This window comes from Marinobacterium mangrovicola (genome assembly GCF_004339595.1).
Classification (GTDB): domain Bacteria; phylum Pseudomonadota; class Gammaproteobacteria; order Pseudomonadales; family Balneatricaceae; genus Marinobacterium_D; species Marinobacterium_D mangrovicola.
Genome location: NZ_SMFU01000010.1, coordinates 115,344 through 173,014, shown reverse-complemented (window position 1 = coordinate 173,014; position 57,671 = coordinate 115,344). Strand labels below are relative to the sequence as shown.

Here is a 57,671-nt window from a genome sequence, read left to right as displayed (position 1 = left end):
CGCTGGATGAAGCCAGCCCGCTGATGCTGGCATTTTCCGGCAACGCCCGCACCCTCTACGACCTGTTCGAAGTCCGCGAGCAGCTGGAGGGGCAGGCAGCAGAACTGGCCGCGGAGCGCGCCACCGAGCAGGATCAGTACAAAATCCGCAAAGCGTTCGAGGCGATGGAAGCAGCAGACCCGCTGACCAACGCCGAACTCGATCACGCCTTTCACCGCGCCATCGTCGAGGCCTCACATAACCCTGTGCTGGTGCATGTTCTGAACAGTCTCAAGGGACTGATGCTGAATTCGGTGCAGGCCTCGGTGGCCAACCTGAACCACCGCCGCGCCTTCAAGCAGCAGATCGACAAGCACCACCGCCAGATCTATCACGCCGTGATCAGCCGCCAGGCCCACTGGGCGCGCAAGGCCGCCATGGCCCATGTGCGTCACGTCAGCGATTCACTGCGGAGGATCGAGGAGAAGGAGCAGCACCTGATACGCACCGCCTTTGACGACTCGCTGTACTGCTCAACAACGGATACTCAGGCCGAAGCCAGCGCCCACTGAAACCTGCTACTCCAACAGCACCCGATCCACACAAAGGCCCATCAGGGCGTTGGAGCATCCGCTCAACACAGCTCCCAGCGCTGACGTATGCACTCCAGTGCCGCGAAGGCTGCCGAGGTACGGTTTTCTACCCCCAGCTTGCGGAAGATCTGTTCCAAGTGTTTGTTGATGGTTCGCGGGCTCAGATCCAGGATCAGGGCGATCTCCTTGTTGGTCTTGCCGTGCACGATCCACATCAGCACCTCGGCCTCGCGTTCGGTCAGTTGGAACCTTTCCACCAGTTTTTCCTGATCGTTGGGCTGACGCGGATCGTCGATCTTAAATAGGTAACGTCCCAGCCCGTCATCATCGATCAGGTGACAGGTGACGCTGTCATCACCCAAGGTAACCACCGAAGCCGGCCCACCGACACGGGCATCCGCCACAGACTCCAGCAGCCCTTCTGCGATGGCCGCTGCCGCCGTCTCGGGGAACAGTTTATATACCTGGGGCGTGGCCCATTCAATCTGGCCATCGCTGCGCAGGCATAGTGTCATCAACCCATGGCCATCCATCACTTCATGGGCGCTGGCGGCACGTTTGGCGTTATCCAGGTGCGCCTTCATCCGCACCAGCAGCTCCTCATGCCGGATCGGCTTGGTTATGTAATCGATTCCACCCACTTCAAACGCCTTGACGATATCTTCGGTCTCGCTCAGCCCGGTCATAAAGATCACCGGTACCTGCATCAAGGCAGGCATAGACTTCAAACGCTTGCACACGTCGAACCCGGACATACCCGGCATCATCGCATCGAGAAGGATCACATCCGGTTGTATCTGCTCGGCAATACCGATCGCCTGCTCACCGTTCAGTGCCACGAAGACGTGAAAGTTCTGCTGGCACAGCAACTCATTGAGCATGCTGATCGCCTCTGGCGAGTCATCAACTACAAGTACTTTGGCTTTGGCATTCATTACACTGTCCATAAAGACTGGTGAGCGTCATCAACCGATCGATCACTCCTGCAAAATTGAAGGAGTTCACCATCGCCCGCAGCGCCTCTGTTTCCTGATTTGAGAGCGAGGCCTCCTGAGCGATGCGCTCCACCTCGCTTTTAATACCCTCGAGATATCCGATTTCGACGTAACGCTTAAGCTGGCCGATATTCACAACCGGCAAGCGCTCACTACCCACCTGCTCGTCGCGTTCTAGGCATTGCGCCTGTTTTTCCCACTCCAGGTGCAGCAATTTGCCGATCTGCTCCAGCAACTCGGCCACCCGTACCGGCTTGACGAGATAGGCATCGAACGGATGTACATCGGATAGCTGTACCCACTCCCTGGCATCGGCCGAAAGCATAATCACCGGCACATCGGCACCGCCCTCACGCAGCTTATGCAGCAACTCCCAGCCATTCATGCCAGGCATGGAAACATCAAGGATGAACAGGTCCGGCAGATCCTGTTCGCAGAGTTCGATGCAGTTATCCCCATCTTGGGCGGTAATCACGTTGAAGCCCACCGGCTGGAGAATATCGCGGATCAGATCGCGGTGAGTGGCATCGTCATCCACGATCATCACGCTTTTCCGCTCCCCTAGATATCCACCCAACCAGATCTGGCTGACCGGTATCTGCACCGGCTTGGTCAGGCTGGTCATCATCAACGTGAGTCGGAATGTGGTGCCGCGCCCGGGTATGCTTTCCACCTGCAGATCGCCGCCCATGATATCGGTAAGTAGCTTGGTTATAGTCAGCCCCAGTCCCGTACCCGGCTGATGGGTTCCTGAGGCCTCCAGCCGCTCGAACGGTTTGTAGATGCGCTCAATGTCCTCTTCGGCAATGCCCACTCCGGTATCGCTGATGACAAACTCCGCCACCTCGCTACGGTAGGTCAGCGTCAGCGATACGCTGCCCTTATCGGTAAACTTGATCGCGTTGGAGAGTAGGTTGATCAGTATCTGCCGCAATCTTTTTTCGTCGGTCGAGACGAACTCCGGCACCCGCTGCTGCCGGGTATAGCTGAAGTTGATTCCCTTGGCCTCAGCCTGCAGCCGGAACATATAGACGATCTGCTCCATGAAGCTGATCAGCGCCACCTCGTTGCGATAAAGTTCGAGACGCCCAGCTTCAATGCGGGATATATCAAGTAGCTCTTCAATCAGGTTCGCCAGATGTTCACTACTGCGCTTGATGACATTTATAGCCGGACGCCGGTGGGTAGGAATATCAGTAGCCACATCAAGTAATTGCGCGTATCCAAGCACCGCATTCAGCGGTGTCCGCAGCTCATGGCTGATACCGGTGAGGTAACGACTCTTGGCGAGGCTTGCGGCCTCCGCCATCTCCTTGGCTTCCTGCAACTCCTGGTCGGTCAACTCATGGGCGCGGATCTCCGCCATCAGCCGCTCGGTCTGCTGGGCGCTTTCATCCTGCGCCAGCACGCGGCTCTCATGGGCCAGCAAAAACAACCAGGCCGCGACACCGATGACAATCTGCAGCAGAAAGAACACCTTCCAGAGCACCAGACCGACAAGCTCGGTCTCCCCGGGAGACGGCCCCTGCATCTGGAAATAGATCAACGAGAGAAAAGCACCCACGATGGTATCGAACACCAGCATCAGACCGATAAAGTGACCCAAACGGGAGTTGACCTTGCCCATCAGCGCCGTCGGCAGTATCGCCCTGAGTACCGAGGAGATCTGGTGAGAAAAAGTGCTGTTCTGCTTGCAGGCGTCATTGCAGCGCGCATCGAGAGAGCAACAGAGCGAACAGATATTACCGCCGTAGAGCGGGCACACGGTCATATCCTCGGGCTCGAAATGATGTTCGCAGATCGAACATTGGGTACCGCAGGCGGGCAGCGGCTCGCGAGCGATGTAGTAACGGCTTCTGGTGGCCAGAGCGATCAGCGGCACCAGCACAAAGGTCGCGGCCAAGGCCACGAAAGGTGCGAACGCCTTCAGCTCGGGACCGCAGATACCGAGCATGCAGACAACCCCTATCAGTGACGAGATCGCCATGGAGCCAACGCCCACCGGGTTGATGTCATAGAGGTGAGCGCGTTTGAATTCTATCCCCCTCGGACTTATACCCAGCGGCTTGTTGATCACCAGATCGGCCACCAGAGAACCGACCCAGGCCACCACAAGAATGGAGAATATCCCCAGGATCGACTCAAACGCTTCGTAAATCCCCAGCTCCATAAGCAGCCAGGCGATAACCACGTTGAATACCAACCAGACCACGCGGCCGGGGTGAATATGGGTTAGTCGGGAGAAAAAGTTAGACCAGGCCAGTGACCCCGCATAGGCGTTGGTCACATTAATCTTCACCTGGGAAAGAATCACGAACAGGCCGGTCAGCGCCAGCGCCAGTTCAGGCGAAGCTGTCACGTGTTCAAAGGCGGTCATATACATCTGCGTCGGTTCTGCCGCATCGCTGATCAAGCCCCCGGTTTGCAGCACCAGCACCGCCAGAAAAGAGCCGATCAGGATCTTGATCGCGCCCATAATGATCCAGCCAGGCCCCGCCAGCAGCAGCGCACTCCACCAACGGAAGCGGTTATGGGAACCTTTTTCCGGTAGAAAACGCAGGTAATCCACCTGCTCACCGATCTGAGCCAGCAGTGACATCACCACCGTGGACGCTGCGCCCATCAGCAGAAAATCGAACTCTTCGCTCTGTTCCTTGTGGCCTTGATAGCCCAGCCAACCATCGATGGAACCCTCGCTATAGATCAGCACGCAGGCCAAAGGCAGAATCTGCAATGCTACCCACAGCGGCTGGCTAAACATCTGAAACCGACTGATAAAGGTAAATCCGTATATCACTACCGGAATCACCATAAATGCGCTGAAGAAATAACCAATGGAGAGAGGCACCGAGAACATCAACTCCAGTGCCTTAGCCATGATCGCCGCTTCCAGAGCCAGGAAGATAAAGGTGAATGAGGCGTAGATCAGCGAGGTGACGGTAGAGCCGATATAACCAAAACCGGCCCCCCGGGTCAGCAGATCGATATCCACACCGTAGCGCGCCGCGTAGTAAGTGATCGGTATCGCAGTGAGAAGAATCACCAGTGTTACCAGCAGGGTTGCCGCCAAGGTATGCTCGAAGCCGTAACTGAGCGTAATAGCCCCGCCGATCGCCTCCAGCGCTAGGAAGGAGATACCGCCCAGGGCGGTATTGGCCACCCTGCCGAGGGACCAGCGTCGCGCCGCCTTGGCGGTAAAACGCAGGGAATAATCCTCCAGCGTCTGGTTAGCCACCCACTGGTTGTATTTGCGCCTGACCCTGAAAACCTGTTGCTGCGGTGTCGTCATTTCAATGCACGCTCACTTTTCGCACCGACAAGGCACACCTTCCGTCCAACTACTGCCCCGCCGGTGAACATTCACTCACTGTGCACTCTCTGTGCAATGGACGTACGGCCCCGTTTCCAGGGATTAGGAACGTGTGCAACTAACGTACCCGCGAGTGTCACCTCCCCGACGTTTTTTAACCATGGGGTAAATGACGTATGCCGCTTGGAGCATTTGCCGAATGTTCCTCTCCCGAGTCGTTCCCGATACTGGCTTTCAACACGAAGCACCGAAATGCCCGGTCCACAACTCAGGAGAAACACCATGCGAATGCGTGATAAGAAAGCGACTACCCACTCGCCGCTACGCCGGCGGCTGTTGAAAGGATTCCTCGCGCTCCAGGCCGCCGTTGTACTCGGCAATGCCAGTATCGCCAGCGCTGAAGAGGTGAATACCACCGGTCTTGCAGTCACCGAAGACACGGTCAAAGTCGGCATCCTTCATTCGATCACCGGCACCATGGCGATCAGTGAAACCGGTTCCGTGCAGGCGGAGAAACTGGCCATCGACCAGATCAACGCCATGGGTGGTGTACTCGGTCGGCAGATCGAATACATCCAGGAAGACGGCGCCAGCGACTGGCCGACTTTCGCCGAAAAATCCCGCAAGCTGCTGGTGAACGACAAGGTTGCTGCCGTGTTCGGTTGCTGGACTTCTGCTTCACGCAAAGCGGTATTGCCGGTGTTTGAGCAGTACAACGGCATGCTCTACTACCCGACCTTCTACGAGGGCCTCGAAGAGTCTCCGAACGTGATCTACACCGGCCAGGAAGCCACGCAGCAGATCCTTGAGGGCCTGGACTGGGCATCCCGCGAGAAGGGCGCGAAAACCTTCTACCTGCTGGGCTCCGACTACATCTGGCCACGTACCTCCAACAAGATTGCGCGCAAGCACATCGAAAACAAGCTGGGCGCGAAAGTACTGGGCGAAGAGTACTACCCACTGGGCCACACCCAGTTCAACTCTGTCATCAACAAGATCAAGCTGCGTAAGCCTGATGTTGTGTTCATCTCCGTGGTGGGCGGCTCCAACGTGGCCTTCTACAAGCAGCTCAAGGCTGCCGGTATCGACATGACCCAGGAGAAGCCGCTGTTCGTGACCATTTCCGTCACCGAGGATGAAATCCTGGGTATCGGCGGTGAAAACATCGACGGTATCTACGCTTCCATGAAGTACTTCCAGAGCCTGCCGAACGATAACAACCAGGCGTTCGTTAAAGCATTCAAAGAGAAGTATGGCGACGACATCGTTATCGGTGACGTTACCCAGGCCGCCTACCTCGGCCCCTGGCTGTGGAAAGCCGCTGTCGAGAAAGCCGGCTCCTTCGATATCGACAAAGTGCGCGCGGCATCACCGGGCATTGAGCTGACCACAGCGCCTGAAGGTTATGTGCGTATCCATGAGAACCATCACCTCTGGTCCAAGACCCGAATCGGCAAGGCGCATACCGACGGCCAGTACGAGGTTGTCTACGAAAGCTCCGATCTGATCGAACCGAACCCCTTCCCGGAAGGTTATCAGTAAGCAACCGCACCACTGGGAGCCCGCCACAGATGGGCTCCCTCTCAGCTTCCCGGTTTATGAAAATCCCGAGCTACGGAGCCTTTCATCATGTTTGCTGATTACTCCTCTTCTGAACTCGTGGCGATCTTCGCCATGCAAGGCTTCGCAGGCCTGAGTCTGTTCTCCATATTCGTATTAATGGCGCTGGGTCTGGCAATCATTTTCGGCCAGATGGGCGTTATCAACATGGCACACGGGGAGTTCATGATCCTCGGCGCCTACATGACCTATCTCACCTCCCATGTTTTCGAGAGTCTGATGCCAGGACTCTATGGGGCCTACTTTATCGTGGCGATGATGGTCGCCTTTCTTGCCGCCGGAGCCCTGGGCGCCTTTGTCGAATGGGCATTGATAAGGCGACTCTACCACCGCCCGCTGGACACACTGCTTGCCACCTGGGGTTTGAGCCTGATCCTGCAGCAGTGCTACCGCTCCATCTTCGGCGCTCGTGAAGTCGGTGTCAGCCTCCCCGACTGGCTGATGGGTTCCGTCGCCATCACCGACATGATCGAAGTTCCGATCAATGGCCTGTTCGTGATGATTCTGACCCTGCTGATTGCGGCTGGCGTTTACTACCTGATGTATCGCTCCAACTGGGGTGGTCAGGTACGTGCCGTAGTACAGAACCGTCCCATGGCCGGTGCCGTCGGGATTAATACAGAGAGAGTTGACCGCGCCACCTTTGCACTGGGCTGCGGTATCGCCGGCGTCGCAGGTAGCGCTTTCACCATGATCGGCTCCACCGGGCCTACATCCGGCCAGCTTTATATCGTCGATACCTTCCTGGTGGTGGTCTTCGGCGGCGCAGCCAGTCTGCTCGGCACCATTGCATCCGCGTTCACCATCTCCCAGGCCCAGTCAACGATGGAGTTCTTCCTCAGCGGTTCCATGGCCAAGGTACTCACGCTGCTGGTGGTGGTAGGCATCCTGATGCTGCGCCCCCAGGGTCTGTTCTCACTGAAGATTCGACGCTGATGGTCTGAACGGAGGAAATCACGATGAATGTTATGAAAAGTAATCTGTTCAAACGTCAGGATCTGATCAACTACGGGCTGCTGGCACTGCTGTTGCTGGTGGTCCTGCCACTGACGCTTGATATTTTCCGCCTCAATCTGGTGGGTAAGTATCTCTCTTACGCCTTTGCCGCCATCGGCCTGGTGCTCTGCTGGGGTTACGGCGGCATCCTGAGCCTGGGGCAGGGTATCTTCTTCGGTATCGGCGGCTACGCCATGGCGATGTTCCTGAAGCTGGAGGCCTCATCCCCCGAGGCAACGGCTATCCAGTCCACCCCGGGTATTCCCGACTTTATGGACTGGAACCAGCTCACCGCCCTGCCCTGGTTCTGGGAGCCGTTCAACTCGCTGGGCTTCACCGTGCTGGCGATACTTTTTGTGGCGCCGCTGTTCGCCTTCGTGGTCGCCACGGCGATGTTCAAGCGCCGGGTGGGCGGGGTCTACTTCGCCATCATCACCCAAGCGATCGCCGCGATCCTGACCATCCTGATCATCGGTCAGCAGGGTTACACCGGTGGCGTTAACGGCATCACCGACCTGCGCACGCTGATGGGCTGGGATATCCGCAGCGACTCCGCCAAGTACGTGCTCTACTTCTTCGGCGTGGCCATGCTGTTCCTCTGCCTGCTGATGGCTCACCTGGTGCTGAAGAGCAAGCTGGGCCGCCTGCTGGTCGCAATCCGTGACCGTGAAGACCGGGTGCGCTTCTCCGGCTACGACGTCTCCAACTTCAAGATTTTCGTGTTCTGCTTCGCGGCCATGCTGTCCGCCATCGGCGGCGCCATGTTCACGCTGCAGGTGGGCTTCATGTCGCCCACCCTGGTCGGCATCGTGCCCTCCATCGAGATGGTGATCTTCTGTGCCCTCGGCGGTCGTCTGTCGATCATCGGCGCGGTTTACGGCGCACTGCTGGTCAACGCCGCCAAGACCACCATGTCCGAAGCCTTCCCGGAACTCTGGCTGTTCGCCATGGGTGCTCTGTTCATCGGCGTGGTGCTGGCCTTCCCGAACGGTCTGGCCGGTCTTTACACCCTGCTTGTGGATAAGTTCAAACAGCGTCGCGCGCACTCTTCTGCTCCTGCCAATCGCACTTCTGCACCGGCTGCAGAAAAAGAGCAGGTCGATTCCAGCAGCGGCGTTACCGCACCGAGCCAGTCTTAAGGAGACGATCATGAGCCTGTCCCACAACAACCCGCAGGATTTTGTTCTCGCCGTCGAAGGACTGACGGTCTCTTTCGATGGCTTCAAGGCGGTGAACGACCTGTCGTTCTACGTCGATGAAGGTGAGATCCGCGTCATCATCGGCCCCAACGGGGCCGGCAAGACCACGGTGCTCGACCTGATCTGCGGCCGCACCAAGGCCACCGAAGGCTCCATCAAGTTCCGTAACCAGGAACTGACCAAGATGAAGGAGCACCAGATCGTCCACGCCGGCGTCGGCCGCAAGTTTCAGAACCCGTCGATCTACGAGGACCTGACGGTATTCGAGAACCTGGAGCTCTCCTTCCCCCGCGGTCACAGCGTGTTCGGTGCCCTCACCTTCCGCCGCAATGCGGAGGTGATCGACAAGGTCACCGAGATCGCCGAAATGATTTTCCTCTCGGACCTTCTGCACCAGCGCGCCGACCTGCTCAGCCATGGCCAGAAGCAGTGGCTGGAGATCGGCATGCTGCTGATCCAGGACCCGGCCTTGCTGATGCTGGATGAACCGGTGGCGGGGATGTCGGTGGCAGAGCGCAAGAAAACCGCCGAGCTGCTCAACCGCATCACCCAGGACCGCTCGGTGCTGGTGATCGAGCACGACATGCAGTTTGTCGAGGACATTGCTCACCGAGTCACCGTTCTGCACCAGGGACAGCTGCTGTCCGAAGGCTCGCTGGAGCGCGTGAAGAGCGACCCGAAGGTCGTCGAAGTCTACCTCGGTCACTAATCAGCCCACAGGGCAGGAGCTCAACATGCTCAATGTATCCAATTACGACGTCGCCTACGGCCAGAGCCGCGTTATCAACGGCATGAACCTGGAGTTGGGCAAGAACGAGATCATCGCCATCCTTGGCCGCAACGGCATGGGCAAGACCACGCTGATGAAATCGCTGATCGGTATGATCCCCTCCAGCGGCGGTTCGGCCAGGCTAGACGAAACAGAACTGGCCGGCCTGAAAAGCTATCAGCGCGTCTCCGCCGGGGTCGGCTTTGTGCCCCAGGGGCGAATGATCTTCTCCACCATGACCGTGGAGGAGAACATCCGCACCGGTCTCACCACCACCGGCAGCAGCACCATCCCTGAGCATCTCTACACCCTGTTCCCGGTGCTCAAGGAGATGAAACACCGCCGTGGCGGCAACCTCTCCGGCGGTCAGCAGCAACAGCTGGCCATCGCCCGCGCCCTGGCCAGCAACCCCAAGCTCTTACTGCTCGACGAGCCCACCGAGGGGATTCAGCCCTCCATCATCCGCGAGATGGCGCGCACCCTGCGCAAAATCCGCGACGAGCATGGCCTGGCGATTCTGGTCTCCGAGCAGGTGCTCAGCTTCGCCCTCGATGTGGCCGACCGCATCCTGGTGATCGAGAAGGGCAACATCGTTCACGACGTACCGGTGGCCGAAGCCGACGAGGCCACGATCACCCGCTATCTGTCCGTTTAACCCGCTTTAACGAGGAGTCCACGCCATGAGACACGGTGATATTTCCAGCAGTGCCGATACCGTCGGCGTCGCGGTGGTCAACTACAAGATGCCGCGCCTGCACACCAAGGACGACGTGCTGGCCAATGCCCGCCAGATTGCAGACATGATCACCGGCATCAAGCAGGGCCTGCCCGGCATGGACCTGATCGTGTTCCCCGAGTACAGCACCATGGGAATCATGTACGACAAGGGCGAGATGATGGCCACCGCCACCACGATTCCGGGCGAAGAAACGGCAATCTTCTCCGAGGCCTGCCGCCAGGCAAAAACCTGGGGCGTATTCTCACTCACCGGCGAACAGCATGAGGAACACCCCAACAAGGCGCCCTATAACACCCTGATACTGATCAATGACCAGGGTGAGATCGTGCAGAAGTACCGCAAGTGCCTGCCCTGGTGCCCGATCGAGGGCTGGTATCCCGGTGATCGCACCTACGTCTCCGAAGGTCCAAAGGGACTGAAACTCAGCCTGATCATCTGCGACGACGGTAACTATCCGGAGATCTGGCGAGACTGCGCCATGCGCGGTGCCGAGCTGATCGTACGCTGCCAGGGCTATATGTACCCGGCCAAGGAGCAGCAGGTGATGATGGCCAAGACCATGGCCTGGGCCAACAACACCTACGTGGCGGTGGCCAACGCCGCCGGCTTTGATGGCGTGTATTCCTACTTCGGTCACTCCGCCATCGTCGGCTTTGACGGCCGCACCCTCGGCGAGTGTGGCGAGGAAGAGATGGGAATCCAGTACGCCCAGCTCTCGCTCACCGAGATCCGCGACGCGCGCAAGAACGACCAGTCCCAGAACCACCTCTTCAAGCTGCTGCATCGCGGCTACACCGGCGTCTATAACTCCGGCGACGGCGACAAGGGCGTGGCGGACTGCCCGTTCGAGTTCTACCGCTCCTGGGTCATGGACGCGGAGAAAACCCAGGCAGAGGTCGAGGCGATGACCCGCGACACCATCGGCGTGGCGGAGTGTCCCGTCGGCGGTCTGCCGATGGCCGAGCAGGAGAAGGAAGCGGGCTAAGCCCGTTTCCCGGAGACGGAGCGTCCTATGCCGTTTATCAACGACAGGCTCGACCAGAACCAGCGTGGCTTGGAACAGGGCTCGCCCCTGCCCGCCTCGGCCAGCGGTTACAAGTCGCGCTTCACCTTCAACCCTGACGCGGTGGTCGATCTGCTCAAGCGCAAGATCGCCGGTCAGCGGCCGGTGATCGAGGCGCTTGGCGCCCAGCTACGGGTGGTCAAGGCGGATATCTGCGAACCGGGCCGGCCGCTCTACGTCACGCTGTTTATCGGCGATACCGGCGTCGGTAAAACCGAGATCGTGCGCCTGCTGGCCAACGCCATTCACGGCTCGCCAGACAGCTTCTGCCGCATCGATATGAACACCCTCTCGCAAAGCCACTACAGCGCGGCCATTACCGGGGCACCGCCGGGGTACGTGGGCAGCAAGGAGGGTGTCACTCTGTTCAATGAGGACTTGATCGCCGGCAGTTATGGCCGCCCAGGGATAGTTCTGTTCGATGAGATCGAAAAGGCCAGCAACGATGTGGCGCGGGCGCTGATGAACATTCTCGATGCCGGCAAGCTGAAACTGGCCTCGGGCAATCGAGAACTGGATTTCAGCAACAGCCTGATCTTTATGACCAGCAACGTGGGCTCCCGTGCCTGGGTCGACCTTCAGCGGGAAGCCCGCGGCCCCTGGATCAAACGATTGAAGAACCACCTGAAACCGGTGCATCACTCACGCGCAGCACTGATCGAAGATGCGCTGCATGAACGCTTCGATCCCGAGTTTCTCAATCGTATCGACCGTATCGAGCTGTTTGAGCCGCTCACCACCGAACACCTCGAGACCATCATCACGCTGGAGCTGGAGCGCACCAACCGCACGCTGAAACGCAAGGGCGTCGAAGCACAGCTCGATCCCGCTGCGGTGGCATTGCTGCGGGCCAAGGGATTCGATCCGGAGTTTGGCGCGCGTTCTATCCGGCGCAGTTTTCGTGAACTGGTGGTTCTGCCACTGGCCAGTGCTTTGCTTGCCAACCCACCCGCCACTGGCACTCAAGCAAGAACCAGCCTGTTCCGCGGCCAGGTCCGCGGCGATCTCATCCATTTCAGTCCGGTTTCCGCGAGCAGCCGGGAACCACAGCAACCCCCGAAGCAGCACGACCCGGCAACTCTGCGATCAGAGCAGAGGCCAGATGAGCAACATTCACAACGGCACTTTTCGCACCACGTTTCTTCCCAAAACCATTCGTCAGAAAACCTTTCTTCAGAAAACAATCCTTCACAAACCGAGCCGAGCCCGGAGAGGGCAGGACAGGAGATGAAACCATGACCGATACCATCATCAAGATCGATCTGAACAAATCCGCCTACGAGCACGACAACGTGCATAACCGCTGGCACCCGGACATTCCGATGGTGGCAACGGTCAAGCCAGGTGACGACTTCATCGTCGAGTGCTTCGACTGGACCGGCGGCCAGATCAAAAACGATGACAGCGCCGAAGATATCCGTGATGTGGACCTGACCCAGGTGCACTTCCTGTCCGGTCCTATTGCCGTCGAAGGGGCGGAGCCGGGTGACCTGCTGGAGGTGGATATTCTCGATATCGGCGCCTTCGACGAAATGCAGTGGGGCTTTAATGGCTTCTTCGCCAAGAAAAACGGCGGCGGTTTCCTCACCGACGAATTCCCGCAGGCACAGAAGTCGATCTGGGATTTCAACGGCATGTTCACCAAATCCCGTCATGTACCGGGCGTTGAGTTCGCCGGCATCCTGCATCCAGGCCTGATCGGCTGCCTGCCTTCGCGCGATATGCTGGATAAGTGGAACAGCCGTGAAAAAGAACTCTTCGACACCAACCCGGAACGCGAGCCTGCGCTGGCCTGCCTGCCGTTCGCAGGTACCGCACATATGGGACGTATGAAAGGTGATGACCGCGATACGGCAGCGGCCGAAGGCGCCCGCACCGTGCCGCCGCGTGAACACGGCGGTAACTGCGATATCAAGGACCTGACCCGCGGTGCCAAGGTCTACTTCCCCGTTTACGTAGACGGCGCGGGCCTTTCCGTGGGCGACCTTCACTTCAGCCAGGGCGATGGCGAAATCACCTTCTGCGGTGCCATCGAAATGGCGGGCTGGATCCATATGCGCGTCAACCTGATCAAGGACGGCATGTCGAAGTACGCCATCAAAAACCCGATCTTCAAGCCGAGCCCAATGGTACCGAAATATGACGACTACCTGATCTTCGAAGGTATCTCGGTGGATGACGAGGGCAAACAGCACTACCTCGACACCAGCCTGGCATACAAGCAGGCCTGCCTGAACGCTATCAATTACCTTAGCAAATTCGGTTACTCACCGGCTCAGGGTTACGCCATTCTCGGTTGTGCGCCAGTTCAGGGTCATATCAGCGGCGTGGTGGATATCCCCAACTCCTGCGCAACCCTGTGGCTCCCCACCGATATCTTCGACTTCAATGTCAAACCCAACAGCGAGGGTCCGACCAAGCAGCTTGATGGCAGCGTCGATATCCCGCTGGCGCCGGATCTGGATTGATAAGGGAGAACCAACATGCCGTTATATGAATACAAATGTCCCGACCATGGTGTGTTCCAGGAGCTGGCAACCATGGCGGAGCACGACAAACCCTGTGCCTGCCCGCAGTGCGGCACTCAGTCCGCCCGGGTAATTACCCTGCCACCACAGATGCTGGCGATGTTGAAAGAGAAGAAGGAGGCGATGGAGCGCAACGAGAAAGCTCAGCATGAGCCGCAGTTTCTGACACCGGCCCAGTACCGGGAACAGGAAGCGGAGAAGAAGGAACGGGCCGCACACCGGCATCGTCACAGCTCAAGCTGCGGCTGCAGTAACGGCAGCGAGCGTAAGATCAAGCTGTTCTACACCGCCGATGGCAGCAAAATGTTTCCCTCCATGCGACCCTGGATGATCAGTCACTGATCCATTCTGACCCGTTAAGACTGCGCCGGCTCTCAGATGGCCGGTGCAGCTTTCCCTACTCCGGCTTTCCTTGGCCGGAGTTTTTTATCTGACAGCCAGCTACTCCAACAGCACTCTGTCCACAAAGGCGCCCATCAGAGCATTGGATTCCGGGGTTTCCACGGCATTGGCCAGCACCTGATCAAGATGATCATCACCGTCGGTGTAGTGCGCCTTGTAGTAAGTGAGGCGCTCCACCAGGATCCGCTTGTCTACCTCCGGGTGGAACTGGAACGCCCAGAAGCGGTGGTCTTTTACCTTGAAGGCATGGATACAGGCATCGGTCAGCGCCAGTACCTGGCAGCGCCGTGGCAGTTCGGTGGCGTACTGACGATGCACCGAAACCGCCATGAACGGATCCGGCATATCCCAGAACAGCGGATCCTTGCCAGCGGCAAGGGTCAGGGAGATTGGCAAACACCCCATCTCGAAGTCTTTGTCCTTGTGGCGTATCCGCCCACCGAGGGCCAGTACCGCCAGCTGAAAGCCGAAGCAGGAGGCGAACACCGGTTGATCCCGCTCCAAGCTGTTCAGTAACAGCTGCTGGGCGCGCTCCACAAAGGGATACTTCTCGGGCTCGAGCACATTGGCTTCGCTGGCGCCGCCTACCAGCAGAGCATCGTAACCGTCGGCCGCATCGATACTGAAATCCGGCGTATCGAACAGATTCAGCACGTCGATCTGATCCGGTTCCAGGCGGCAATAACGGGTGAAACTCTCCAGCTCCTCCCGTCGTACCTGAGCGCCGTCCCGAATCTGCATCAGCAGCAACCTGAGGCTGGATCTATCCTTGGCCATTCTCTCTCCTTTCTTCGGGAAACGCCGGCGGTTGTTCGTAGATCGGCCAAGCGGACAACTCTGTTAACCGCAAAGACCACTGCTTCTGTAATGATGTTAGCCTAAGCTTTCGGAGATAGCCTGATGCAGGGAGACAGTCGCAGGAAATGAACACCGTTTTATGCATTGAAGCGAACACCCGGGGACGGGATTTCGTGGTTGGCGATATTCACGGCTGGCTGGATCCGCTGCGCGCGGAGCTGGATGCGGTCTGCTTTAACAAGGAGGTGGATCGGCTGTTTTCAGTGGGAGACCTGATCAACCGCGGCCCTCATTCGCAGGAGTGTCTGGAGCTGGTTAAAGAGCCCTGGTTCTTTGCCGTGCGCGGCAATCATGAACAGATCCTGTTCGACTGGTTGCAGGGGGAATCGAGCATTAATACCGCGGACTGGATGCGCTTTGGCGGCAAAAGCTGGCTCGGGCCCGGGCCCGATCACTTTTTCATGCGGAATACGGAGTTTCGCCGTTTCGCCGAGCAACAGGCCAGGGAGATGCCTTGGGTTATCGAGCTGCCACTGGCCGATGGCCGCACGATCGGCATCAGCCACAGCTCAGTACCTGTGGATGACTGGCTGGACCTGAAGCTGCGCCTGCCTAATGAGCCAGCCCTGCGCAGTGCGCTGATCTGGGATCGTCCCGCGAAGGACCCGGACTTTATTCATCAAGTCAGCGGCATCGACCTGACGGTGCACGGACATGTGATCCTGCCCCAGGTACAGAAACGCGGTAACGGCATCTATATCGATACCGGCGCTGCGCTGTTTGGCCAGAATATCAAAACCGCTGACAGCAACTGTCCGCATCCCCGCATCAGTGCCATCGAGGTCACCGACCTGTTTCATATCACGGATCATTATCTGACGGCCTGAGCGGATAAGTGCAAGCGGCAGATCCCCCCGTAAGATGCACCGTAAAAAGCAAAACGCCCCACTCTCCGAACCGGGAAAGTGGGGCGTTTTTTGTAGCATGGCCGTTTCGACAGAACCGTCTTAGTGACCGGTTTTCACACGGGTCCAGGCACGGTTCATGGTGCGGATTTCACGCTCGGCCGGGGTCTTCAATACCACCAGACTTTCGCGGGTTTCCTGCGGCGGGTAGATACCCGGATCATTGCGGATCTCGGGATCGATCAGCTCTTCGGACGCCTTGTTCGCATTGGCATATGCCACGTAGTCGGTGACCGGTGCGATCACTGCCGGATCGAGCAGGTAGTTGATGAATTTGTGCGCCGCATCCGGGTTCGGCGCATCGGTGGGGATCACCATCACGTCGGTCCAGACCACCGCACCCTCTGAAGGCACAGCGTAGGCCACGTTAACACCGTTCTCTGCTTCGGCTGCACGGTCACGGGCCTGCAGTACGTCGCCTGAGTAGCCATGAGCCACACAGATATCGCCGTTGGCCAGGTCATTGATGTACTGGGAGCTGTGGAAATAGCGGATGTTAGGGCGCACCGCCGCAACCACGTCTGCGGCCTTGTCGATCGCCTCACGGCTGAAATCGTCGGTGGGCTCGCCCAGGTAAACCCGCGCCGCGGTCAGTACCTCGGTGGCATCGTCCATCAGCGTGACGCCGCAGGATGACAGCTTGGCTACGATCTCCGGATCAAACACCAGGCGCCAGGTATCCAGAGGCATGTCGTCACCGAGAATCGCCTTTACCTTGTCGACGTTATAACCGATACCGGTGGTACCCCACATGTAGGGCACCAAATAGTTGTTGCCCGGGTCGATATCCGTCAGGGAATCCATGATCACCGGATCCAGGTTATCCCAGTTGCCCAGCTTGGATTTATCCAGCTTCTGGTACAGCCCCGCCTTCAGATGGCGATCCGCAAAAGGACGCGCTGTGGGGAACAGCAGGTCGTAACCGCTCTTGCCCACCAGCAACTTGGCTTCGGCAACCTCGTTGGAATCGTAGACGTCATACACTACATCGATGCCGGTCTCTTTTTCGAAGTTAGTGACCGTGTCCTCGGCGATGTAGTCGGACCAGTTGTAGATATGCAGCTCTTCCGCCTGGGCAGCGCCAGCCAGGGCCAGCGATACAGACAGTGACAGAGAGGCAATAGGTAAAAAAGCAGGTTTCATCGCATCCAATCTCCCGCGGTGATCTCTGAGTAACCGGGCTCTTATCGATGGCCCGGCTTTGTTCGACAGACGTCTATCTGCACGGCCGTCGTGTATCTCGAATATGAACAAAAGCCGAAGGGAACTAAAGCTTTTTCTTGTTGATCAAAGAAAAATCGGACTATTTGGTCAACTCCTGTCAGCCAATCTGCCCCGCCCGCCTCACTCAGGCCGGGATCTCTATTTAACGAGCACCCGACAGATTGTCACAGGACCCCAAAGATTCTGAAACCTGAGTGTCACAACTTGAGGATTAAATCGTCGCTGAATATAAAGAGGAAAATAAATATGCATAGCGATCATCACATCACTAACGATCTGCAACAGCTTCTGCGTCGCGGTTACTCCGCTGACGATCTGACAACCAACCTGAGCTTTCCCCGCGAACTGGTGGAAAAAGCACTGTCCCAGTACCAGGCTGAAATCCGCCAGCGTCAGCATGACCGCGCCCTTCACAGCCAGGCAACCTATGCCATGCGTCTCCAGCGTCGCTAGTCGGCGCTGCCCACTGTTTCCCATCCAAGACAGATCAATCTTTGGCCATTCAGGCAAGATTAACCACCTAAGCGGTATTTACTACTCCCAAGGCCCCTCCTAAACTTGGCCTGATCTATTTTTAACCGGATTCGTACGTCTGAATGAGTAGGTCCGATTGATAGCACTGTCAAAGGAAACAACCATGAAAAAAGCGCTTGTACTGGCAGCCGCTGCTGCCCTGCTGACCCCGGCCGCTGCAATGGCAGAACGTTCCGGTGAAGAGCTTTACAACACCAAGTGTTCCGTTTGCCACGCCTCTGGTGTCGCTGGTGCTCCGCTGTTCGGTGATGCTGAAGCCTGGGCTCCGCGCGCCGAGAAAGGTATGGACGCGCTGCTGGCAACTGCCAAGTCCGGTCTGAACGCTATGCCGCCGATGGGCACCTGCGTTGACTGCTCTGACTCTGAAATGACCGCTGCCATCCAGTACATGCTGGATGCTGCCAAGTAAGGCATAAGCAAGGTCTGACCAAATAAAAAAACCGCCCGGAATTCCAAGGCGGTTTTTTTATATCTGCCTATCCCTTGAAGATCAGAAAATCTCCCCCGGATTCAGTAACTGGCCTTCGGTATCACCGTCAGGCCGGGATTGCAGCCGTTCCAGCATCTCCTGATCATTCCCCTTCTGGATCACGATCTCTACACGACGGTTACGGGCGCGGTTTTCCGGCGAGTTATTGGGCGCCAGCGGTTTGCTGTCGGCATAACCGGAAACCTGGAAACGGGACTGATCGATGCGTGGGTCAGAAAACAGCTCTTCCCCAACAGCCAGGGCGCGCGCCGCCGATAGATCCCAGTTAGAGGAGAAGCGGGAGCCCGAATAAGGAATGTTGTCTGTATGGCCTTCGATTGAAATACGACCGGTGACATCAAGCAGCACGTCACGGATTTTTGCGATCACTGGAATGTAGTCAAACTTGAGTTCGGCAGAACCGGAATCGAAAGAGCCCTGCTCCTTCACGCGGATAATCAACTTGGAGCCATCGGTTTCCACCTCAACGGCACCATCGCCAATCTCTTCGGAGAGCACCTGGGCAAACTCAATGGCGTCCTGCTGCGCTTCCTGCTTCTGCTGTTCGATCAGCTGTTCCAGCCCACGCAACTGATCCAGCACCTGAGACTCACCCACCTCGGGGCGCACATCCAGGGTGTTCATATCGTTGTTGATCGTCATCTGACGGACTTCGTTCAGCGGCGTCGGCTCCGGGCGGCCCGGGCTAAACTCCTGAGCGATGATCGAGGTCCCCTTGGGAATATCCTCAACCTTGATCTGCGCCTGCACGCCAAACGCTTCACGCATGGAGCCAGCGAGCTGTTTGAACTTGAGCACGTCCATCTCGGAGAATGACAGCAGCAGCACGAAGAAACACATGAGTAGCGACATCAGATCAGAGAATGTCGCCATCCATGCCGGCGCTCCCGGCGGCGGACACTTACATTTTTTCTGCTCGTCGCTCATCTAATTCTCTTGGCTTTCTGGCTTGGCTAGCGAAGCTCGCTCAAGGCTCAGGCTTCTGCCTGCTGACGTTTTTTCTCGGGCAGATAGTTGCGCAGCATCTGCTCAATCACACGCGGGTTCTGTCCCGCCTGGATCGCCAACAGACCATCGATAATCAGTGACTGATTAAGCGCTTCCTCATCCTTGCGGTTTTCCAGTTTGTCGGCGATCGGTAGCGCCACAATGGTAGCCAGCATGGCGCCGTAAAGTGTGGTGAGCAGCGCCACCGCCATGGCGGGACCGATCGATTTGGGGTCTGACATGTTGGAAAGCATCTGTACCAAACCCACCAGCGTACCGATCATGCCCATGGCCGGGCCCACATCACCGATAGCGCGGAAAATTTTGGCACCAAAATCATGGCGCTCATCGGTGAGACTGGCTTCCTTGAGCAGCAGGTTCTTGACTACTTCCGGATCGTGACCATCCACCAGCAGCTGAATACCACGCTGCATAAAAGGGCTGGAAACCTCTTTTTCTTCCAGAGAAAGCAGGCCACCCTTGCGCGCCGCATCGGCCAGATCCACAGTCTCGGCGATGATCTCTTCCGGCATCACCGATTTGAACATGAACGCCTTGGCAGCAATTTTTCCGGCGCCGAGAAACTGCCCGAGGGTGAACTTGGTTAACACCACCAGCAGACTACCGCCGATAACAATCAAAATAGAGGGGACGTTTACGAAGATGCCGACATCGCCACCAAGCACCATCGCTGCGACAACGATGCCCAGTGCGCCGATCAATCCTACAAGTGTCGCCAGATCCATTGATTGAAACTCCTATAGCCTGACTGATGGCACAAGTTTTTGAGATGATGCTCTGAATGATACCAGATTTATACAGGTGTTCACGTACTGAACACGTTGGTTTTTCAGGCGCTGCGGGGCCGCTACCCGGCGTCTGGCCGGCGCTTATCGATTGACCCCGCGCGGGCAGTTGGTTAAGTTGACTGCCTTGTTTACCCCACTCTTTACCCGACCCTGATCAGACTATGGCCCGCACCCGCAAAGCACCCGATTTTGAACAATCCCTGACGCAGCTCGAAGCCGTCGTTGAGCGTATGGAGCAGGGCGACCTGCCCATCGAAGAAGCCCTGAAGGCGTTCGAGGAAGGCGTCAAACTCACACGCGAGTGCCAGGATATCCTGCAGCAGACCGAACAGAAGGTTCAGGTGCTGGTTGAACAGCAGGGCGAGATGAAGACCCGCCCCTTCCAGGAAGAGCAGGACGACTGACCGTGGAGCTTAGCGATCAGTTAACCGTCTGGGCCGAACGAGTCGAGACCAACCTGCCCCTGTACCTGCAGGATTGTTCCGCACTGGAGCCACGTCTGATCGAGGCGATGCACTATGCGCTGTTGAACGGCGGCAAACGCATTCGCCCCGCACTGGTCTACATGAGCTGCAACTTCTGCGGCGGATCCCCGGAGCTCGCGGACCGCGCAGCGGCGGCGATCGAGGCGGTGCACAGCTACTCGCTGGTGCACGATGACCTGCCCGCCATGGACGACGACGACCTGCGCCGTGGCCAGCCCACCTGTCATATCGCCTTTGACGAAGCCACCGCGATTCTGGCCGGTGATGCCCTGCAGTGTTTTGCCTTCGAACTTCTCAGCACGCCCGACGCGGAGCTGCTTCCCCAGCGTCAAATGCGGATGCTGAATATTCTGTCCAGCGCCAGTGGCGCCAGCGGCATGGTGGCTGGTCAGGCCTATGACCTGGCCCATGTGGGCGACAGCCTGACCCTGGAACAACTGCAGGCGATGCACGCGTTCAAAACCGGCCGACTGATCACCGCCGCCCTGCAGCTAGGTGCCGCCGCGGCCGGCTGTGAAGACCCGGAGACACTGGAGCGGCTGCAGCGCTATGGCGATATGATCGGCCTGGCGTTTCAGGTTCAGGATGACCTGCTCGATATCGAGGGCGACACCGAAACCCTGGGCAAACCCCAGGGCTCGGACCAGGCGCAGAACAAGCCGACTTACCCGGCCCTGCTGGGCATCGCCGGTGCCCGTGCTAAATTGGAACAGTTGCACCGCGAAGCGCTGGAGGCACTTTCACCCTTTGGTTCCAGCGCCGCACCGCTACTCGACCTGGCCAACTTTATCGTCACCCGCGACCACTGATGCGCACGCAGATACCCACACAACGTCCGGCCACACCGCTGCTGGACACGGTTAACTCCCCCGCCGAGCTGTCGCAGCTGGCTGCTTCCCAGCTGCCGCAACTGGCGCAGGAGCTACGCGACTGGTTGCTTTACAGCGTCGGTGTCACCGGCGGCCACTTTGGCGCTGGCCTCGGTGTCGTTGAACTGACCATCGCCCTGCACTACCTGCTGGATACACCGGCGGATCACCTGGTCTGGGATGTGGGTCATCAGACCTATCCACACAAGATTCTCACCGGCCGGCGTGAGCAGATGCTCAGTATGCGTCAGCCGGCTGGCCTGGCACCCTTCCCCAAGCGCGCCGAAAGCCCCTATGACAGTTTTGGCACCGGTCACTCCAGCACCTCGATCAGCGCAGCCCTGGGCATGGCCCTGGCCAGCCGCCTGAAGGGCGAGCAGCGCAAAACCGTGGCCGTGATCGGCGATGGCGCCATGACTGCCGGTATGGCGTTTGAGGCGCTGAGCCACGCGGCCCATACCCAGGCCGACATGCTGGTTATCCTCAACGATAACGATATGTCGATCTCACCCAACGAGGGCGGTCTGGCTACCTACCTGGAAGAGCACCTGCGGGCCGGCCAGCTGTCGGGACAGCATAAGGGTCCGGAGCTGGACGGCAGCGCCACCGGCGCCCTGTTCGGCGCGCTGACCTTCGACTACCAGGGCCCGGTGGACGGCAACGACTTCGACAAACTGCTACCGGCGCTGAAACAGGCGCTTAACAGCAAAGGTCCGCAGTTCCTGCACCTGGTGACACGCAAGGGCAAAGGCTTTGAGCCGGCCGAATCCGATCCGGTGGGTTATCACTCCATCACCAAGATCGAGCCACTGGATGCGCCGGTGAAGCCGAAGAAACCGAAGTTCTGCAACATCTTCGGTGGCTGGCTCTGCGACACGGCAAAACAGGATGAACGCCTGGTGGGGATCACCCCGGCCATGCGCGAAGGCTCGGACCTGATCGCCTTTTCCGAGCAGTTCCCCGAACGCTATTTTGACGTCGCTATTGCCGAGCAGCATGCGGCGACTCTCGCCGCGGGATTTGCCTGCGAGGGGATGAAACCGGTGCTGGCGATCTACTCCACCTTCCTGCAGCGCGCCTACGATCAGTTCGTCCACGATATCGCCATTCAGGATCTGGATGTGCTGCTGGCCGTGGACCGCGCGGGTCTGGTTGGCGAAGATGGCGCCACCCATGCGGGGCTGTTCGATCTCGCTTACCTGCGCTGCCTGCCTGGCGTTATGTTGATGACGCCCTCAGACGAGCAGGAGCTCTATCAACTGCTGAAAACCGGCTACGACTTCCAGGGCCCCGCCGCGGTGCGTTATCCGCGTGGGTCCGGCAGCGAGATCCAGGTCGACCCGACACTGCCGGCTCTGGAGCCCGGCAAGGCCAGGGTGATTCGTAGCGGCAACAAGGCGGCAATTCTTAACTTCGGCCCGCTGCTGCCCGCCGCTCAACAGGCTGCTGATCAGCTGGACCTGACGCTTGTGGATATGCGCTTCGTAAAGCCGCTGGATACCGGGCTGATCGACCAACTGGCACAGAGCCATGAGCTGCTGGTAACGCTGGAAGATCACGCCATTGCAGGTGGCGCAGGTTCGGCGGTCGGTGAGTATCTTCAGTCCCGTGGCACACAAACGCAGCTACTCCAGTTGGGAATTCCCGATCACTGGATTGAGCACGCTTCACGCGGCGCACAGCTGGCGGAGTGTGGACTGGATGCGGAAGGGATTAAAGCGGCGGTGGAACAGCGCCTGAGCTGATCAGCTCAGGCGGCGGGGACAGAAAGCGGCTTAGAACGAATTCAGGAGCTGCTTTCTTCGGTGTTCTGAAAATGAACTTCGGACATCATGTGGCCAAGTTTGCCCATTTTCGTTTCCAGATAATGTTCGTTGTGGCTGTTCTTGCCAACCTGTAACGGTTCACGATTCGCCACGGTCAGACCGTACTGCTCCAGCGCAGAAACCTTTCGTGGGTTGTTGGTCATCAGACGCAGCGAGCGCACGCCCAGGTGCTTGAGCATCGGCAGGCACATGCTGTAATCACGCATATCGGCAGCAAAACCCAGCTTCTCGTTGGCTTCCACCGTGTCCGCGCCCTGATCCTGCAGATGATAGGCGCGGATCTTGTTCAGCAGGCCGATGCCACGACCTTCCTGACGTAGATACAGCAGCACACCCCGCCCCTCTTCGGCGATACGCTTAAGCGCTTCCTGCAGCTGGAAACCGCAGTCGCAGCGCAGGCTGAACAGGGCATCGCCGGTCAGGCACTCTGAATGGATACGGCCCAGCACCGGCTCATCGGTATCCACATCACCGAATACCAGCGCCACATGTTCTTTACCGCTGGTCTTGTCCTCAAAACCGACCATGGTGAAAACACCCCAGGGGGTTGGCAGTTTAGAGTCGGCTACATACTGAACAGTCACGAAATTACACCTCTATATGGGCAGCCGCGGGAGCTTTAACACAGCTTAGTTAGCGACCACCTCGCCCTTGGCGGGGCAGATATTATAAAGCATAGCGGCTGGCAGCTCGACCAGCAGGTTCATGCCATAACGTAGATTATGATTTGCAGAACCAACGCGGCAAACACCCCCGCGATCAGGTCGTCCAGCATAATGCCGAATCCACCATGTACGCGCTGGTCGGCCCAACGGATTGGCCAGGGCTTGAGAATATCGAACACCCGGAACAGCACGAACCCCAGCAGCGCCCATACCGGCGCCACCGGTACCGCGATCATGGTGATCCAGTAACCGACAAACTCATCCCAGACGATGCCGCCATGATCGTGCACACCAAGATCATCAGAGGTGCGCTGACAGAGCCAGCACCCCACCGCAAAGGCAGCCAGCACGATCAACAGGTAGGTGATCAGCGGCAGTTGCGCCAACAGGTACCAGAGCGGTATCGCTGCCAGGGTGCCCGCGGTACCCGGAGCCCAGGGCGATGCGCCGCTGCCCAGGCCAAAGGCCAGAAAGTGGATCGGGTTGCGCCAGACTGACGCCGGTGCCCGGTTCATCGTTGCTCTCCATCAAAAACGCCATCAAGAACGCCAAAATGATCATAGCCTTGCGCGCTACTGTTCCATGGCTGGCCATCGCAAAACACACTGACACCGTTGCCGGCATGCATCTGGCCGACACAGGTCAGCGGCAGTTGCAGCGACTCAGCGACTGAAAGACAGGCTTCCAGTTGCTCAGGCGCGATGGTCAGACAGAGTTCGAAGTCTTCACCACCGCTGAGCGCCCACTGACGCGCTTTTTCAGCCCCTGCATAAGCTTCCAGCTCAGCGGATAGCGGCAGTCGCTCCAGATCGATACGGGCGGCCAGGCCACTCTGCCGGGCGATATGGCCAAGATCGGAGACCAGGCCGTCCGACAGATCGATCGCAGCCGATGCATAGCGGCACAGCCCTCGAGCCAGCGCGATACGCGGCTCCGGGCGGAAAAACCGCTGTCGCAGATAAGCGCTCGATGCGGATTGGTCGCTATCCAGCTGAACCTGCAAACCACCGCGGCTATCACCCAGGGTGCCACTGACAAGCACCAAATCACCCTCGCGGGCACCGGATCGGGTCAAGGCTTCATTGGCTTTCACCCAGCCATGCACCTGAACACTGAGTGCCAGCGGACCACGGGTGGTATCACCGCCCACCAGAGCGATATTCAGCTCGGCCGCGCGCCGGGCCAAGGCAGCCGCAAAAGGCTCCAGCCAGTCGGGATCAGCCACGGGAAGTGTCAGGGCCAGGGTAAACCAGGCGGGCTCGGCCGCCATAGCAGCCAGATCGCTGACCGCCGCGCCCAAAAGGCGCTCGGCGATCAGTGCAGGATCGCTCCCCGGCAGAAAGTGGACACCTTCCACCAGGGTATCGATGGACACCGCCAGCTGAGCGCCGGCCGGGGGTACCAGCAGAGCACAGTCGTCACCGATCCCCAGAGCCACGTCATCACGCCGCGCGGCGGACCGGGCAAAATAGGTGCTGATCAGTTCAAACTCGCCCACTGCCGTGCCAGACCTTAGCGCCGTGCGGCGATCTCCGCCCTGCGAGACTTCTGTGCAACCTTGTCGAGCACACCGTTAACATAACGGTGGCTGTCGGTGGCACCGAAGACCTTGGCCAGCTCAACGCTTTCGTTGATCGCCACGCGGTAAGGCACCTCCATACGGCGCAGCAGTTCGAAGCTGCCGATACGCAGCACGTTGACCTCGACCGGGTCCAGCTCATCGATGTTGCGATCGAGAAACGGCGAGAAGATCACATCCAGCTCGGCTTTCTCGTTGATCACACCACGCAGCAACTGGCTGAACAGCTGCACATCGGCTTCCTTCATTTCAGGATTGATGCGGAACTGGGCTTCGATCTCGTTGGCCTGCTGACCGCCCACCTGCCACTGGTACAGGGCCTGCAGAGTGAGCTTGCGCGCGTTACGGCGCTGTTCGGTCAGAGACGGCTTGCGATTCTTCTTCGGCGCGCTTTCGCTAGAGCTACCGTTGGAACTGTCTTTGGAGCTGGGGGTGTCGCTCATGTTCTTAAGCCTCAAGCTGACGCAGCAGGCTCACCATCTCCAGTGCGGAGAGGGCAGCTTCAGCGCCTTTGTTACCGGCCTTGGTACCGGAACGTTCGATCGCCTGCTCGATGCTGTTGACGGTCAGGATACCGTTGGCAACAGGCACACCGTACTCCAGAGACACCTGGGCACAGCCCTTGGAGCTCTCGGCAGAGACGTATTCAAAGTGCGGAGTACCGCCACGGATCACCGCACCCAGGGCGATGATGGCATCATCTTTTTTCTGGGCAGCGACTTTCTGCGCCGCCAGCGGGATCTCGAAAGCGCCCGGTACACGGATGATGCGGATGTTGTCTTCGCTGACGCCGTGACGCTTCAGTGCGTCCAGGGCGCCTTCCAGCAGGCTTTCTACAACGAAAGAGTTGAAGCGACCAACCAGGATCGCGTATTTGCCGTCGGCGCTGACGAAGTCGCCTTCATAAACTTTTACTGACATCGGATCTGTCCTGTAATGACAAAGAAGAGTGACCGCCCGGTTACTCTTCGCAAGAGATATATTCTTCGACTTCGAGATCGAAGCCCGAAATTGCATTGAACTTCATCGGCGAGCTGAGCAGGCGCATTTTGCCCACGCCCAGTTCACGCAGAATCTGTGAGCCCGTACCCACCTGCAGGTAGGCGCCAGACGAACTGACGGTTACCTTGGAGTGTTTTCTCGGGCTGGTGGTGAGACCCTGAAGGGCGTCACCGAGATCGATCCGCTGACCGGAGTCGATCAGGATCACCACACCCTTGCCTTCCTGAGCTACACGCTCAAGCGCACGGCGCATGGTCCATTTTTTCTCTTCGCCGGGGACAACGCCACCGACCACGTCACGCAGCACTTCGCCACGGATATGCACACGCACCAGCGTCGGCTCTTCCGGGGTGATCTCGCCCTGGTACAGCGCCAGGTGGCTGCAGTTCTGAATCTCATCACGGTAAACCGCGTATTTGAACTCGCCGTACTCGGTTTCCAGCACGCCCTCGTCGGCACGCTCAACGGTATGCTCATTCATGGCACGGTAGTGGATCAAATCGGCGATGGTACCGATCTTCAGGCCGTGCTTGGCAGCGAATTTTTCCAGGTCCGGACGACGCGCCATGCTGCCGTCTTCGTTCATCACCTCAACGATCGCTGCGGCCGGCGTCAGACCTGCCAGGCGCGCCAGGTCGCAACCGGCTTCAGTGTGGCCGGCACGGCTCAGCACGCCGCCGGGCTGTGCCATCAGCGGGAAGATGTGACCCGGCTGCACGATATCTTCCGGCTTGGCGTCATGACGCACGGCAACACGCACGGTGTGCGCACGGTCCGCCGCGGAGATACCGGTGGTTACGCCATTGGCCGCTTCGATCGACAGCGTGAAGTTGGTGGAGAAGGCTGCACCGTTGCTCTGCACCATCAGCGGCAGCTTGAGCTGTTCGCAGCGCTCGCGGGTCAGCGTCAGGCAGATCAGGCCGCGGGCGTGGGTCGCGAAGAAGTTGATATCTTCGGCACGCACCATCTCGGCGGCAATGATCAGGTCACCTTCGTTCTCGCGGTCTTCGTCGTCCATCAGGATAACCATCTTGCCCTGACGGATATCCTCGATAATCTCTTCAGTGGTGTTCAGTTGCATACTTATCTCCAGCGCCCTAGCGACGCATGAATCCGGCCGCAGCCAGCTTGTTCATTGTCAGCCCTTCGCCCGGCTCAGCATCGCTGTCGGAGGCGCCCATCAGGCGTTCCAGGTAGCGTGCAATGAGATCCACTTCCAGGTGGACCCAGCGGCCCTGGCGATAGCTATCGATAATGGTTTCCTGCGCCGTATGCGGCACGATATTAAGGCCGAAATCCGCGCCGTTCACACTGTTGACGGTAAGACTCACGCCATCGATGGTGATCGAGCCCTTGGCGGCGATATAGCGCTGCAGCGACTTCGGCGCCTGGATCGTCAGCCGCACGGAGCGGGCATCGTCGTGACGATCCACGATCTGGCCCAGGCCATCCACGTGACCGCTGACGATATGCCCGCCAAAACGGCTTACCGGCATCATCGCCTTTTCCAGGTTGACCTTCTCACCCACCTTCATATCCGGGAAGCGGCTGTGCGCCAGGGTTTCCTTGGACACATCGGCCACAAAGCCATCACCGGGCAGTTCCACGGCGGTCAGGCAGATGCCGTTGGTGGCGATACTGTCACCCAGTTTTACATCACCGAGGTCCAGCTCGCCGGTGCGCACACGCACGCGCATATCGCCATCGACCATGCGGATATCGGCAATTTCACCAATCGCTTCAATAATGCCGGTAAACATCAGTTATCAGACTCCTCGACGCCGGCCAGTTTCCAGTTCAGTCGCAGATCCTGGCCCAGGTGACGTACCTCGTCCAGCACCAGCGGGATCTGTTGATCCATACGTTCCAATGGCAGCTGCAGCAAAGGTCTGGCGCTGCTGCCGAGCAGCTTGGGCGCCATGTAAACCACCAGTTCGTTCACCAGACCTGCGCCGACAAAAGCACCGGCCAGGGTCGCGCCGCACTCGACCAGCAGCTCGTTACACTGTTCCTGTTGCGCCAGCCACTCAAGGATAGCGCCCAGATCCAGGCGCTCGCCGTCTTCACGCACCTGAACTTCCGCCCCCGCTTCCTTGAGTGCGTTGATTCTCGCCTCATCGGAACTCAGGGTCATCACCAGCGTACGCCCGGGCTGACGCAGAATCTTAGCTGTCAGCGGCAGACGCAGGTGTGTATCCAGCACCACGCGCAGCGGCTGGCGTTTCACGATCTCGGCGGCGTTCTCCACGCCGAGTTCGTTTTCCCTCAGCGTCAGCGAAGAATCGTCCAGCAGCACGGAATCGATGCCGGTCAGGATCGCCGAGCTGCGCGCGCGCAGGCGCTGTACATCGGCACGGGCGGCGCTGCCGGTGATCCACTGGGACTCGCCACTGGCCATGGCGGTGCGACCATCGGCGCTCATCGCCAGCTTGGCACGGACATAGGGCAGCCCCGTTTCCATGCGTCGAATAAAGCCGGGGTTCAGCTGTTTCGCTTCGGCTGCCATCAGTCCGCTGGCGACTTCAACGCCCGCCTGACGCAGACGCTCCAACCCGCGGCCAGCAACGGCGGGGTTGGAATCGACCATGGCGCAGACCATACGGGAGATACCCGCCTCAACCAGCGCCTCGGCGCAGGGAGGGGTACGGCCGTAATGGCTGCAGGGTTCCAGCGTGACATAGGCGGTAGCGCCACGGACTTGGTCGCCGGCCTGTTTCAGCGCGTTGACCTCGGCGTGCCCCTCACCGGCACGGACGTGGTAGCCCTCACCGATAATCTCGCCCTCTTTCACCAGCACACAGCCCACGCGGGGATTCGGGTCGGTGGTAAACAGGCCTCGGCGTGCCAGCGCGATGGCGCGGCCCATAAACTGATGATCGAGTGAGGAGAAACCGGACATAGGCTTTAAGACTCCGCCTGCCCGTTGCCATTCGCTTCCGCGTTGGCGGAGAGACGTTCGATCTCTTCCTTGAACTCGTTGATATCCTGGAAACTGCGGTAAACGGACGCAAAGCGCACATAGGCAACCTGGTCGAGCTTGCGCAGCTCTTCCATCACGATCTCGCCCACTTCACGGGAGGGTAGTTCACGCTCGCCGGTGGCGCGCAGTTTCAGTTTGATTCGGGTAATGCAGGCTTCTACAGCCTCGATGCCAACCGGGCGTTTCTCCAGCGCTCGCTGAATGCCGCCACGCAGTTTGGCCTCGTCGAAGGGTTGCCGGGTGCCGTCACCTTTAATGACGCGGGGCATGACGAGTTCTGCTTCTTCGAAGGTGGTAAAGCGCTCATGGCATTTGACGCATTCGCGCCGTCTGCGCACCTGCTGTCCCTCGGACACCAGTCGCGAGTCGACAACCTTGGTATCACTTGCGCCACAGAAGGGACAATGCATCCTCAGCCTCGAATAAAGAGCGTCGGTCCAGAAGACCTGAAAGAAAAGAGCGTTTTAAGCGTCCAATAAAGCGTTTTGCACAGCTTCATCGACGATTCTACAAACAACTTTATAAACAACAAACGGGGCGACTGTTGAGTCGCCCCGCCATTCTAGGGAGGCAGGAACCAATTTTCCAGCCTCCGCTACCAGGGTTTTACCCCTGTGCGTCGTTTATATTCCGATTTACTTGTAAACCGGGAAACGTGCGCAGATATCGACAACCTTGGCCTTGACCGCAGCGATCACTTCCTCGTTGTTGATATCTTCCAGAACGTCACAGATCCAGCCAGTCAGTTCGGTCACTTCAGCTTCCTTGAAGCCACGACGGGTAACCGCCGGAGTACCGATACGCAGACCGGAGGTGACGAACGGTGAACGCGGATCGTTCGGTACAGCGTTCTTGTTCACGGTGATGTTGGCGCGACCCAGGGCAGCGTCAGCATCCTTACCGGTGATGTCCTTACTGACCAGGTCAACCAGGAACAGGTGATCTTCGGTACCGCCGGAAACGATATCGATACCGCGCTCCAGGAACACCTTGACCATCGCCTTGGCGTTTTTAACGACCTGAGCCTGGTACTCTTTCCACTCCGGCTCCATCGCTTCTTTGAAGCAAACCGCTTTCGCCGCGATGATGTGCATCAGCGGGCCGCCCTGGGATTCAGGGAATACAGCGAAATTCAGCTTCTTCTGCAGCTCTTCATCGGCACGGGCAGACAGGATCAGACCACCACGCGGGCCACCCAGGGTTTTGTGGGTAGTGGTGGTAACGACGTCAGCGTACTGCATCGGAGACGGGTACTGACCGGCAGCGACCAGACCGGCAACGTGGGCCATATCGACAAACAGGTAAGCACCGACTTTGTCAGCGATCTCACGGAACTTGGCCCAGTCGATGATCATGGAGTAGGCAGAGAAGCCCGCTACGATCATCTTCGGCTTGTGTTCCAGCGCCAGACGCTCAACTTCAGCGTAATCGATTTCGCCGGTTTCCGGGTTCAGACCGTACTGTACAGCGTTGTAGATACGACCAGAGAAGGAAACGGACGCGCCGTGGGTCAGGTGACCACCGTGAGCCAGGCTCATACCGAGAACGGTATCGCCCGGTTTGCACAGCGCCATGTAGACAGCGGCGTTAGCCTGGGAACCGGAATGCGGCTGAACGTTGGCGAAGGTAGCGCCGAACAGTTCGCAGGCACGGTCGATAGCCAGGTTCTCAACGATGTCGACGTATTCGCAGCCACCGTAGTAACGTTTGGCCGGATAGCCTTCCGCGTATTTGTTGGTCAGCGCGGAACCCTGAGCTTCCATTACACGCGGGCTGGTGTAGTTTTCGGAAGCGATCAGCTCGATGTGCTCCTCCTGGCGGGTCACCTCGGACTGCATCGCGTCCCAGAGATCCTTGTCGAAGCTGGCGATAGACATATCTTTGCTAAACATTACTGTCCCCTGATTGAGCAACGTCGTCGGCAGCGACGGGTCATTGGCGAAAAGCAAAACCGATGGGCCAACTGCCGTGAAAAGGCCAGCATTATAGTCGAAAAAGCACTCGCTGGGCACATGAAATAGCGTCAGGCGGGCTGGAACAGGTTTCATATTCGGTGCAGCCAACCCACAAGCTAAAACGGCCCGCCCCGAACGAACGGGAAGCGGGCCGCCGGACATGCTGAATGCCTGTTATTCGCAGCGATTCACCGTCTTAAACGGGATTCACTCAACCGCGATATTCACGCCCTCTTTTTCCTGTGGCGCTCGCTTGGGCAGCGTCAGTGACAGCACGCCGTCGTTGAAGCTGGCTTTCACCGCCGCCGGGTCCACATCGGAACCAATACTGAGTTGACGGATAAACTGGCCGACATGACGTTCCTGGCGGATCAGTTTGCCGTCTTTCTCTTCCTTGTCCTCTTTACGGCTTTCCCCGCGTACGCTGAGCACACCGTTTTCCAGGCTGACGCTGATATCTTCTTTTTTCACGCCGGGCAGATCCACATTGACGGTATAGGCACCATCACTTTCATGCACATCGATAGCCGGTACCTTTTCACCATTCTCGCGAACGCTAAGCGGCCGGAAGAAATCGTTGAGGAAAGTATCGTCAAACAGGCTGTTAAATCGGGTCAGATTGCGGCTCATAAGATCACCCCCTTATTCATTTTATTCTCAGGTAAGGGGCGGCGGATTCGATTACAGAATAACCACCGCCCGATCTCCAATCTGAATATAGAAAGCGGAATGAGCTGCTTCAAATACCGGTATTGACCGGGGACAACACGGGCTCAGATTCTTCCTGCACGCTTCAGCGCGAGGTATTCCTGAATCAGCGCAACATGCATCTGCTGGGGCGCTGAGTCGACCACCATCACGCCCCGTGCCTTGAGCTGGGCGATCAGATCGGCACGCTGTTCGCGGTAGAGCTCGCGGGCACAGTGGTTGAGCGTCGCCTGATAGCCCGGCTCCTCTTCCAGCTCACGATCGAGAAAACTCTCGCGTAGGCAGGCCACCATCACCAGGTGCTTGCGGCCCAGTATCCGCGCCGCCAGCTGCAGCTCTTCGCTGTCGTCATCACGCATGTTGGAGACGATCACCACCAGGGCGCGCTTCTGCTGCTTCAGCATCAACGCCTCGGCGGCCTGGCTCAGATCGCTGGCCTCGGTGCTGCTCTGGATATCGTAAAGCTGGTTCAGCAGCCGGTTGATCCCCTGGCGCCCTTTCACCGGGCTGACCCAGCGATTGCTGCCGGCAAAGCCGAGCACACCCACCGAATCGCCCATCCCCAGCGCCATATAAGCGGTCAGCAGCAGCGCATTAAGAGAGTGATCGAAATGGCTCAGCTCGCCATCGAGCGCGCGCATGCGGCGCCCGGTATCGAGCATGAACAGCACCTCCTGGTCACGCTCATCCTGATACTCGCGGGAGATCAGTTTCTGCTGCCGCGCCGTGGCTTTCCAGTCGATCTGACGGATCTCATCGCCGCGCTGGTACTCACGTAGCTGACGGAACTCCAGGCCGGAACCGCGCCGCTGGGTCAGATGCGCGCCCAGATGCGCGACACGCTGTTCATTATCGAGAAAGTCCATGCCGCTAAGCGCCATGAAGTTGGGGTAGACCTTTACCGACTGCTCCGCCTCGATATGCAGCTGCCGGCGCCAGAGCCCCAGCGGCGACTGCACCCGGAGTTCGATGGCACCGAAATGCGCATCGCCGCGCTGCACCGGTCGCACCTGGTATTCAACAATCAGGCTGGTATCGGCGGGCAGATCCAACTGTGCCGGCAGCTGTTCACAACTCAGCGCGGCTGGATAGTGATCGGTATATTCCAGGCGCAAACCACGTCGCCCCGGGTTTTCAAAGCGCAGGCGAATCGTCGCCGGGCTGCCCAGCGCAAGATTACCCGGCAACTGACGCCCGGCGTAGGGCATCCTGCCGGTGTAGAGCGCCAGCGCATCCAGTGCCGCCGCAACCGCTGCCAGCAAAAACAAGCCCCACCAAAGGTAGGCTGGCCAGGACGGCGCCACTGTGGATAAAACCCGCAGCAGCGCCAGCCCCAGGCCCAGCCCGAGGAAAATCAGCAGGTATTTGAAAAGCCCGCGGTCGGGGAGCAGATTCAGAGCCAGGAATCTCATTGGCGTGGCGCGTCGACCGTCTGCATCAGTTGCTGCAACACCTGATCCGGCGTGAAGCCTTCGATCTCGCTCTCCGGCGACAGCAGGATACGGTGACGCATCACCGGCAGCGATACCTGCTTGATATCGTCCGGCAGCACAAAGTCACGACCGTTGATCAGCGCCCAGGCCTTGGCCGCGCTGACCAGACCGATACTGGCCCGGGGGCCTGCCCCCTTGAGGATGCTGCTGGTGCTGCGGGTGGCCTGCACCAGTCGTACCGCATAATTGAGCACCTGCTGGTCCACGGAGACCGCTTCGGTGGCATCCTGCAGCGCCAGGATATCCGCCGCCACCAGAGCCCCCTGGCTGTTGCCGCCGATCTCTTCCATATTCAACTGACCACTGGTAACACGGCTGACCAGGCGGGTTTCATCTTCCAGGCTCGGGTAGTCGATAAACACCTTGAGCAGAAAACGGTCCAGCTGCGCCTCCGGCAGCGGATAGGTGCCCTCCTGCTCAATCGGGTTCTGGGTCGCCAGTACCATGAACGGCGGGTTCAGCGAGTAGGCCTTGCCCTCGATGGTCACCTGGCGCTCCTGCATCACCTCCAGCAGCGCCGCCTGGGTTTTCGCCGGCGAACGGTTGATCTCATCGGCCAGCAGCAGGTTGGTGAAAATCGGCCCCTTGCGGATATGGAAACGCCCTTCCTGCATGTTGTAGATAGCGTGACCAGTCATATCCGCGGGCATCAGGTCCGGGGTGAACTGGATGCGGTGAAACTCGCCATCGAAACAGCGCGCCATGGCACGTACCAGCAGCGTTTTACCCAGGCCCGGCACGCCCTCAAGCAGCACATGACCGCGACACAGCAACGCGATCAGCACCTGATCAATTACATCATCCTGGCCGATCAGCAGCGCCTTGATATTGCTACGCAGGAATTCGATCTGCTTCGCTGTGCCCACGGCTTCAACGGCAGCTGCCTCTTGCACCGCGTCCCTGTCCAGGCCTTCGCCGGCTCCGCTCTCCTGAGTCATAACTGATTCCTGATTTTGATAAGTAATTTCACCGTTTCGACCAGCTCCTGCTGGGTGTACTGCCCCGCTTCGGTCATTACGCGGGACACCTCGTCGCTGGTCACCTCAGCGCGATCGGCAATCAGCCCGTACTGGGCAGTGTCGTTAAGCCGGTCAAAGCCTGCGTGATAACGGCTGGCCCGCTTAAGTACCTGCCGGCGCAACGGCCCGAGCAGATGATCAAACTGGCGGTGCTGCTGATGGAAACGGGCCACCGCCTCCACATGCTCTCCCAGAGCGCGTCGTTCGCCACTATGCGTCGCCAGCAGCGGACCGAAGCGCCGCGCCCGCCCCAGCGCCCAAAGCAGTAACAGCATTAGAACAATCAGCGCGGGTTCCCGAGCCTGCTGCCAGATCAGCTGGTTCAGTGAAGGCCATTGGGTATAACGCTGGATGTAGAGATGATCAGCATCGGCCACCAGCCAGCGCAGCAGCGCGGCATGGTCAAACAGGCCGATATCATCGTTGGACCAGATGCTGGCATCGCTGACGACGCTGACCTGCCCCCTGCCGAGGTGGAAGTTCATCAGGTCCACCCGTTCACCAGCCAGGGACTCGGTCCGAAGATCCAGCCGGTAGTTAGCGGTGGCCCAATCAGGATCCTGCAGCAACGAATAGTGTGAGTAGACCAGGCTTTGAAGCGACTCGTTGCCGGGCATCTGCAGACGGCTGATATTGGGTCCATCGGCCTGTTCTTCCCGCTGATCGAGGAGGTAACGCACCTCTTCGGTGGGCGTCAGCTCCCGCTCAGCACTCTCCTCAAGCTGATCCTGGACGGCCTGCTCCAGGGCAGCATTAAGCTGTTCTACTCCACTCTGCGGCTCCGGTTGTGGCTCTTCTGCCGCCACATCCGCTTCACTCTCTTCATCGTACTGAATATCGAACGTCTCACTACCGACACCCAACAGCTGCGCCAGCGGACCATCCCCCAGCGACGGCGAATACTGCCAGATCAGATGACCTCCACTGCTGACCCAGTCGAGCAGTCTGTCCGCCTTATCTGGACGGGTTTCAAGATAGGAAGCATCGGTCAGGAGCAACACATCACCCGAAGCAAGCTCACTCACCTCGACCGGATACACCTTGTGCTCGACACTGATGCCCTGCTCTTCGATAAAGCGCCCCGCAGCAAAATAAGCGTTGCGCCGTACCTCCGACGTAGGCCCCTGGTTGACCAGTCGTTCGACCCGATGCAGTTTGCTGAACAGCAGCAAGGCGCACAGCGCCAGCAACAGAACCACCGCGATCCGTACCGACATTCGATTCATACGGCCAGCACCTCCCTGAGCTCGCGGTAAAGGCGTTCGGCCTGCTGCCGCTCCGGCAGCTGATGCGCGTACGCCAGGCGCAGCCAGAGCCGGGTCAGTTCATCAAAGCGATTATCCACCTTGAGTTCTGGCTGCGCCCTCACGGCAGCGGCACACTCCAGCTCGGTGTACCAGGATTCCAGAGGTACCCGGCGACCATCCACCAGCAGATGCAGAATGTGGCGATAGATCAGCGACAGGGCTAAGCGCATATCGCCCTGTTCAAAGGCCCGGCTTACGGCGGCATCCATATCATCAGGCAGGCTGCCCGCCGAAATCTCCATCCCCATAATCACACGGGGCCCGGTAGTTTGCTGAGGTGGTGTGTACTCGGGGCCGTTATAGGTCTGCAGATGCCTGAGCAGCGCCCGGGTCAACAGGAACAGCAGCAACCCGACGCCGGCCCAGAGCAGCACCTCGACCAGCTGGAACAGCCAGCCCAGGTTCATCTGATCCATCCATCCCGCCAGATCGGCGAGCCACTCCCAGCCCTCCAACGACTCAGGTTCAGGAGCCTCGGTGAGCTTATCTTTCCACTGCCACTCCTCCACCTGCTGTTCAATCACAAAGGGAGGCGTTTCCAGAATCTGGCGAATCTCTTCCCTGGCCTGCTCTGCACCTGCCGCTTCAGCGCTGTAAACACTGGCCTCCACCGGCGTTGCCGCGAGTGGCGATAGCAACCCCAGCCCGATCGATGCCGCCAGCGCCAGGCCGAGAATATTGGCGGCGCCTGCAGCGGCCGGTTTAGCACTGTTTGTGACCGCCGCTTTTGCCCCAGCCTCGGTACGGCGGCGGTAACTTTCCCGGAACAGCAGTTCCAGATCCCAGGCTTCCAGTTCGACACGGCGATTCAGGTAGAGCGAAAAGCCGCAACCAAGGTAGAGCGGCGCAATAACACTCATTCCCAGCAACAGGGCGAGGTTGGAAATATGCGCATAGAAGCCGGCGTCGAACGTGAAGAAGATATCGGGGTCGACATCCACATAGCTGCCGACGAATGCACCCAATGCCAGTACGATGCTCATAGGCACCAGTATCTCGAGATGCAGCATCACCATCGTCAACCAGGATGCCGCACTGCCGCTTCCCGGAGTCAGCGCGGCAGCACGCCGCGCCCGAGCGGCTCCTTTCTGCTGCTCCAGTACGGTCACCGCCAGGTTAAAGGAGCGGCGCAGATCGGCCCGGCGCCAGAACAGCGCTGAGAACATATCGAAGCGATACAGACGCAGCAGGCTGCGGCCATTAAACACACCGGTGGGTCGTTCGTTAAAGATATAACGACTCAGCATCAGCAGCGGCAACCTGTCGAGCAGTGGTTTGCACCACCAAACACCGAGCATCACCCAGGCCGGGCTATCGTAGAGCACAAGGCTCAGCAGTCCGTACAACAGCAGCGCCGGCAGCATCCAGGCAAACAGCATCGGCCGGTACCAGCGCCGCGCCATCAGCACACCAACATCCAGCGCCTGCCAAGGCGTTCTTACCCGGGTTTTCAGCTGCAGCTCATTCAGGTTCACGGCGCTCTCCCAGGGATGAGAAGAAGCAGAACCAGAGCACAAAGATCCATAGCAGCGCGCCGACAGAGAGTTTCAACGCCACCGGCAGAGAGGTGCTGGAAGACCAGAAGGCCTCAAGAAAGGCCGCGATAAACAGCATGAAGGTGGCGCCATACATCAGTTTGACCGCCTCGGCTGCGGCCACACGCAGCGCCTCCAGACGCTTCAGCCGACCGGGACTGATCAGCGCGTAGCCAAGCATCATCCCCGCGGCACCACTGATTACGATCGCCGTCAGCTCGAAGGCACCATGGCCGATCACGAAGGGGTAGAAAGTCTCACTGAAGCCGGCCTGGGTCAGGTGGCCGCCGACCGCGCCGAGGAACAGGCCGTTATAAAGCACCACAACCACCGAGCCGACGCCAAAAAAGATACCGCCGGCGAAGGACTGAAATGCGATGCTGATGTTGTGCTGAATGTAGTAGCCAAACATCTCCAGATCGGTCTCTGCATCCCGTTCCGGGCCGATGCGGGCGTTGGCGGGGTCGTACATCGATTCCATCTCTGCGGCCTGGGATGGTGCTATCAGGCTATAGGTAATCGACTCATCGTTATAGCAAGCCACTCCCATCACCAGCGCCGGCAGCAAAAACAGAAGGGCGGAGCAGATCACGAAGCGCCGGTTACGCCTCAACGTGGTTACGAAAAGCGCCAGCGCGCCAGCCAGACGACTGATTCCCACCCGGGATTCAGGCTGATAGAGCAGATGATGGCCGGCCATCACCAGCCGGTTAAGATAGGCCACCAGCGCTTCGGAATAATCGCGCTGCCGAGCCATCGCCAGGTGATTACACAGCTGGCGGTAGGCTTCGGGAAAGCCTTTATCCGGGGTTTGTCCGGACTTGCCTGCCGTATCCAGGCCGGATTCAAACTCCCTCCAGAACTCGGCGTAGCGTTGCTCGAAATCCCTTTCTCTCATGCGCTCTACCGTCCCTTCAGCATCATTTCTTACCGCCCAGCAGCCAGACGCCGATGCCCTTGAGGCGGCTCAGCCCGGCGCTGCCAGACTCACCCGTCACCGGCGTAAGCAGATCAGCCAGCTCCTCCTGGCGGGAATCACTGATGGAACCGCTTCTGAGTGTGAGATCGACAATACCCTGACGCTCCTCCCGCGTCAGAGCCACCGGCGGCATCAGCGGTTTAATCTCTGGATCGACCGTCAGTGGGCGTTCGGCCTCCTGGTAGATCACCAGACTGCCCGCCGCCAGGTCACCAAGGCGCTGAAAGCGCCCGGTCAGGGTCATGGAGATCATCCCGGTGGCGTAGAAAGCCGGGAAGAAGTCCGCCGCGCGGAGCAGATTTCTGACGATGGAAGCCCCCCAGCCGATGGGTGTGAAGTCCGTGTTGACCACCCGCAACCCCATCGCCTTTTTCCCCGGTGTCTGCCCTTTACGCAGTACCTCGAAAAAGACCGGATAGAACCACTCCAGCAGGAAGGTAAGAATCAAAAAGACACCGCTACCCAGACCGCCAATAAAAGCGCTGAGAATGCCGATGACCATATACACCAGACAGCGCCAGCCGAAATCGATCAGGTAGGCGAGAATACGCGGCACAGGCCCCGCCGCCGCCTGGACAAAGTCGATGCCCTCCGGCGTTTCGACGCGGACCTGGTTATCAATAAGCTTGGAAGCTGGCACTACAAACAACCGCTTAGCGGCGTGAGTCGATATGCTGATTGATCTTGTAGTTCATGTAGAGCATGGTGAAGAAGAAGGTCATCACGCCACCAGCCCAGGTGCGTTTGCCTTCGCTCTGCGTCACGCGGTTGAGGACACCGCGGAATTTAAACGCCCAAACTTCAAGCAGTATAAAGCCGGTCAGGCTCAGCAGGTTGCCGAAGATGTTGATCGCAGTCAGGGCGCCCATGCTGCCAGCGCCGCTTGCCAGAACAAATCCAAATAGTGTCGGCAGGATCAGTGCGGCCAGGCTCACCACGATATAGGTGGTGACCAGACCGGTGGGGACCTTTTCATGCTCGCTGATAGAGTTGAGCTTGCGGGTACGGCCGTGAATCCAGAACAGCGGATAGATACCGATAGTCACAATCGACAGCAGAAAAACCCACCAGGTACTGAATCGGTTGAAAACGGAGAGATCGCCAGCGTTTTGCTGGACTTCGAGATCGGCTTCAGGGGCAGCGTAAGGGTTTTCAGCAACCTGAGTCATGTTTCTTCCTTAAATTTTTTTATCCAACGATCAGGGTAAACGCTTATAGCCCAACGCATACCCTGGCATCACCGGCCAGCTTCCAAGCGGAGGGGAATGCTATCTTAGTCATCCTTCGATGCCAATAGAGCTTTCTTACCGCTGGTCATGTCGTAAAGATTAGACGCTTAGCGGCGGATTGGTATTCGCCCCAACCCGCAGGTAAAATCGGCGCCATCCTTTTTTAACTGTTTTCAACCAGAGGTTCTTCTGGATGGCTCAATACGTTTACACGATGAACCGCGTCGGCAAGGTTGTGCCGCCGAAACGCGAGATTCTCAAAGATATCTCCCTCTCCTTCTTCCCGGGCGCCAAGATCGGTGTTCTGGGTCTGAACGGCGCCGGTAAATCCACCCTGCTGCGCATCATGGCCGGTGTCGATACCGAGTACACCGGTGAAGCGCGCCCGATGCCGAACATGAAGGTCGGTTACCTGCCGCAGGAGCCGGAACTGGACGACACCAAGACCGTGCGCGAAGTGGTCGAGGAAGCGGTTTCCGACGTCAAGGGCGCCCTGGCCGAGCTGGACCAGGTTTACGCGGCCTACGCCGATCCGGATGCCGACTTCGACGAGCTGGCCAAGAAACAGGCCGAGCTGGAAAACCTGATCACCGCCAAAGATGGTCACAACCTGGACCAGGCGCTGGAGCGTGCCGCCGACGCCATGCGTCTGCCGCCCTGGGACGCCGAGGTGAAGAACCTCTCCGGTGGTGAACGCCGCCGTGTGGCGCTGTGCCGCCTGCTGCTGGACCACCCGGACATGCTGCTGCTGGACGAGCCCACCAACCACCTGGATGCCGAGTCGATCGCCTGGATCGAACGCTTCCTGCAGGAATACCCGGGCACCGTGGTAGCGATCACCCACGACCGTTACTTCCTCGACAACGCTGCCGGCTGGATCCTGGAACTGGACCGCGGCCACGGCATCCCCTGGGAAGGCAACTACTCCAGCTGGCTGGAGCAGAAGGAAGCCCGCCTGGAGCAGGAAGCCAAGTCTGAAGCGGCTCACCGCAAGGCGATGAAATCCGAGCTGGAGTGGGTACGTCAGGGGGCCAAGGGTCGCCAGACCAAGTCCAAGGCGCGTCTGAAAGCGTTCGAAGAGATGAACTCCCGCGAGTTCCAGCAGCGCAACGAAACCCAGGAGATCTACATTCCGCCTGGCCCACGTCTGGGTGACAAGGTGATCGAGCTGCACAACGTCACCAAGTCTTACGGCGACAAGCTGCTGTTTGAAAACCTGAACCTCTCCATCCCGCCGGGTGCCATCGTCGGCATCATCGGCCCCAACGGCGCCGGTAAGTCCACCCTGTTCCGCATGCTCAGCGGCGAAGAACAGCCGGATTCCGGTGAGATCGAGATCGGTTCCACCGTGCAGCTCTCCTACGTCAACCAGTCCCGTGAGCTGGAAGGCAACAACACCGTATTCCAGGAGATCTCCGACGGTCAGGATATCATCACCGTTGGCAACTACCAGACGCCGGCGCGCGCCTACTGCGGTCGTTTCAACTTCAAGGGTTCCGACCAGCAGAAGTTCGTCAAGGATCTGTCCGGCGGTGAGCGCAACCGTCTGCACATGGCCAAGCTGCTGAAAGAAGGCGGCAACGTGCTGCTGCTTGACGAGCCGACCAACGACCTGGATATCGAAACCCTGCGCGCGCTTGAAGAAGCGCTGCTGGCCTTCCCGGGCTGCGCCGTGGTGATCTCGCACGACCGCTGGTTCCTCGACCGTATCTGTACGCACATCATTGCGTACGAAGGCGAGTCTAACGTGGAGTTCTTCGAGGGTAACTACACCGAGTACGCCGAAGACTACAAACGCCGTTACGGTAAGGATCATCAGCCGGAGCGGATCAAATACCGCCGCATGAGCTGATCATCTGACGCACACAAAAAAGCCACCGAGGGAAACCCGGTGGCTTTTTTACTGGCCGCCCGTCAGGGCTGGATCGTTTCTACTTCGCCCGGCGGCGAACAACCCATACCAGCAGCAACAGCACAACTACAACAGCGCCCAGCCCCATACCCCAACGAGCCATCGGCAGCAGGTTGGAGGCAGGACCACCGTTGCGCAGCACCGCCACTTCATCGGCACTGATATCAGCCACTTCGGCACGGCCAAAGTTTTCCAGCGTGTAGTTGGCCACCTGGGCGATCTGCGCATCGCTCAGCTCGTTGCGAAACGCCAGCATATCGACGCCGTAACTGGTCTTGATCTCGTTGCGATATTTCACGCCATCGAGAATCGCCATCACCAGGTTATCGGTGTTACTGCGCCCGAGCACGGTGTTGTTCACCAGTGACGGCAGGCCGCCGGCCCCGGTGCCATCCGCCTGGTGACAGGAGGAGCAGGCCGCTTCATACAGCTGGGCGCCGCTCATATCCGCCATATCCTCCGGCAGGGGCTCCATCAGCACCGCATCGGGATCGGCCAGCGCCTGACCATGACTGTCCGCCGGCTGGGTATCGGCCGCATCGCTGACCGCCGGCACCGACTTCAGCCACACCGCCAGCGCCTGCAGATCCTCATCGTCCAGATGCTGCAGAGAGTGAGCGATCGCTTCGGCCATGGGACCCGCTGCCTGTGACTTACCATCGGCATGACCGCTTTTCAGGTAGCTGACGATCTCCGCCTCAGACCAGTTGCCGATGCCGCTGTTCACATCCGAACTGATATTGGGCGCATACCAGGTACCGAGGCTCGCACCGCCTAACAGCTGACTGCGATCTTCCGCCATCATCAGGTTACGCGGCGTATGACAGGTTGAGCAGTGCGCCAGCGCTTCACCGAGGTAGGCGCCGCGGTTCCACTGATCGCTCTTGCTGCTGTCAGCCTGGTAGGGCTTGCCGTCGAGAAACAGCAGGTTCCAGCCCAGCATCGACAGACGGATGTTGAACGGAAACGGCAGCTCACTCTCGGGCGACGCCTGCTCCACCGGCTCCACACCCTGCATGAAGTAGGCGTAGAGCGCCTTCATATCCTCATCGGTGATCTTGGCGTAAGCGGTGTACGGCATCGCCGGATAGAGATGCGCACCATCGGCACGGATCCCCTCGCGTACGGCGGCATCGAACTGCTCGTAGGTGTACGAACCGATACCGGTTTTGGACGGCGTAATGTTCGGCGCGAAGATCTCACCCAGGGGCGTTTCGATCGCCTTACCGCCGGCAAACTCGGCACCGCCCTCGGTGGTATGACAGGCGACACAGTCGCTGGCGGTGGATATGTAGTGGCCGCGTTCGATCAGGGCGTTATCGCTTTCGGCGGCAATCGCCGCGCTACTCAGCGAACCCAGCGCCAACGCGGCGCTCAGTATCAGCGTCTGCTTCATGCCAGATCCTCCATGATGAACTCCGCGGTACGCAGGCCTACGGCCACGGCGGTCAGCGTGGAGTTGACGGTCGCTACTGTGGGCAGCACGCCGGTGCCGGCCAGGAACAGGTTCTCATGGTCGTGGGAACGGCCTTCGCCGTTACAGACCGTGGTCGCCCGGTCGTTGCCCATCCCCAGGGTACCGGTGATGTGGTTGGCCAGGCTGAACTTGTTCTCGTCCATAAACTTGATATTGGTGCCACCCAGACCTTCGGCGATCTCCTGGAACACCCGACGGGCGCGGACATTACCGCGGCGGGTGTAATCATCCACCGAGAAGTAGAACTTGGGATTGGGGATACCGAGGGAGTCGCGACGATCACCGAGCATCACCCGGTTATTCGGGTCCGAAAGCTGCTCAACGATATTCTTAAGCCCCAGAGTCACTGAGGACTGCTGGCGGATACCAGCAATCAGATCCTTGCCGTAAACCCCCTGGCTGATCAGTTTGGAGGTCACTCCCGCCACCGGGTTGGAGTTGGAGAAGTCGATACGGAACGCCGCCTCTTCGCCACGCCAGTCGCCGTCGCGCTCACTCTGGATGGAGTATTCGCTGACAGGGCCGCGACCCGGCCAGATCTCCTCATCCACATCGAAGCTGACCTTGGTACGCGGATGGTCACAGAGGTGACGACCTACCATATCGTTACTGTTGCCTATGCCGTTGGCGAACTTGTCGCTGGTGGACATCAGCATCAGTTTCGGCGTCTCGATGGCGTTGGCCGCCAGCACAAAGATCTTGCCGGTCACCCGGTGGCTTTCTTTATCCGGCGTGTAGTAGTGCACCGCCTGGATCTTGTCGTCGGCGCCGTGCTCGATCTTGTAAACCACCGCTTCGGTGATGATTTTGGCACCGGCACGTTCCGCCGCCTGGGCGGATATGCCGCCGTGATACTGGGCATCGATGGGGCAGATCGGCATGCAGTTGTTGTTACCGCAGCAGGCCGGACGGCCATCGTAGTTGCGGCTGTTACGCGCCACGGTGTTGGTGGTGACCTCGTAACCGATCTGGCTCAGACGTTCCTGCACACGCTGATGCGCCCAGGAGCGGGCGATCGGCTCCATCGGGAAGGGTTTGTTACGCGGAGAACCATTGTTCAGCGGGCCGGAGACGCCCATCTTCACTTCGGCTTCGTAGTAGAAGGGCTCCAGATCGTCATAGCTGAACGGCCAGTCGCGGCCCACGCCGTACTTGCTCTGCAGCTGGAAATCGTTCGGCAGATAGCGCCAGGCCATGCCGGCCCAGTGCCAGGTGGTGCCGCCGACGCCACGAATATAGGAAGCGGAATAGGGAACAGGCCCTTCCTGCTGGAAATAATCGTTGTTCTTGCGCGGCTCCGGTGCCCAATCGTTATACGGGTACGGCGCCATGAAATCGCTTTTGTTGGCCTCATGACGGAAACGCGCCACCACGTGGTTGCGGTCGATACGCGGACCGCCTTCCAGGATCACCACGGAGATACCGCTCAGGGCGAGCTTTTCCGCCATCAGCGAGCCGACAACGCCTGAGCCGACGATCACAACGTCGGCGGATGTAGTTTGCTGTGCCATAAAAACTCCTACGCCTTGGCCGGCTTGTTCTGCCAGATACCGTACTCACCCAGGGAATAGCTGGGCGGCTTGAGCACATCGGCAACGGCGACATACATCAGCGCCTCACTGAAGGCGATCAGCTCCACATCCTTGCCACTGCCGACCAGACCTTCAAACCAGCCTGTAGCGATAGCTGGCGGTAGATCTTTCACCTCAGGCGCTTCTGCTTCAACACGCGCCTGCAACTCAGAAACCGCAATCGCTTCGGCAGTGATAAAGCTATCCAGCTGTTTGATCCGCTCAGCAAAGGAGTCATCGTGCCGCACCAGGGCCAGGTAAAGCCGTTCCGCCATGGCGGGCTTCAGCGCGGTATTGGCGGTGATCTGCTGGGACACTGCGATAAACGCCCGGTAAGCATCGCTATCCGCCACGCTTTGAGGGGTGGTGCTGGCCAGCGCATGGGGGATCAGGGTCAAACTACCGGCGGCAAGGCTGGCAGCGAGAAACCCCCTGCGCGTCACACCTGATTTGGAGTGATTACTATTCATGTAGGTCTTTAAATAAAGTGAGGAGTAACTGAGAGGATAGTCCCGGTTAAAAGAATATGCCCAACCGGGAAACAAGCGCGGGATTCTAACAGTGTTTTTTCTATCTACCGGGCTCGTTTAATACTGTTTAATGAAAAACAGAGTTTTAAAAAACGAGGCTTTAAAAAGAAAATTGAATAAGTATTAAACGAGAAATGCCGGCATAAAACGAATCAACAAAAACACACATCATTTTCGCGTGTATATTTAACAACAGAAAAGATATCCCCATACTTTAACTGCTGCGACCGTTTCCATGGGACCCGGCCCAGGCAGAGCACTCTGGCTTTAAGGTGCGCCGAAGCTTCCAACAACCGTCAACGAGCATCTTCAAAAGGTCCCGCTAACTATTTTTACCCTTACCACCCTGTGGTATATCCACTTATTCCATGTTCTGCTCGTAATATAATAAGCAGCGGATCTAGTTATAATCCGCTGCTCTGAGCAAGACCATTAGACCAAGGGTTATTTTCTATACTGGCACCTTTTCAGCCGGTTCATATTCATAACCGGTAGCGTCATTATCACGTTCCTCCCCGGATAGAACATGCCGATCACGACCCGAGGATTTAGCCGCGTAAAGCGCCTCATCAGCCCGCCGCAATAGATCCGAGGGTGTTTCATCCGGAAGCAGTGTGGCAACACCGATGCTGGTGGTGAAACCTACCTGCTCGCCACTGGGAATGCGCACCGGAGAAAGATGACAGGCCGCGCAGATCTGCTCGGCGACCTCCACCGCCCGCTCGGCCCCCTGGCCCGGCAGAATAATCAGAAACTCCTCGCCACCGAATCTGCCCGCCAAATTGCCTTTACGATCCCGTGCTTTCGGCTGCACCTGTTTGCGCAGAATCTTGGCAAACTGCTTGAGGACGATATCGCCGGCCGCATGGCCATGGTTGTCGTTGAAGCTTTTGAACTTATCCAGATCCATCATCAGGATCGAGATCGGCCGGCCTTCATCCTGGCAAAGCAGCACATCGCCTTCCAGGTGTTCCATCACCTGACGCCGGTTAGCCAGGCCTGTGAGTGCATCACGGGTCGCCTGGCGATAAAGCCCCAGCAGCATGCCCAGCTGATTGATCGACGCCCAGCCGGCAATCACCGCCAGCACACCCAGCAGCCAGAGCGCATTAAGTTCGGAGACGCCACCGAAATGTCCGGACAGCGTCTGTGTCAGTACCTCAATCAGCATAACTGCAGCGGTAACAGCGATCACCTCAACCACCGTTAGCGGGAAGATCGCCTGCATCGCAACGATCATGAAGGGGAAAAACTGGTAGCCAGCCACCGAGTGTTCATAGCCCGCCGAGAAGAGCACGGCGTTTGAATAGGTCTGAAAACCTGAAAGGATCAGAATCAGCAGTGCCAGGCGCAGCAAAGCGCACCCCAGGCTATAGGGATGCTTGTACCAGGCCAGCAACAGCAGCAACGCCCCGCTACTGACCACCCGCCCGATCGCTATGCTGTTCTGTACCGATGCCGGCAGCAGCAACTGATCGACAAATACCCAGGCAGTCTGCAGCACCGCAAGCAGCAACGCGATCAAGCGTACCCGCTTGTACAGATGATGCGCACGTGTCTGATTGAAATATCGCGAGTGCCGCGATACCGAAAATACGTCCAATATATCGAGTAACATTTTGACCAAACCCAGCCTCAGACCATCCATGGAAACAGAGAACCCTATCCTAGCGCCGACTCTACTCTGTTTGAAATCGGTCATCCTTGCTTGGCGTCATCACTTTCACAAACAACACTCTGTGTAATAACATGAACAGGCTCGGCCTTACCGCCAGGCCAACTCCGAGCCCAGCGCTCAACACAAATGCAATGCCAGGGTGATTAGCGTGACCGAGAGCCAAAACGAACGCCGTCGTTTCAGCCGAATCCGGTTTGATGCGGGCTGTGAACTCCATACTCCCAAGGGACCTGCGGAGGTACAGCTGGTGGATATCTCGCTTCGAGGTGCCCTGATCGAGTCAGCTCAGCCGCTGAAGCTGGAGCCCGGCGAGACCGCCGAACTGCATATCTACCTGGCCAACGACATTCTGATCCGCATGCCCGGCACGGTGAAACATATCGAAGGTGAGCAGTACGGTTTCGTGGCCGGCGATATGGAGATCGAAAGTGTCAGCCACCTGCGCCGTCTGGTAGAGCTGAACCTGGGTGATGAAGCGCTGCTGGAGCGTGAACTGGAAGCGATGCTGGATAACTGATCCACCTGGATCAGCTCCAGCGGTTTGCGCACCGCTTTCCTCTCTTTTGGCGCCTCTATGGCGCTTATCCTGCGTATTGAAGACCTGCCAGAACTAATCAACTGCGCCCTTCAGCCGAGAGGCGCAGAGATATGTTTCTGTCGCGCATCGGTCGGCGTCAGTCCAAACTGGCGACGGAACACCCGCGCAAAATAGGCCTGGCTGGAAAAGCCGCACTGATAGGCCACATCGGCGATACCGTAGCCATTGCGGCGGGGATCGGTCAGCAGGGCCCAGGCCTGCTGTAGACGCTGATCCAGCAGATACTGGCGCGGGGTCAGCGCCTCTTCCGAGAACAGCCGGTTAAGATGACGGCTGGTGATTCCTAACGCAGCGGCCACCTCTTCAACGCCGAGATCGGCTCTACCGAGGTTCTCATCCATATACTGTTTGGCCATCAGGCGGTGATGCATGGCGACGGACGATGCATCGCCCGCCGAATTTTGTCGCACCAGCATGGCGTCGATCAGGCGCCAGGCCTGACGCTGAAAAGCTTCGGCCTCACCAGCATCAGGCGTCTGCATAAAACGGTTTACCTGACGGTAGAGGCTGCGGATCAGCAAGTTGACCAGGCGATCATTGGTGTCGATGCGCAGCGGACTGTCGAAGCTGTACTGTGAGTGCTGATGGAATTTTTCCAGCGGGATATCGATGGTGAGCTGGTGCATCTGGTCGGTGAAGCCAACGAGATAGGGCCGGTCGGTGCGATACAGCAGCGCATACTGACCTTCGAGCATTTCACAGCTTTTGCCCTGATGGAAAAAGGCGTTCTTGCCCATGCCAATAGAGACCAGCACCGACTCTTTCGGCTCGGCCTGGACCAGGGTCAGATCACGTTCAACCACATGACCATTGCCCTCGATCCAGTTCAGCTTCATGCCGTCCAGGTGGAGGCTGTGCTGGGTGGCGGCCAGCCCCTCCGGCACGTAGGAGGAGCAGCGGATACCGACAAAATGGCTGGCGTTGAACTGGTCCCAGTACTGAAACCGCTGCTCCGGCGCTACATTCCGGGTAGAGGCTGTCTGGACGGTGAGAGTCGCTGGATGCTGCATAATAGTTATTCTCCGAAGCCAGTCTCCGCCGGCCATCGCTACGTCTCAACTCACTGAACGTCTGGTGCTAATTAACCGAAAAAGCCTGATCCAGGTCAATCTTTGGCGGCAGAATCTGCGTTCTCACCGCCCCCGAATGTCCGAAAAATACAAACATCCGGTCCGGTTTTCACAAAACCGGGGTTTGCCTCCAGCCTAGACTGTCGCTTCCTATAACAACAATGCTGAAGGTGCCCAAATGCCGGAGCTTGCCAAATCAGAATTCTGGAAAGATATCCCCGCCATCCCCAACTGCTTCAAGCCGGACGCCAAGCCGGAGGTGTATATCTCCAATGCGCCCACCGAAGACGAAAAACTCTACGTCCCGTTTACCGAAACCGTCTCCTCACGCCCGTTGTGGATCTCGCCCACCGAGAACCGCTGGTGCGACATTCTGATGGCCAAGAGTGCCGGGCTGGTCAATCGTCATTACCACCCGCATGAGGTGTTTGCCTACACCATTTCCGGCAAATGGGGTTACCTCGAGCACGACTGGACCGCCACCGCCGGTGACTTTGTTTACGAGACTCCGGGCGAGGGCCACACCCTGGTCGCCTACGAGCACGAAGAGCCGATGCGCGCCTTCTTTATCGTCAAGGGCCCGCTGATCTGGCTCGACGAAAAAGGCGAGACCGAGGGCATTTTCGATGTGCATGACTACATCGCCATGTGCCGTGAGCACTACGAAAAAGTCGGCATCGGCGCCGCCTACGTCGACACCCTGTTCCGCTGATCTCCGTCCGTCTCAATCCCAACGTTGTACCGCACGCGGTATCGCGCTGCGTGCGGTCAGGAGAACACCCCGGTGAACAACAATAAATACGCCACTTACGAAAATGTTCTGCTCAGCGTCCTGTTCCTGACCTTCGGCTTCGTGTTTTTCGACCGGCTGGCGCTGTCTTTCCTGTTCCCCTTCATGGAGGAGGAACTGCAACTCAGCAACAGCCATCTGGGGCTGCTGTCTTCGGTTCTGGCGTTGGCCTGGGCCGTCTCCGGTGCGCTGGTGGGCGCCTGGTCCGATCGCATCGGCAAACGCAAGCCGATCCTGATTGTCGCCATCATCCTGTTCTCGCTCTGTTCGGCTCTGTCCGGCATGGTCACCGGCTTTATCAGCCTGCTGATATTCCGCGCCGTGATGGGCCTGGCCGAGGGACCGATACTGCCGCTGTCGCAATCGATGATGGTGGAAGCCTCATCACCGCATCGTCGCGGTCTGAACATGGGCCTGCTGCAGGGGTCGGCCGCGGGTCTGCTTGGAGCGGTTATCGGGCCGCCAGTGATCATCGCCATGGCGGAAGCCTGGGGCTGGCGTCAGGCGTTTATCCTGTCGCTGATTCCCGGCCTGATCATCGCCTTTCTGGTGTGGAAATACGTTAAACCGGATACTGCCAGCCAGAGCGCCAGCCAAACTGCAGCTCAGCCCATGGATCAGTCCATGGATGGAAGCGCTGATCAGGAAGAGCCTAAACCGCGCGGCCTCAAGGCTTATACAACGCTGCTTTCCAACCGCAATATTCTGCTCTGCACCCTGATCAGTTGCTTCTACCTGACCTGGTTCGTGGTACTGATCTCCTTCACACCCACCTTCCTGGTCAAGGTGCGTGGTTTTGAGCCCGCCACCATGGGCAGCATCATGAGCTGCCTGGGCGTGGCCTGGGTGATCTGGGGCTTTGTCGTCGCTGGCGTATCGGACCGGATCGGTCGCAAGCCCACACTGGTCATTTTCACGCTGCTGGCGGCCTGCTGCCCCATGGTGCTGCTCTACAGCGAAACGCCCATGGTGATGGGTGCGCTGGTGATCCTGACCTATACCGGCCTTGGCTGCTTCACCCTGTTTATGGCGACCATCCCCGCGGAGACCGTCTCCCGCGGCCAGATCGCCACCGCGCTGGGCCTGATCATGGGCATAGGCGAGCTGATCGGCGGGTTTGTCTCCCCCACCCTGGCCGGCTTCGCCGCCGACCAGTACGGCCTGCAGATCGTCATGTTTGTCAGCAGTGGCGCCGCTATTGTCGCTGCTGCCCTCTCGCTGCTGCTGAAGGAAACGGCTCCCGCCGTCCTGGCGCGCCGCAACCAGGCTCAGCCAGTCGCTGACGACACTGAAACCAACAGCCCCGCCTACCTGAGGAATAACGGATGAAGGTATTACGCTGGCACGGCGCCAGAGATCTGCGCGTAAGCGAAGTTCCCGCCGCCGTGAACCGGGATAACGAAGTACTGGTGCAGGTGGCTTACTGCGGAATCTGCGGCAGCGATCTTCACGAGTACCAGGATGGCCCACACGCGATACCCTGCGGCTCGGTGCATCCGGTATCCGGAGAACAGGCGCCGCTGACCCTGGGGCATGAATTCTGTGGCCAGGTGGTGGCCGTGGGTGATCATGTCCGCGGCGTCCAGGTGGGCGACCGGGTCGCCATCGAGCCGGAATACCGTTGCCAGGAGTGTCGCTACTGCCTGGCCGGCGATTACAACCTGTGCGAATCCATGGGTTTTATCGGCCTGATGGGTAACGGCGGCATGGCCGAACAGGTAGCCGTTCCCGACTATATGCTGAACCCGCTGCCAGACAGTGTCAGTTACCGCCAGGCGGCGGTACTGGAACCTGCGGCCGTGGCCGAGCATGCGCTGAACCAGAGCTCGCTCCAGCCCGGCGACCGCTGCCTGGTGATCGGGCTTGGTCCTATCGGGCTGCTGCTGATCATGCTGGCACGACTCAGGGGCATCCAAGAGATCTGTGCAGTCGACGTCAGCCCGGAGCGCCGGAAAAAAGCCCGTCAGCTTGGCGCCACAAGCGCCTTGGACGGCCGCCAGGATGATCTGCACGCCCAGCTGCAGCAGCTCTCCGCCGGCGGCTTTGACACGGTGTTTGAGGCGGCTGGCAGCCAGGTCACCTTCACCACCGCACTGCAGGCCGCCAAGAAAGGCGGCAAAGTGGTGCTGGTCGGGCTGATGGGAGAGATCAGCCTGGATGCCTTTGACCTGGTGAACCGGGAGATACGGCTGCAAACATCGGTGGGCTACCGCGATGTCTATCCCGCGCTGATCAACCACATCGCCGAGGGCCGTTTTGATCCAGCTAAGATCGTGACAAAGACCGTCGATCTGGATAACGCACTGAGCGGTGGCTTTGACGCCCTGCTTGCCAGCAAGGATCAGATCAAGGTGCTTATCAACCCGAACCCTTCGCTTACTGAACAGGAGTATCCATTACATGTCTGACCACATTTCTGAGAATGCGGTTTTTGCCCCCGGATTCATGTCCGGCAAGACGGTGTTCATCACCGGCGCCACCTCCGGTATCGGTGCGGCCATGGCCGTAGCCTACGCCGACGCCGGTGCCAGAGTGATTGCCGCCGGCCTTAACCCCGCCGGTGAACATGCGCCTTCCCACCCGAATATCGAGCTGCTGGATCTGGATGTCACCGATACCGATGCGCTACAGAGCAGTATCCGTGCGGCCGAGGGACTGGCGGTATTGATCAACTGCGCCGGTATCAGTCGCAACCGCGATGAGTATCAGCTCAGTCAGTTCGACAAGGTGCTGTCGGTGAACCTGCGTGCCGCCATGGTCGCCAGCGAAACCGCCCGCCCGATGCTGGCCAAGACCGGCGGCTCGATCATCAACCTGGCCTCCATGTTCAGCACCTTTGGTTCCAAGGATCGTCCGGCCTACTCCGCCAGCAAGGGCGCTATTGTCCAACTGACACTGTCACTGGCCGAGGAATATGCCGCCGAAGGTGTGCGCGTGAATGCCATCGCACCGGGTTGGATCGATACCCCGCTGGGTGAGGGGCTGAAGGCCGACAAGGTCGCCTCCGGCCGTATCCTGGGTCGCACGCCGATGGCGCGCTGGGGTCTGCCGGAAGAGGTAGCCAGCACCGCTCTGTTCCTGAGCAGCCCGGCCGCCAGCTTTGTCACCGGAGTGACTCTGCCGGTGGATGGAGGCTATCTCTGCACCGGTGCCTGAAATACAGAAGACCGCTGATGGCAAGTCAGCGGTCTTTACTTACACACCTGTGCTAAATCAGATCGCGTCCAGCGCCTGAGACAGGGTATCCACACCGACAATCTTGATGCCGGGCACACCCTCTTTGGGTGCATTGGCGCGCGGTACGATCGCCCGCTTGAAACCGTGTTTGGCGGCCTCACGGATACGCTCCTGGCCATTGGGCACCGGGCGGATCTCGCCGGACAGACCCACCTCGCCGAACACCATCAGATCCTGCCCCAACGGGCGATCCCTGAAGCTGGATACCACCGCCAGCAGCAGCGCCAGATCCGCACTGGTCTCCAGTACCTTGACGCCACCCACCACGTTGACGAACACATCCTGATCACCGGTCATCAGGCCGCCATGACGGTTCAGCACCGCCAGCAGCATCGCCAGCCGGTTGGCCTCAAGACCCACCGCCACACGGCGAGGGTTGGACAGGTGCGAGGTATCCACCAGCGCCTGCAGCTCCACCAGCAGCGGGCGGGTGCCTTCCCAGACCACCATCACCACGCTGCCGGCACTGGGCTCGGCGCCGCGGCTTAAGAAGATCGAGCTGGGGTTTTTCACCTCTTTCAGGCCCGTCTCCATCATCGCGAACACGCCCAGCTCATTGACCGCGCCGAAGCGGTTCTTATGGCTGCGCAGGGTGCGAAAACGGCTGTCGGAGGAGCCCTCAAGCTGCAGCGAGCAGTCGATCATATGCTCCAGCACCTTGGGGCCCGCCAGGGAACCATCCTTGGTGACATGCCCCACCAGGAACAGCACCGTGCCGGTCTGCTTGGCGTAGCGGGTCAGAAACGCCGCACTTTCGCGCACCTGGGACACCGAACCCGGCGCCGACTGGACGTCGGAGACATGCATCACCTGGATGGAGTCGATCACCAGGATCTTCGGCTTCAGCTGATCCGCCACATCGCAGATCGTCTCCACCGAGGTCTCCGACAGCATCTTCAGCTGGTCCGCCTTCAGCCCCAGACGGGACGCGCGCATCGCCACCTGCTGAAGGGACTCCTCACCGGTGACATAGAGTGCCGGCATCTGCGCCGCCAGGTAGCAGGTGGTCTGCAGCAGCAGGGTACTTTTACCGGCACCGGGATGGCCGCCGATCAGCACCGCCGAACCCGGCACCAGGCCACCGCCAAGCACACGATCCAGCTCACCGACGCTGGTGGGGATGCGCGGCATCTCCTCCAGGTTTACGTCGGCAAGGCTGACCACCCGATCCTTGCCAGCCCCGCCGGCATAGCCTTCAAAGCGGGCGTTGCGCACACCCGCCTGGGCGCCACCGGCCGGCGCCTGAGAGATGCGCACCTCGGTAATGGTGTTCCAGGCCTTGCACGCGGTGCACTGCCCCTGCCACTTGCTGTAGTCGGCGCCGCAGTCATTGCAGACATAGGCGGTTTTTGCCTTGGCCATAAACTCTCCTGAATTCGCTGAGGCGATTGTAACGGAAACCAGCGGCGCACCGAACCGGGCTTATTTGCTACATCCTGATGACACATATTGCCGAAGCCCTGTCACCCAGTGCCAAGCCTGGCGTGAAAACGGAGTAGTTAAATGAAATGGTCAGTTAATTACGAACCCAACATTTAGCAGGACGTTGAAAAACTATCTGCGTTGCCGAATGCGGCGTTCCGCTTGCCTCGGCTGCCTCGAAAACATTTTTCAACACCCTGTTAGACATTCGATCGAGGGATAAGATGTCCACTCAGGAATACGACTACATTATCGCGGGTGCGGGCTCTGCAGGCTGTGCCGTCGCCTACCGCCTGATTGAAAACGGAGCAGGAAGCGTGCTGTTGCTAGAGGCCGGTGAAAAGGACTCCAGCATGTTTCACAAGATACCGGCCACGGTGGTCAAGGTGTTCCAGCAGAAGTCCTGGCCCTATATGACACTGCCGCAGAAGCATGCCAACAACCGCTCCATGCTGATCGCCCAAGGCAAGGTGCTCGGCGGCGGCAGCTCGGTAAACGGCATGATCTACATCCGCGGCCAGCACCAGGACTATGACGACTGGAAAGAGAAATGGGGCTGCGAAGGCTGGGGCTACGAAGACGTACTGCCCTTCTTCCGCAAGGCGGAAGCCAACGAAAGCCTCGGCGACCGCTACCACGGAGAAGAAGGCCCGGTACCGGTGGGCGAAAACCGCTTCCGTCATCCGCTGACCCAGGCCTGTATCCGTGCCTGTGCACAGATGGGGCTGCCCTACACCAACGACTTTAACGGTGCGACCCAGGAAGGTGCGGGCTTCTATCAGACCACCATCCACAAGGGTGAGCGCGCCAGCACCTCGCAGACCTACCTGAAACGCGTGGCCGGCAACCCTAAACTCACCGTGCTGACCCACGCCCTGGTGCACCGGGTGGATATCGACGGCAAACGCGCAAGCGGGGTCACCTACTCCATCAAGGGCGGCGCTCCGATCACTGCAAAGGCGCGCAAGCAAGTGATCGTCAGCTCCGGCACCTTCGGCTCCGCCAAGATCCTGATGCTCTCCGGTATCGGCCCCAAGGAGCACCTGGAGTCGGTGGGCGTCAAAACCAAGCTGGACCTGCCGGTGGGCAAGAATTTCCACGACCACCTGCACATGTCACTGAACGCCACTATCAATGAAGATATCAGCCTGTTTCAGGAAGATAAGGGCATCAGCGCCGTCAAGCATATGCTGCAGTGGCAGATGTTCCGCTCCGGTCTGATGACCAGCAACATCCTCGAGGGCGGCGCCTTTGTCGACAGCGAGGGCGTGGGACGTCCCGATATCCAGCTGCACTTCCTGCCGCTGCTGGATAACTTCGACAACACCCCGGGTGAAAAACCGGAAGCGGAAGCCCACGGCGTCTCGATCAAGGTGGGCCATCTGCGCTCCAAATCCCGCGGCGAAGTGCGCCTGAAAAGCAGCGATCCTAACGAACTGGTCGAGATCGACGCCAACTTCCTCTCCGAACCGGAGGACCTGGAAAACCAGATCCGCGCCGTTCAGACCGGACTCAAGGTGCTGGAGATGCCATCCCTGAAACGGATCGTCAAACGCGTTATCGAGCCCGACAACATCGCCATCGATGACAAACAGGGCCTCGAGGCGTTCGTACGCGAGAACATCAAGACCGTCTACCACCCAGGCGGCACCTGCAAGCTGGGCACCTCCACCGAGGATTCCGTGGTGGATCTGCAGCTGCGCGTTCACGGTGTGGATAACCTGCGCGTGGTGGATATGTCGATCTGCCCGCAGGTCCCCAGCGGCAACACCAACGCCGTGGCGATGATGATCGGCGAGCGCGGCGCCGACCTGATTCTGCAGGCCCAGTAATCGCTCCGGTTCAAACTAATAAGCAACGATTTCGAGAGAGAAAACCCATATGTCACAGATAGAGATTCTCGACAGCGTCAAAGCCTACCTGCTGCGTGAGCACGGACAGTTCATCGCCGGGGAAGCCAGCCGCGCCAGCGACACCGCTAAAATCGACCTGATCGACCCCGCTACCGAACAGCCTCTGGCCCAGGTGGCCAGCGCCAGCACAGCGGAACTGGATGCCGCCGTGGCCAGCGCCAAACGCGCCTTCAAAGGCGAATGGGCGCAGAAAACTCCGTACGAGCGCGGCCAGCTGATCAACCGCTTTGCCGATCTGATCGAAGCCAACGGCGAAGAGCTGGCCCAGCTCGAAACCCTCTGCAGCGGCAAATCGATCCACCTGTCGCGCATGCTGGAAGTGCAACAGAGCGCCATGTCACTGCGCTACTACGCCGGCTGGGCCACCAAGATCGCCGGTGAAACCCTGACTCCCTCCTTCCCGTCGATGCAGGGCGAGCGCTACAGCGCCATGACCCGCCGCGAACCGGTGGGCGTGGTCGCCGGCATCATCCCTTGGAACTTCTCGGTGATGATCGCCAACTGGAAGATCGGCGCGGCGCTGGCTACCGGCTGCACCATCGTGCTCAAGCCCAGCGAGTTCACCCCGCTGACCCTGCTGCGCCTGGCGGAGCTGGCGATTGAGGCGGGCATCCCCGCCGGGGTGATCAACGTGCTCAACGGCGAGGGCGCTATCGGCCAGCAGCTGATCGAACACCCGGATGTAGCCAAGGTCTCCTTCACCGGCTCCGTGCCCACCGGCATGAAAGTGGGCCAGACCGCCATGGCGGCCAACCTGACCCGCTGCACCCTAGAGCTGGGCGGCAAGAACGCCGCCGCGCTGCTCGCCGATGCGGATATCGATCGCGCCGTCGGCGGCCTGCTTCAGACCGGTTATGTGCACCAGGGCCAGGTCTGTGCCGCTCCGGAACGTGTCTTTGTGCACCGCTCCCGCATCGATGAGCTGACCAGCAAGCTGGCCGCAGGCCTCAGCCAGGCGAAGATCGGCTCACCACTGGACGAGTCGGTGATGTTCGGTCCGATATCCAACAAGCCGCAGTTCGACAAGGTGTGCCATTACCTGGAACAGGCGAAGCGTGAAAGCCGTATCGTCTGTGGCGGTAACGCCCTGGATCGTGCCGGCTACTTCGTCGAACCCACCATCGTGCAGGCCAGCTCCGCCAGCGAAACGCTGATGCGGGAAGAGACCTTTGGCCCGGTCATCTCGTTCATGCCCTACGACGATGAGAGCGAGCTTTTGGGCCTGATCAACGACTCCCCGTTTGGCCTCAGCGCCAGCGTCTGGACCAACGACCTGAGCAAGGCGATGCGGATGATTCCGGAGATCGAAGCCGGCACCGTCTGGGTCAACATGCACACCTTCGTCGATCCCTCCGTGCCGTTCGGCGGCCTGAAAAGCTCCGGCCTCGGCCGTGAGTTCGGCAGCGCCTTCATCGAGGACTACACCGAGCTGAAATCGGTGATGCTCTGCTACTGATGGCGTACAGAGAGCGCCGCTAACGGCGCCCCTCCCCTGCCGACACCGGCGCGCCGGAGACAGATCGAAGCTGGAATAATAATTGCTTATTCAAGTGAATATTTTCCTAATATTTCGACCAGTTTCCGGCGTTTTCGCCGGCCAAGCAGGGAGATTTACCCGATGTCGATCAATACTGATCTCCATCAGTGGGACCACGCTGTACGCGAGATCTGCGGTGAGTTCACCACCACACCCAACCCTTGCGCGCCGTTTATCGGCCAGATCAAGCTGAAAAACCTCGGCGGCCTCGGTGTTGCCCACATACAAACCAACGCCCAGCGCGTAGAACGCCGCATCAGCGACACCCAGAACGACGAACACTGCTTTTTAATCCTTCAAACTCA

General features: G+C 59.0%; 55 protein-coding genes (2 of these 55 cut by a window edge). 25 read left to right on the top strand and 30 right to left on the bottom strand.

The features are described from left to right. Positions 1–551, top strand: partial view of an FCD domain-containing protein gene (locus CLV83_RS16340; protein WP_207894926.1) — the 3' portion only. It extends 232 nt beyond the left edge of the window; 551 of the gene's 783 nt are visible here — the last part of the coding sequence; its start codon lies beyond the left edge, outside the window; the stop codon is at positions 549–551. Between the two features lie 62 nt (positions 552–613). On the opposite strand, the gene CLV83_RS16335 is transcribed toward CLV83_RS16340, so the two are convergent. Beyond that, positions 614–1,507, bottom strand: coding sequence for a response regulator (locus tag CLV83_RS16335; protein ID WP_207894925.1), 894 nt, complete (start codon positions 1,505–1,507; stop codon positions 614–616). Next, entirely contained in the window at positions 1,476–4,856 is a 3,381-nt protein-coding gene (locus CLV83_RS16330) for a hybrid sensor histidine kinase/response regulator (RefSeq protein WP_132294828.1), read from the bottom strand. Before CLV83_RS16330 ends, CLV83_RS16335 begins: the two co-directional genes overlap by 32 nt. Before the next feature lie 309 nt (positions 4,857–5,165). Here CLV83_RS16330 and urtA point away from each other — a divergent pair, with 309 nt between their 5' ends. The 9 genes from urtA (at position 5,166) to CLV83_RS16285 (ending at position 14,133) form a co-directional block, all read left to right on the top strand. After that, positions 5,166–6,419, top strand: a complete 1,254-nt coding sequence (urtA, locus tag CLV83_RS16325) for an urea ABC transporter substrate-binding protein (RefSeq protein ID WP_279387533.1) — start codon at positions 5,166–5,168, stop codon at positions 6,417–6,419. 87 nt (positions 6,420–6,506) lie between these two features. Further along, positions 6,507–7,433: an urea ABC transporter permease subunit UrtB gene (gene urtB, locus CLV83_RS16320; protein WP_132294822.1), complete on the top strand. Its 927-nt coding sequence runs from the start codon at positions 6,507–6,509 to the stop codon at positions 7,431–7,433. A 32-nt stretch (positions 7,434–7,465) separates the two neighbouring features. Continuing rightward, on the top strand, positions 7,466–8,632 hold the full coding sequence (urtC, locus tag CLV83_RS16315) for an urea ABC transporter permease subunit UrtC (RefSeq protein WP_200826854.1): 1,167 nt from the start codon (positions 7,466–7,468) through the stop codon (positions 8,630–8,632). A gap of 10 nt (positions 8,633–8,642) precedes the next feature. Beyond that, a complete protein-coding gene (gene urtD, locus CLV83_RS16310) occupies positions 8,643–9,401 on the top strand; it encodes an urea ABC transporter ATP-binding protein UrtD (RefSeq protein WP_132294819.1) in 759 nt (252 codons plus the stop codon). A gap of 25 nt (positions 9,402–9,426) precedes the next feature. Then, on the top strand, positions 9,427–10,116 hold the full coding sequence (gene urtE / locus CLV83_RS16305; protein ID WP_132294816.1) for an urea ABC transporter ATP-binding subunit UrtE: 690 nt from the start codon (positions 9,427–9,429) through the stop codon (positions 10,114–10,116). 25 nt (positions 10,117–10,141) lie between these two features. After that, positions 10,142–11,185 carry an aliphatic amidase gene (locus CLV83_RS16300; protein ID WP_132294813.1) on the top strand — a complete coding sequence of 348 codons (1,044 nt, stop codon included), beginning with the start codon at positions 10,142–10,144 and terminating at the stop codon, positions 11,183–11,185. 27 nt (positions 11,186–11,212) lie between these two features. Next, on the top strand, positions 11,213–12,502 hold the full coding sequence (locus CLV83_RS16295; protein ID WP_132294810.1) for an AAA family ATPase: 1,290 nt from the start codon (positions 11,213–11,215) through the stop codon (positions 12,500–12,502). Beyond that, on the top strand, positions 12,499–13,731 hold the full coding sequence (gene fmdA, locus CLV83_RS16290; RefSeq protein ID WP_132294807.1) for a formamidase: 1,233 nt from the start codon (positions 12,499–12,501) through the stop codon (positions 13,729–13,731). The genes CLV83_RS16295 and fmdA overlap by 4 nt, the downstream gene beginning before the upstream one ends. A 15-nt stretch (positions 13,732–13,746) precedes the next feature. Beyond that, positions 13,747–14,133, top strand: a complete 387-nt coding sequence (locus CLV83_RS16285; RefSeq protein WP_132294804.1) for a zinc ribbon domain-containing protein — start codon at positions 13,747–13,749, stop codon at positions 14,131–14,133. 99 nt (positions 14,134–14,232) lie between these two features. Here CLV83_RS16285 and CLV83_RS16280 read toward each other — a convergent pair whose 3' ends face one another. Next, the gene (locus CLV83_RS16280; RefSeq protein ID WP_132294801.1) at positions 14,233–14,970 is read right to left on the bottom strand and encodes a glutamine amidotransferase-related protein; all 738 of its coding nucleotides are present in this window, start codon (positions 14,968–14,970) and stop codon (positions 14,233–14,235) included. A 146-nt stretch (positions 14,971–15,116) separates the two neighbouring features. Between CLV83_RS16280 and CLV83_RS16275 the strand changes: the two genes are divergently transcribed. Further along, positions 15,117–15,878, top strand: a complete 762-nt coding sequence (locus CLV83_RS16275) for a metallophosphoesterase (RefSeq protein ID WP_132294798.1) — start codon at positions 15,117–15,119, stop codon at positions 15,876–15,878. Positions 15,879–15,998: 120 nt separating this feature from the next. On the opposite strand, the gene CLV83_RS16270 is transcribed toward CLV83_RS16275, so the two are convergent. Continuing rightward, on the bottom strand, positions 15,999–17,099 hold the full coding sequence (locus CLV83_RS16270; RefSeq protein ID WP_132294795.1) for a polyamine ABC transporter substrate-binding protein: 1,101 nt from the start codon (positions 17,097–17,099) through the stop codon (positions 15,999–16,001). Between the two features lie 327 nt (positions 17,100–17,426). On the opposite strand from CLV83_RS16270, the gene CLV83_RS16265 reads away from it, so the two are divergent. Then, on the top strand, positions 17,427–17,633 hold the full coding sequence (locus CLV83_RS16265; protein ID WP_104005007.1) for a hypothetical protein: 207 nt from the start codon (positions 17,427–17,429) through the stop codon (positions 17,631–17,633). Between the two features lie 184 nt (positions 17,634–17,817). Beyond that, positions 17,818–18,123: a c-type cytochrome gene (locus CLV83_RS16260; RefSeq protein ID WP_132294792.1), complete on the top strand. Its 306-nt coding sequence runs from the start codon at positions 17,818–17,820 to the stop codon at positions 18,121–18,123. Between the two features lie 81 nt (positions 18,124–18,204). Here the strand turns inward: CLV83_RS16260 and CLV83_RS16255 are convergent, their stop codons facing one another. Further along, positions 18,205–19,131 (bottom strand): flagellar motor protein MotB, encoded by a 927-nt coding sequence (locus CLV83_RS16255; RefSeq protein WP_132294789.1) that lies wholly within the window; start codon positions 19,129–19,131, stop codon positions 18,205–18,207. A gap of 47 nt (positions 19,132–19,178) precedes the next feature. Next, positions 19,179–19,937 carry a flagellar motor protein PomA gene (pomA, locus tag CLV83_RS16250; RefSeq protein ID WP_132294786.1) on the bottom strand — a complete coding sequence of 253 codons (759 nt, stop codon included), beginning with the start codon at positions 19,935–19,937 and terminating at the stop codon, positions 19,179–19,181. A gap of 224 nt (positions 19,938–20,161) precedes the next feature. On the opposite strand from pomA, the gene CLV83_RS16245 reads away from it, so the two are divergent. From CLV83_RS16245 to dxs, 3 genes are read left to right on the top strand one after another with little or no spacing between them, the layout of a single operon-like run. Beyond that, the gene (locus tag CLV83_RS16245; protein ID WP_132294783.1) at positions 20,162–20,404 is read left to right on the top strand and encodes an exodeoxyribonuclease VII small subunit; all 243 of its coding nucleotides are present in this window, start codon (positions 20,162–20,164) and stop codon (positions 20,402–20,404) included. Between the two features lie 2 nt (positions 20,405–20,406). Beyond that, complete coding sequence (locus CLV83_RS16240; RefSeq protein ID WP_243642415.1) at positions 20,407–21,294, top strand: polyprenyl synthetase family protein; 888 nt, start codon at positions 20,407–20,409, stop codon at positions 21,292–21,294. Beyond that, entirely contained in the window at positions 21,294–23,099 is a 1,806-nt protein-coding gene (gene dxs, locus CLV83_RS16235; RefSeq protein ID WP_132294780.1) for a 1-deoxy-D-xylulose-5-phosphate synthase, read from the top strand. Before CLV83_RS16240 ends, dxs begins: the two co-directional genes overlap by 1 nt. Positions 23,100–23,140: 41 nt before the next feature. Here the strand turns inward: dxs and ribA are convergent, their stop codons facing one another. The 18 genes from ribA to CLV83_RS16145 all read right to left on the bottom strand — a co-directional run bounded on the left by ribA (position 23,141) and on the right by CLV83_RS16145 (position 39,571). Next, complete coding sequence (gene ribA / locus CLV83_RS16230; RefSeq protein ID WP_132294777.1) at positions 23,141–23,764, bottom strand: GTP cyclohydrolase II; 624 nt, start codon at positions 23,762–23,764, stop codon at positions 23,141–23,143. Positions 23,765–23,883: 119 nt separating this feature from the next. Then, the gene (locus CLV83_RS16225) at positions 23,884–24,360 is read right to left on the bottom strand and encodes a phosphatidylglycerophosphatase A family protein (RefSeq protein ID WP_132294774.1); all 477 of its coding nucleotides are present in this window, start codon (positions 24,358–24,360) and stop codon (positions 23,884–23,886) included. Then, positions 24,357–25,343, bottom strand: a complete 987-nt coding sequence (gene thiL, locus CLV83_RS16220) for a thiamine-phosphate kinase (protein ID WP_132294771.1) — start codon at positions 25,341–25,343, stop codon at positions 24,357–24,359. Before thiL ends, CLV83_RS16225 begins: the two co-directional genes overlap by 4 nt. 14 nt (positions 25,344–25,357) lie before the next feature. Beyond that, on the bottom strand, positions 25,358–25,867 hold the full coding sequence (gene nusB / locus CLV83_RS16215) for a transcription antitermination factor NusB (protein ID WP_132294768.1): 510 nt from the start codon (positions 25,865–25,867) through the stop codon (positions 25,358–25,360). 4 nt (positions 25,868–25,871) lie between these two features. Then, positions 25,872–26,345: a 6,7-dimethyl-8-ribityllumazine synthase gene (gene ribH / locus CLV83_RS16210; protein ID WP_104005017.1), complete on the bottom strand. Its 474-nt coding sequence runs from the start codon at positions 26,343–26,345 to the stop codon at positions 25,872–25,874. Positions 26,346–26,385: 40 nt separating this feature from the next. Then, complete coding sequence (gene ribBA, locus CLV83_RS16205; RefSeq protein ID WP_132294765.1) at positions 26,386–27,507, bottom strand: bifunctional 3,4-dihydroxy-2-butanone-4-phosphate synthase/GTP cyclohydrolase II; 1,122 nt, start codon at positions 27,505–27,507, stop codon at positions 26,386–26,388. 16 nt (positions 27,508–27,523) lie between these two features. Continuing rightward, entirely contained in the window at positions 27,524–28,186 is a 663-nt protein-coding gene (locus CLV83_RS16200; RefSeq protein ID WP_132294762.1) for a riboflavin synthase, read from the bottom strand. After that, complete coding sequence (ribD, locus tag CLV83_RS16195) at positions 28,186–29,325, bottom strand: bifunctional diaminohydroxyphosphoribosylaminopyrimidine deaminase/5-amino-6-(5-phosphoribosylamino)uracil reductase RibD (protein WP_132294759.1); 1,140 nt, start codon at positions 29,323–29,325, stop codon at positions 28,186–28,188. Before ribD ends, CLV83_RS16200 begins: the two co-directional genes overlap by 1 nt. A gap of 5 nt (positions 29,326–29,330) precedes the next feature. Further along, positions 29,331–29,816, bottom strand: a complete 486-nt coding sequence (gene nrdR, locus CLV83_RS16190) for a transcriptional regulator NrdR (protein WP_104005021.1) — start codon at positions 29,814–29,816, stop codon at positions 29,331–29,333. A 225-nt stretch (positions 29,817–30,041) separates the two neighbouring features. Further along, entirely contained in the window at positions 30,042–31,298 is a 1,257-nt protein-coding gene (gene glyA / locus CLV83_RS16185; protein WP_132294756.1) for a serine hydroxymethyltransferase, read from the bottom strand. A gap of 270 nt (positions 31,299–31,568) precedes the next feature. Then, the gene (locus CLV83_RS16180; RefSeq protein WP_132294752.1) at positions 31,569–31,991 is read right to left on the bottom strand and encodes an Hsp20/alpha crystallin family protein; all 423 of its coding nucleotides are present in this window, start codon (positions 31,989–31,991) and stop codon (positions 31,569–31,571) included. 143 nt (positions 31,992–32,134) lie between these two features. Then, positions 32,135–33,481, bottom strand: a complete 1,347-nt coding sequence (locus CLV83_RS16175; RefSeq protein WP_132294749.1) for a DUF58 domain-containing protein — start codon at positions 33,479–33,481, stop codon at positions 32,135–32,137. Beyond that, positions 33,478–34,500, bottom strand: coding sequence for an AAA family ATPase (locus CLV83_RS16170; protein ID WP_132294746.1), 1,023 nt, complete (start codon positions 34,498–34,500; stop codon positions 33,478–33,480). The genes CLV83_RS16175 and CLV83_RS16170 overlap by 4 nt, the downstream gene beginning before the upstream one ends. Continuing rightward, positions 34,497–35,807, bottom strand: coding sequence for a DUF4350 domain-containing protein (locus CLV83_RS16165; RefSeq protein ID WP_132294743.1), 1,311 nt, complete (start codon positions 35,805–35,807; stop codon positions 34,497–34,499). The genes CLV83_RS16170 and CLV83_RS16165 overlap by 4 nt, the downstream gene beginning before the upstream one ends. Further along, complete coding sequence (locus CLV83_RS16160) at positions 35,804–37,363, bottom strand: DUF4129 domain-containing protein (protein WP_132294740.1); 1,560 nt, start codon at positions 37,361–37,363, stop codon at positions 35,804–35,806. The genes CLV83_RS16165 and CLV83_RS16160 overlap by 4 nt, the downstream gene beginning before the upstream one ends. Beyond that, positions 37,350–38,321: a stage II sporulation protein M gene (locus tag CLV83_RS16155; protein ID WP_132294737.1), complete on the bottom strand. Its 972-nt coding sequence runs from the start codon at positions 38,319–38,321 to the stop codon at positions 37,350–37,352. The genes CLV83_RS16160 and CLV83_RS16155 overlap by 14 nt, the downstream gene beginning before the upstream one ends. A 22-nt stretch (positions 38,322–38,343) precedes the next feature. Next, positions 38,344–39,042, bottom strand: coding sequence for an RDD family protein (locus CLV83_RS16150; RefSeq protein ID WP_207894924.1), 699 nt, complete (start codon positions 39,040–39,042; stop codon positions 38,344–38,346). Between the two features lie 13 nt (positions 39,043–39,055). Continuing rightward, positions 39,056–39,571 carry a DUF4234 domain-containing protein gene (locus CLV83_RS16145; protein WP_132294734.1) on the bottom strand — a complete coding sequence of 172 codons (516 nt, stop codon included), beginning with the start codon at positions 39,569–39,571 and terminating at the stop codon, positions 39,056–39,058. Between the two features lie 253 nt (positions 39,572–39,824). Between CLV83_RS16145 and ettA the strand changes: the two genes are divergently transcribed. Next, positions 39,825–41,483, top strand: a complete 1,659-nt coding sequence (ettA, locus tag CLV83_RS16140) for an energy-dependent translational throttle protein EttA (RefSeq protein ID WP_132294731.1) — start codon at positions 39,825–39,827, stop codon at positions 41,481–41,483. A gap of 79 nt (positions 41,484–41,562) precedes the next feature. On the opposite strand, the gene CLV83_RS16135 is transcribed toward ettA, so the two are convergent. From CLV83_RS16135 to CLV83_RS16120, 4 genes are all read right to left on the bottom strand, one after another. Continuing rightward, positions 41,563–42,939 carry a c-type cytochrome gene (locus tag CLV83_RS16135; protein WP_132294728.1) on the bottom strand — a complete coding sequence of 459 codons (1,377 nt, stop codon included), beginning with the start codon at positions 42,937–42,939 and terminating at the stop codon, positions 41,563–41,565. Beyond that, positions 42,936–44,531 (bottom strand): GMC family oxidoreductase, encoded by a 1,596-nt coding sequence (locus CLV83_RS16130; RefSeq protein WP_132294725.1) that lies wholly within the window; start codon positions 44,529–44,531, stop codon positions 42,936–42,938. Before CLV83_RS16130 ends, CLV83_RS16135 begins: the two co-directional genes overlap by 4 nt. 8 nt (positions 44,532–44,539) lie before the next feature. Further along, positions 44,540–45,061 carry a sugar dehydrogenase complex small subunit gene (locus CLV83_RS16125; RefSeq protein WP_132294722.1) on the bottom strand — a complete coding sequence of 174 codons (522 nt, stop codon included), beginning with the start codon at positions 45,059–45,061 and terminating at the stop codon, positions 44,540–44,542. A 511-nt stretch (positions 45,062–45,572) separates the two neighbouring features. Next, entirely contained in the window at positions 45,573–46,769 is a 1,197-nt protein-coding gene (locus tag CLV83_RS16120; RefSeq protein ID WP_243642414.1) for a GGDEF domain-containing protein, read from the bottom strand. Positions 46,770–46,947: 178 nt separating this feature from the next. Here CLV83_RS16120 and CLV83_RS16115 point away from each other — a divergent pair, with 178 nt between their 5' ends. Continuing rightward, positions 46,948–47,316 carry a PilZ domain-containing protein gene (locus CLV83_RS16115; RefSeq protein ID WP_132294719.1) on the top strand — a complete coding sequence of 123 codons (369 nt, stop codon included), beginning with the start codon at positions 46,948–46,950 and terminating at the stop codon, positions 47,314–47,316. Between the two features lie 110 nt (positions 47,317–47,426). On the opposite strand, the gene CLV83_RS16110 is transcribed toward CLV83_RS16115, so the two are convergent. Further along, positions 47,427–48,407 carry a helix-turn-helix transcriptional regulator gene (locus CLV83_RS16110; RefSeq protein ID WP_165900331.1) on the bottom strand — a complete coding sequence of 327 codons (981 nt, stop codon included), beginning with the start codon at positions 48,405–48,407 and terminating at the stop codon, positions 47,427–47,429. A 238-nt stretch (positions 48,408–48,645) separates the two neighbouring features. Between CLV83_RS16110 and CLV83_RS16105 the strand changes: the two genes are divergently transcribed. From CLV83_RS16105 to CLV83_RS16090, 4 genes are all read left to right on the top strand, one after another. After that, positions 48,646–49,179 carry a 2,4'-dihydroxyacetophenone dioxygenase family protein gene (locus CLV83_RS16105; RefSeq protein WP_104005035.1) on the top strand — a complete coding sequence of 178 codons (534 nt, stop codon included), beginning with the start codon at positions 48,646–48,648 and terminating at the stop codon, positions 49,177–49,179. Positions 49,180–49,251: 72 nt separating this feature from the next. Continuing rightward, complete coding sequence (locus CLV83_RS16100) at positions 49,252–50,586, top strand: MFS transporter (RefSeq protein WP_132294713.1); 1,335 nt, start codon at positions 49,252–49,254, stop codon at positions 50,584–50,586. Continuing rightward, complete coding sequence (locus tag CLV83_RS16095) at positions 50,583–51,665, top strand: 2,3-butanediol dehydrogenase (RefSeq protein ID WP_132294710.1); 1,083 nt, start codon at positions 50,583–50,585, stop codon at positions 51,663–51,665. The genes CLV83_RS16100 and CLV83_RS16095 overlap by 4 nt, the downstream gene beginning before the upstream one ends. After that, positions 51,658–52,413, top strand: a complete 756-nt coding sequence (locus tag CLV83_RS16090; protein WP_207894923.1) for an SDR family NAD(P)-dependent oxidoreductase — start codon at positions 51,658–51,660, stop codon at positions 52,411–52,413. Before CLV83_RS16095 ends, CLV83_RS16090 begins: the two co-directional genes overlap by 8 nt. Before the next feature lie 57 nt (positions 52,414–52,470). Here the strand turns inward: CLV83_RS16090 and radA are convergent, their stop codons facing one another. Next, positions 52,471–53,856: a DNA repair protein RadA gene (radA, locus tag CLV83_RS16085; RefSeq protein WP_104005038.1), complete on the bottom strand. Its 1,386-nt coding sequence runs from the start codon at positions 53,854–53,856 to the stop codon at positions 52,471–52,473. Between the two features lie 284 nt (positions 53,857–54,140). On the opposite strand from radA, the gene CLV83_RS16080 reads away from it, so the two are divergent. The 3 genes from CLV83_RS16080 to feaR all read left to right on the top strand — a co-directional run. After that, positions 54,141–55,748, top strand: a complete 1,608-nt coding sequence (locus tag CLV83_RS16080) for a GMC family oxidoreductase (RefSeq protein WP_132294707.1) — start codon at positions 54,141–54,143, stop codon at positions 55,746–55,748. A gap of 49 nt (positions 55,749–55,797) precedes the next feature. Beyond that, positions 55,798–57,285, top strand: a complete 1,488-nt coding sequence (locus CLV83_RS16075) for an aldehyde dehydrogenase family protein (protein ID WP_132294705.1) — start codon at positions 55,798–55,800, stop codon at positions 57,283–57,285. Positions 57,286–57,447: 162 nt separating this feature from the next. Further along, positions 57,448–57,671, top strand: the 5' portion of a protein-coding gene (gene feaR / locus CLV83_RS16070) for a transcriptional regulator FeaR (protein WP_104005041.1). The gene runs 688 nt beyond the window's last position; only the first 224 of its 912 coding nucleotides appear in the window; it begins with the start codon at positions 57,448–57,450; the stop codon falls past the right edge of the window.

Coding starts and splice junctions, on each gene's coding strand:
- CLV83_RS16275 (WP_132294798.1), top strand. CDS start 15,117: ATGAACACCGTTTTATGCATTGAAGCGAACACCCGGGGACGGGATTTC.
- CLV83_RS16280 (WP_132294801.1), bottom strand. CDS start 14,970: ATGGCCAAGGATAGATCCAGCCTCAGGTTGCTGCTGATGCAGATTCGG.
- urtE (WP_132294816.1), top strand. CDS start 9,427: ATGCTCAATGTATCCAATTACGACGTCGCCTACGGCCAGAGCCGCGTT.
- CLV83_RS16120 (WP_243642414.1), bottom strand. CDS start 46,769: ATGGATGGTCTGAGGCTGGGTTTGGTCAAAATGTTACTCGATATATTG.
- nusB (WP_132294768.1), bottom strand. CDS start 25,867: ATGAGCGACACCCCCAGCTCCAAAGACAGTTCCAACGGTAGCTCTAGC.
- CLV83_RS16155 (WP_132294737.1), bottom strand. CDS start 38,321: ATGAGAGAAAGGGATTTCGAGCAACGCTACGCCGAGTTCTGGAGGGAG.
- CLV83_RS16165 (WP_132294743.1), bottom strand. CDS start 35,807: ATGAATCGAATGTCGGTACGGATCGCGGTGGTTCTGTTGCTGGCGCTG.
- CLV83_RS16110 (WP_165900331.1), bottom strand. CDS start 48,407: ATGCAGCATCCAGCGACTCTCACCGTCCAGACAGCCTCTACCCGGAAT.
- CLV83_RS16135 (WP_132294728.1), bottom strand. CDS start 42,939: ATGAAGCAGACGCTGATACTGAGCGCCGCGTTGGCGCTGGGTTCGCTG.
- CLV83_RS16330 (WP_132294828.1), bottom strand. CDS start 4,856: ATGACGACACCGCAGCAACAGGTTTTCAGGGTCAGGCGCAAATACAAC.
- ribH (WP_104005017.1), bottom strand. CDS start 26,345: ATGTCAGTAAAAGTTTATGAAGGCGACTTCGTCAGCGCCGACGGCAAA.
- CLV83_RS16300 (WP_132294813.1), top strand. CDS start 10,142: ATGAGACACGGTGATATTTCCAGCAGTGCCGATACCGTCGGCGTCGCG.
- CLV83_RS16245 (WP_132294783.1), top strand. CDS start 20,162: ATGGCCCGCACCCGCAAAGCACCCGATTTTGAACAATCCCTGACGCAG.
- CLV83_RS16255 (WP_132294789.1), bottom strand. CDS start 19,131: ATGAGCGACGAGCAGAAAAAATGTAAGTGTCCGCCGCCGGGAGCGCCG.
- CLV83_RS16180 (WP_132294752.1), bottom strand. CDS start 31,991: ATGAGCCGCAATCTGACCCGATTTAACAGCCTGTTTGACGATACTTTC.
- CLV83_RS16145 (WP_132294734.1), bottom strand. CDS start 39,571: ATGACTCAGGTTGCTGAAAACCCTTACGCTGCCCCTGAAGCCGATCTC.
- urtD (WP_132294819.1), top strand. CDS start 8,643: ATGAGCCTGTCCCACAACAACCCGCAGGATTTTGTTCTCGCCGTCGAA.
- CLV83_RS16170 (WP_132294746.1), bottom strand. CDS start 34,500: ATGACTCAGGAGAGCGGAGCCGGCGAAGGCCTGGACAGGGACGCGGTG.
- CLV83_RS16295 (WP_132294810.1), top strand. CDS start 11,213: ATGCCGTTTATCAACGACAGGCTCGACCAGAACCAGCGTGGCTTGGAA.
- pomA (WP_132294786.1), bottom strand. CDS start 19,937: ATGGATCTGGCGACACTTGTAGGATTGATCGGCGCACTGGGCATCGTT.
- CLV83_RS16080 (WP_132294707.1), top strand. CDS start 54,141: ATGTCCACTCAGGAATACGACTACATTATCGCGGGTGCGGGCTCTGCA.
- CLV83_RS16265 (WP_104005007.1), top strand. CDS start 17,427: ATGCATAGCGATCATCACATCACTAACGATCTGCAACAGCTTCTGCGT.
- glyA (WP_132294756.1), bottom strand. CDS start 31,298: ATGTTTAGCAAAGATATGTCTATCGCCAGCTTCGACAAGGATCTCTGG.
- CLV83_RS16200 (WP_132294762.1), bottom strand. CDS start 28,186: ATGTTTACCGGCATTATTGAAGCGATTGGTGAAATTGCCGATATCCGC.
- urtA (WP_279387533.1), top strand. CDS start 5,166: ATGCGTGATAAGAAAGCGACTACCCACTCGCCGCTACGCCGGCGGCTG.
- CLV83_RS16285 (WP_132294804.1), top strand. CDS start 13,747: ATGCCGTTATATGAATACAAATGTCCCGACCATGGTGTGTTCCAGGAG.
- CLV83_RS16175 (WP_132294749.1), bottom strand. CDS start 33,481: ATGAGATTCCTGGCTCTGAATCTGCTCCCCGACCGCGGGCTTTTCAAA.
- CLV83_RS16335 (WP_207894925.1), bottom strand. CDS start 1,507: ATGAATGCCAAAGCCAAAGTACTTGTAGTTGATGACTCGCCAGAGGCG.
- CLV83_RS16130 (WP_132294725.1), bottom strand. CDS start 44,531: ATGGCACAGCAAACTACATCCGCCGACGTTGTGATCGTCGGCTCAGGC.
- radA (WP_104005038.1), bottom strand. CDS start 53,856: ATGGCCAAGGCAAAAACCGCCTATGTCTGCAATGACTGCGGCGCCGAC.
- CLV83_RS16260 (WP_132294792.1), top strand. CDS start 17,818: ATGAAAAAAGCGCTTGTACTGGCAGCCGCTGCTGCCCTGCTGACCCCG.
- ribBA (WP_132294765.1), bottom strand. CDS start 27,507: ATGCAACTGAACACCACTGAAGAGATTATCGAGGATATCCGTCAGGGC.
- ettA (WP_132294731.1), top strand. CDS start 39,825: ATGGCTCAATACGTTTACACGATGAACCGCGTCGGCAAGGTTGTGCCG.
- nrdR (WP_104005021.1), bottom strand. CDS start 29,816: ATGCATTGTCCCTTCTGTGGCGCAAGTGATACCAAGGTTGTCGACTCG.
- urtC (WP_200826854.1), top strand. CDS start 7,466: ATGAAAAGTAATCTGTTCAAACGTCAGGATCTGATCAACTACGGGCTG.
- CLV83_RS16075 (WP_132294705.1), top strand. CDS start 55,798: ATGTCACAGATAGAGATTCTCGACAGCGTCAAAGCCTACCTGCTGCGT.
- CLV83_RS16125 (WP_132294722.1), bottom strand. CDS start 45,061: ATGAATAGTAATCACTCCAAATCAGGTGTGACGCGCAGGGGGTTTCTC.
- urtB (WP_132294822.1), top strand. CDS start 6,507: ATGTTTGCTGATTACTCCTCTTCTGAACTCGTGGCGATCTTCGCCATG.
- dxs (WP_132294780.1), top strand. CDS start 21,294: ATGCGCACGCAGATACCCACACAACGTCCGGCCACACCGCTGCTGGAC.
- ribD (WP_132294759.1), bottom strand. CDS start 29,325: ATGTCCGGTTTCTCCTCACTCGATCATCAGTTTATGGGCCGCGCCATC.
- CLV83_RS16090 (WP_207894923.1), top strand. CDS start 51,658: ATGTCTGACCACATTTCTGAGAATGCGGTTTTTGCCCCCGGATTCATG.
- CLV83_RS16225 (WP_132294774.1), bottom strand. CDS start 24,360: ATGAACCGGGCACCGGCGTCAGTCTGGCGCAACCCGATCCACTTTCTG.
- CLV83_RS16105 (WP_104005035.1), top strand. CDS start 48,646: ATGCCGGAGCTTGCCAAATCAGAATTCTGGAAAGATATCCCCGCCATC.
- fmdA (WP_132294807.1), top strand. CDS start 12,499: ATGACCGATACCATCATCAAGATCGATCTGAACAAATCCGCCTACGAG.
- CLV83_RS16270 (WP_132294795.1), bottom strand. CDS start 17,099: ATGAAACCTGCTTTTTTACCTATTGCCTCTCTGTCACTGTCTGTATCG.
- CLV83_RS16095 (WP_132294710.1), top strand. CDS start 50,583: ATGAAGGTATTACGCTGGCACGGCGCCAGAGATCTGCGCGTAAGCGAA.